This is a genomic window from Mesorhizobium sp. M1409 (genome assembly GCF_040317535.1).
Lineage (GTDB): Bacteria > Pseudomonadota > Alphaproteobacteria > Rhizobiales > Rhizobiaceae > Mesorhizobium.
The window spans coordinates 115344-172540 of the sequence record NZ_JAMYKV010000008.1 but is presented as its reverse complement, the minus strand read 5'-3'; the positions used below and the strand labels follow the sequence as shown (position 1 = coordinate 172540).

Genomic DNA, 57197 nt, shown 5'->3' with positions numbered 1-57197 from the left:
ACCAAATCTTCTCAGACAGGGGCCTCCTCAGGCCAGACCCGCGCATCAGCTACCGCGGCAGCGGTTTAGTTCAATCAAATTCCAATCGATTTGGGAATCCCTTATCGACTCACCGTAATTTCATCCCGCTCTAGGCAGTCACTTCACCTTGCCAAGGTTTGCCGACAGAACCGCAGCCGCCATGGCGATGTCCTCTTCTATGAAAATCCGCACAGTGGAACCGCTGCGCTGCTCCAGTGCGGCAACGATCTTGCGATGCGCGTCATTCGGCTGCGGGATGTAGCGATCGGCCTGCATCAGCAGCTTGAGATAAGGCCCGACCCGTCCCCAGAGATCGCGGATCATGTTCAAAAGGATCGGCGCGTCGGCGTGCTGGTAGATGGCGAAGTGGAAGGCCTCGTTCAGCGTCAGCTAGGCCCTGGCGTCGCCGGCCTCGATGGCACGCTGCATGCCGGCAAGGGTCGCCTGTATGTCAGCCAGCCCGCTTTCGCTGATCCTGGTCGCCGCCATCTCGCCCGCCAGCCCCTCGACGGCGATGCGGATGCGCGTCAATTCCTCGAAGGCGGGCGCGGACAGCAAGGGGACGATGACCGAGCGGTTGTTCTGCATCTCCAGAAGCCGCTCGGCGACAAGCCGTTGCAGCGCCTCGCGGATCGGTGTCGTCGAGATGCCGAACGTCTCGGCGAGCTTGCGGATGACCAGTGTCTGGCCCGGGCTGAAGCCACCGGAAATCAGCTCCTGCTTGAGCGCGCCATAGGCGCGGTCATTCAGGGTTTGATGTTCGAGCTTCAGCATGCGTTCGGCCCGCTCACCAGTTCGACAGGGCGCGATCGAGCGTCTCGGCCAGCTGCTCGGCATTGTCCCTGGCAAACGGCAGAGGTGGCCTGATCTTCAGCACATTGCCGCGCGGACCGCTGGACGAGATCAGAACGCCGTCCTCGCGCATGGCTTCGACAACCGCTGATGTCTTGGTGGCAGCCAGAGCCTCGCCGTCCGCTGTCAGCTCGACACCGAAATAAAGGCCGTTGTGCCTGACATCGGCGACCGCGCCATGCCGGCTTTGCAGGGTGCGCAGCAGGTCAGCCGCATAGGCGCCAACATCGCGCGCATTCGCGATCAGCCCCTCGCCTTCGATCACGTCCAGCACGGCGAGGCCGACGGCCGCCGCGACCGGATTGCCGCCGAAAGTGTTGAAGTAGCCGGTGTTCGAGCCGAAGGAGGCGACAAGCCGCGGCCGCACGAGCACGGCGCCCATCGGATGCCCGTCGCCGATCGGCTTGCCCATCGTGACGATGTCCGGCTCGATGCCATAGTTGGCAAAACCCCACATGCCCTGGCCAAGCCGGCCGAAGCCGGACTGAACTTCATCGGCGATGACGATGCCGCCGGCCTTTTTGACTATATCGGCCGCCTCCCGCATCACCGCCGCATCGGGAAAGAAGATGCCGTCGCTGGAAAAGGCCGAGTCGAGAAGCAGCGCTGCCGGCTTGATACCTTTTGCGCGCATGTCCTCGATGGCCGTGGCGACGTTCTTGGCGAAATCATGCGCGGCACGGCCATGGTCGCGGAACGTGTCCGGCGCCGACACGGTCCGATGCTGCGCGGGCACGCCCTTTGCCCCGACCGCCGCGGGTGACAGTTGCGCCGTCGCGATCGTGGCGCCGTGATAGGCGAAATCGGTGATGATCACCCCGGTGCCGCCGCTGGAATTCTGGGCGATGCGGATGGCGAGGTCGTTGGCCTCGCTGCCGGTGCAGGTGAACATGGCGTGGCCGAGATGGGCCGGAACGGTGCCGAGCAGTTTCTCCGCGTAGTCGAGGATGATTTCGCTGAGATAGCGCGTGTGGGTGTTGAGCGTCGCGGCCTGCCCCGACAGCGCCTCGACCACGCGCGGATGGCAGTGCCCGACCGAGGCGACATTGTTGTAGGCATCGAGGAACTTGCGGCCCTGGGCGTCGTAGAGCCACACGCCGCTGCCGCGCACCAGATGGATCGGGTTGCGGTAGAAGGCGCGGTAGGTCGGCCCGAGCAGCCTGGCTCGGCGTTCGAGCAGCGCGCGCTCCGATGCCGTCGCGTCGGCATTTGCAGGATATGGCGAGGACTGGGACACGAGCATCTACTCCGGATTGGAATGGTCGAGGAAATAGCGGCGGGCGTCAGTGGACGAGAGTTCGTCCAGCCGTTCGAGCGAGGCCCACACTTCGGTGGCGAGACGCAGCACATAGTCGCGCTTGGCCGGGAAGCGCTCCGCCTGCCAGCTGGCGATGTTGGCGATGAGCGCAAGACGGGCCCGGATCAGATCGAAGAGAATGCCGATCTCTTCGGCCTCGAGCGGCTGCACGGATTGATAGCCGGCGACGAAGCGCGCGGCCGGCGCCAGCGGATGACCTTCCGCCGGCCAACGGTAGACGGCGCCGATGGCGAGGTCGCAGATCAGCGGCGAATGGATCATGTCACCGAAATCGAGGATGCCGATCACGACTTCCGGCCGCGAAGCATCCATCACCACATTGTAGGAGTTCATGTCGTTGTGGACGATCTGGGCGCGCAGTTTCGGTATGACCGGCGCCGCATGCTCCTCGAAGGAGTCGATTGCGCGCTCGACCATGGCCCGCCGGCCAGCGTCAGGGATATGCGCCATCATCGGTCGCGTCTTGGCGACCTTGCGGATATCCCAAAGCAGGTCGCTGCCGGCGGCCGGATGGAAGAAACCGCGCAGCGCCCGGCCAAGGCGAGCGAGAAAAATACCGAGATTGCGGTCCTGCGCCGCTGACGGGGGTGAGCGCGACAGCAACTGGCCGGGCAGATAGGTGACCAGCCGGATGATGCGCGGCGCCGATCCACCGACGCTGACCGTGAATTGCGCCTCGCCCTCAAGGCTCTTGCGCACCGAGGGAACCGGCAAGGCCGGGTCGACCGCGAGGATGTGGTCGAGCGCCTTGTTCTGGAAGTCGGTGAAGCCGGCCTCTTCCGCCGGATGGGAGATCTTCAGGACGAACTCGCCCTCGCCGTCGGTCTGGATATGGAAGTTGTGGTCGCGTTCGCCAGGCAAAGGACGCGCGGCGCCGGTGAGCCCGTAGTGCCGGCGCAGGATGGCGAGCGCGTCGGTGGTCGAGACGTCAGGCGCGTCCTCGGCGAGTGTTTCGCCGAAAGCATCGGACATCGCGGCGCTCATGACCTGACCTCGGGATCGATGGGTTCGAGGCCGCACCAGTCGGCAATGAACAGGGCGATCGTCTGGGTGACCTTGCGCACCGAGTCGAGATCGACTGCCTCGTCATAGCCATGCGGCATGCGGCAGATCGGGCCGTAGACGATCGCCGGCGTGTCGGCGTAGAGGCCGAAGAAACGCGCATCGGTCGTCGCCGAGGTGACGTGTTCGGTCAGCGGCTCGCCCCAGACGGCGGTGTGGCTGCGGCGCAGCACAGCCTCCATCTTGTCGGCGCCCTCCAGCACATAGCCCTCGGCCATGAAGCCATTGTAGGTGAGGGTCGGCGGGCGATTGGCCGGGTCGGCGCGGGCCGCATCGGCGATGCAAGCCTCGAGCTCGGCTCTCGCATCTTCGAGCTTCTGGCCGGGATAGGTGGCGACGCGCATCTCGAAGACACAGCGCGCCGGAACGCTCGACGTCCACTCGCCGCCTTCGATCTTTCCGAGGTTGAAGCGGATCGGATGCGGGTGGCCGTGGAAATGCTTGTCATCGACCTTGCGCGCGTTCCAGACGATTTCGAGCTGCTTCAGCGCCTGGATGATGACGAAGGCCTTTTCGATGGCATTGGCGCCGGCGGAGAAAGCCCCGGATGCATGCCGCGGATCGCCGTCGACCTCGACCCGGAACCAGATCGGACCGACCTGTGCACGCATCAGTCGCGGTTCCAGCGGTTCGGGAATGAAAGCGGCGTCGGCGCGGTAGCCGCGCTGCAGACAGGCGAGCGCGCCATTGCCGGTGCACTCCTCCTCGACCACCGACTGCAGGTAAACGTTCGCGGCCGGCTGGTAGCCGAGACTGCGCAAGGCGGTCAGCGCATAGCGGCAGGCGGACAGGCCGGCCTTCATGTCGCCGGCGCCGCGGCCATGCATCCAGCCATCTTCGATCGCCGGATCGTAGGGGTCGCGCACCCAGCGGTCGAGCGGCCCCGTCGGCACGACGTCGATATGGCCGTTGAGGATCAGCGAGCGGCCCAATGCGTTTCGCGGCGTATGCGTGGCAACGACATTGAAGGCATCGTCATAGGAGACTGCCACGGGTGAAAAACCCGGCAGGTCGCGAATCGCATCGACATCGACGCGCCACATGTCGACCGCATAGCCATCCGCTTCGTACGCGGCGGCCATAAAGGATTGTGCGGCATGTTCCTCGCCACGCTGTGAGGGAAAACGCACGAGGTCTTGCAGAAACGCGACCTGTCGCGCGAAGCCGTCATCGACCGCGCTGAGAATGGCCTCGTCCGCAACCCGCTTAGGCATCATATTTCACTTTCACTTGTCGGCAAGGCGGCGGCCGACGGCATCGGCTACGAGATCGCTAGGGATTTCGGCACCATCGTACCGGTGACGCCTTACTGCAAGGTCTAGGAACTTCGGCTGCGCGGCACATCGAGCCTTGTCCATGCCACGCAGCCATCCGGCGGCCGATCTGGATAGGTCGACAATCCTGGTGGCGGCGTTGCCGCCGCCGTCAGGGCGCCTGTGTCGTCGGCAGCCGCTCGCGCAACTCGTCGACAAGCACCCTTATGTTTTCGGAATAGTCGATAGGCACGACGACGAGATGCACGCCGCCGCCGGCGAAGGCCTGTTCCAGCGCTGGCCGCAATTCGGCGATCGCGCCAACCCTGGTCCCCTTGGCGCCATAGGCCTCGGCGTATTTCACGAAGTCGGGATTGCCGAAGGTCATGCCAAAGTCCGGAAACTCGTCGACCGCCTGCTTCCAGCGGATCATGCCGTAGGCGTGATCCTCGAGCAGCAGGACGACGAGATTGAGCTCGAGCCTGACGGCGGTCTCCATTTCCTGGCTGTTCATCATGAAGCCACCGTCGCCGCAGATGGCCATGACGCGGCGCTGTGGATAGAGCAGTGCCGCCATCATCGCCGACGGCAAGCCCGCGCCCATGGTGGCCAGCGCATTGTCGAGCAGCAGCGTGTTTGCCATCCGCGTCCGGTAGTTGCGCGCGAACCAGATCTTGTACATGCCATTGTCGAGGGAGAGTATGCCGTCCGCCGGCATCACGGCGCGAACGTCATGCACGATGCGCTGCGGTGTGAAGCGATCTTCGGTAGCGCGCGCGGCGATCCGGCTCAAAATACCCTCACGCAGCGGCAGAAGGGCCTGCGCGTTGGGGATATTGCCCTCGATGCGGTCGGCCAGCAGCGCCAGCGAAGGCCCGAGGTCGCCGACGATTTCGGCCTGTGGGAAATAGACCTGCTCGACATCGGCCGTTTGATAGCCGACATGAATCACCTTCGGCCCCTTCGCCCCCATGATGAAGGGCGGCTTCTCGACCGTGTCGTGACCGATGGTGATGATCAGATCGGCCTGTTCGATGGCCTCGTGCACATAGTCGCGCTCCGAAAGGGCTGCTGTTCCCATATAGAGCTCGGTGCCGCCGGGCACGGTGCCCTTGCCCATCTGCGTGGTGAAATAGGGAATTTGCGTGCGCAACACGAACTGCGCGAGATCGGAGGTCAAGCGCGGCCGCGACGCCGCCGCGCCGAACATCAACAGCGGACGCCTGGCTTCCATGATCATACGGGCGGCGCGATCAAGCGCGCCCGGGCTGGCCAGCGGCAGTTCGACCGGGTGCGTCGGCACCAGTGCGATCGGCTCGCACTCCGCCGCTGCGATGTCTTCCGGCAGTTCCAGATGCACGGGCCCCGGTCGCTCTTCCTGGGCGACACGGAAAGCTTCGCGCACCAGCGACGGGATCATCTTCGGCGAGACGATCTGGCGCGACAGCTTGGTCAGCGGCTTCATCGCCGCGATGATGTCGACGATCTGGAAGCGCGCCTGCCGGGATGACAGGATGCCTTTCTGGCCGGTGATCATGATCATCGGCATCGCGCCGAGCAGCGCATAGGCCGAACCGGTAGAAAGATTGAGCGCACCTGGGCCAAGCGTGGTGATGCAGACTCCGGGCTTGCCGGTCAGCCTGCCATAGGTGGCGGCCATGAAGGCAGCCGCCTGCTCGTGGCGGGTCAGGATCAGCTGGATCGAGGAGCGGCGGATGGATTCGACGATATCGAGATTTTCTTCGCCCGGAATGCCGAAAATCCGTTCGACCCCTTCGTTCTCGAGGGCCGCGACGAACAAATCCGAACCTTTGGTCATAAACCGTCCCTCCCGCAATGCGCTCATTCAGTCGGCCACTTTCATATGGCACTGGAACGCGACGCCTCAAAGACCCAGAGCGTGCACTCTTTCATCGGCTTTGCAGAAGCAAGCTGAGGTGTGTCCTTGTTGTCGACGCGTGGCGGCGACGAACTGATCGTCGACCGTGCCGAGGTCAAGGAACATCGGCGCGATCTTAACCGAGAGGCGGACGCTACGGCCAGGCCATCATTTTCGGCAGGGCGGCGGCCAACGCATCGACGGCAAGCCGCACCTTCAGCGGCAGATGCGGCGTCTGCGGCCAAAGGGCGTGGCAGTCGTAGAGGTACCGCGGCTGGTCCGGCAGCAGCGCGACCAGCGCGCCGGTCTGAATGCGGTCACGCACCAGCCAGTAGGGCAGCCAGGCGACCCCCATGCCCTCGGCAGCCGCGTCGCCTATGGCATCGAGATCGTCGAGCCGCAACCGGCCGGTCGGCATGATCTCCTGCGTCGGTTGCGCCTCGCGCGCAAACAGCCAAGGCTGAACGATCTGGCTGAGCCGGCGGTAGACGATGGCATGATGGTCGGCGAGATCCTCGATCCGCAGGGGTTCGCCGTGACTTTGGAGATAGGCGGGCGCGGCGCAGACGACCATATCCTGGCGAGCGACGCGACGGGCGATCACCCCCGCCTTGTCGTCCAGGGTACCGGTACGGATGGCAAGGTCGTAGCCGTCCTCGGCGAAATCGGCGAAGCGGTCGCTGAGCGACAGGTCGAGTTCCAGCATCGGATATTGCCGCGCCAGCCGCAGCAGCACCGGCGTCACGCAGTGACGGCCGAAATGCGCCGGCATGGTGACGTGCAGCTTGCCACGCGGCTCCGAGAACTGGTCGGTGGCGAGCGTATCGGCGGCCTCGGCCTCGGCCAGCACCACCCGGCAGCGTTCATAATAGGCGCGTCCGAAGTCGGTCAGGCTCTGCCGGCGTGTGGTCCGGTTGAGCAGCCGCACACCCAGCCGCTCCTAGAGAAACCGGACATGCTTGCCGACCATCGGTCCGGACAGGTCGAGCGCGATCGCCGCGGCCGCGAACGAGCCGAGGTCGACGGCTTTGACGAACACGGCCATGCTCTCAAGCCGATCCATATTCGAAACTCCTGGTTCCTACTGCTCTCCCTTTGCAGCCATTTATCCCCGACAAGCCTAGCTGCATAGCTCATTCGGTTCAGATAACTTGGAGTCTCCCGAATGGTACATGTGGTTCGCTTTCACCAGCATGGTGGTCCCGAGGTTCTGCGCATCGAGGATGTCGAATTGCCCCGACCGGTCCGGGCGAAGTCCAAATCCGCGTCAAGGCGCTCGGCCTCAATCGCGCCGAGGCGCTGCTGCGCGCGGGCGCCTATATCGAGACGCCCACCCTGCCTTCCGAGCTTGGCCTGGAAGCGGCGGGTATTATCGAGGCCGTGGGCGAAGGCGTGAACGACTTTGCACCGGGGGACGCGGTCAGTGTCATCCCGCCGCGATCGATGGTTCGCTGGCCAGCTTATGGCGAGGTGGTCACCTATCCCGCTAGGCTCATCGTCAAGCATCCGCCGTCGCTTGACTGGCAAACGGCGGCGGCCGTCTGGATGCAGTATCTCACCGCCTATGGCGCGCTAATCGATATTGCCAGGCTTAGCGGCGGGGATGCCGTTGTCATCACCGCGGCCTCAAGCAGTGTCGGGCTTGCCGCCGTCCAGATAGCAAATAGTGTAGGCGCGACAGCGATCGCGGTGACGCGAACGTCAGCCAAGAAGCAGGCTCTGCTCGACGCCGGAGCGGCGCATGTCGTGGTCTCGGCCGAGGAGAACCTAGCGGCGCGATTGAACGAGATCGCCGGACCGCAAGGTGTGCGCGTCGTCTTCGATGCGATCGGCGGCCCGATCTTCGAGCCGTTGACAGCGGCAATGGCGCGTGGCGGCATCCTGATCGAATATGGTGGCCTCAGCCGCGAGCCGACGCCGTTCCCACTGTCCGCCGTGCTGGGCAAGACACTGACGCTGCGCGGCTACCTCGTCCACGAGATCACCGGCAACCCGGCGAAACTGGAGGCCGCCAAGGCGTTTATCCTCGAAGGACTTGGGACTGGGGCTCTAAAGCCGATCATCGACCGGACCTTTTCGTTCGACCAGATCGTCGAGGCGCACCGCTACCTGGAGTCGAACGAGCAGTTCGGCAAGATCGTGGTGACGATCTGAGATCGTGGTGACGATCTGAGATCGTGGTGACGGTTTGAGCAGAGATGGCGAACAAATCAACATTGCCGGCAACATCGCCCTTGAAGGCACGGCTCCGCACTCCTAACTGTCCCGTGCGGGCCGGGCCCCTCTGACACTCGCTTTTGGCGATTGTGATGTCGGACCGCTTTAACGGGCCCGTTTCCACCCTTTTCGGTCAAGCGGGCTCAATCGTTTTTGGTTTGGAGCCCCACATGACATCTTCCCTCCTTGGTATGGTTTGCCCCTCCTGCCGCGTCGCGCTCGTGATGAGCGAACGCCAGGGTATCGAGATCGATTACTGCCCGCAGTGCCGCGGCGTCTGGCTTGATCGAGGTGAACTCGACAAGATCATCGAGCGTTCCGGCAGGGAGGCGTCGCCAGCACCGCAGCCGGCAGCATTCTCCCAGCCGCAACAGGGCCAGGGGCGCGATGACGATTATTCCCGCTCGCAGGGCCACCGCTATCCGAAGCGGAAGAAATCATTCTTCGAAGAGTTGTTCGATTGACCGCATGACGCCCGGCACCCGGGCCGGCGTTTGCTGAAACTTCAAAACCGCATCGATAAAGGTCCATCCCGATGATTTCCCGCACAAGCCGATTTGCAGCCCTCTTTGCGGGACTGTTCCTCGCATTCTCCATGGTCGCGATGGATCATGCCGAGGCCCGTCGCGGCGGCAGTTTCGGCAGTCGTGGCATGCGTACGTTCCAATCGGCACCGCCGACCAGAACCGCGCCAGCGCCGACCGCTCCCGTCGAGCGTTCGATGACGCCCAACGCCGGTGTGAACAACGCGGCCCGGCAGCCGCAGGCCGGCTTGCAGCGGCCGGGCTTCATGAGTGGCCTCGGTGGAACGATGATGCGCGGCCTGCTGCTAGGCGGCCTGATCGGCCTGCTCGTCGGCCAAGGCTTCGGCGGCCTCGCCGGCATGTTCGGTTTCCTGCTTCAGGCCCTGCTTATCGGTGGCGCAATCATGCTGGCCATCAGGTTCTTCCGCTCGCAATCCGCGCGCGGTCCCGCCCCTGCGCTGGCCGGCGTCGGCAATGCCCAGGCGTCGCGGTTTGAGAACCGTGCGACGACACAGCAGCAGACGGACACTGCACGCCCTTTCACGATTCCCGGCTTTGGCGGCGGTTCGAGCGGAGGCTCTCCGGCCACCGGTTCCGAGGAGATCACGCTGGCTCAGACCGACCTCGACGCATTCCAGCAGTTGCTGACTGATGTCCAGGAAGCATTCGGCCGCGAAGACCATGCCGCTCTGCGCCGCGCTACGACCCCCGAGATGGTGTCCTATCTGTCGGAGGAGTTGGCCGACAATGCCCAGAAAGGTCTTAGGAACGAGGTAACGGACATCACCTTGCTGCAGGCCGACATCGCGGAAAGCTGGCGCGAGGATGACCGCGACTACGCCACGGCCGCATTGCGCTACGAGTCTCGTGACGGGACGCGCGAACGGTCCAGCGGCAGGGTCGTCGAAGGCGACGATGATCACCCGACCGAGACGACCGAGCTGTGGACATTCGTGCGTGAGAATGGCTCGAACTGGAAGCTCTCGGCAATACAACAGGCTTGAGCTGAGTGCGAGGCTCGATGCGGCTGCGTGCGGGCGCTCAGCGCACCAACGGACAGCCGCGTGCCGATCTCTCTGGCGTGCCCGGTATCGCGGTCCAGGCTGCTGACAAATACCAGACAATCTTTGCGCATGAATTCCTCCCTCCCCGCCGCCTCTTCGGGCGCGCGGGAGCGGCTGAACTTTCGCCTCTTCGTGCTTGCATCGCAATCCCATATGTGAAAAGAATATTTACAAGAGAAGATTGACGGGAGGAGACGTCGTGGATTCAGGCGCCTTGACGCGTGTTCAAATGGCTGCGCGGAACCTCCTCCCGAACTGGCAGAGCCAGCCATGAACGATTTCGCGCCCACGGTCGGCGTCGCCTCGACGCACCCCAAAAACATGCCGGCGGATCATGCCGCGCTGCCGGTGTGGAATGCCGAAAACTGGTTCTACGAGGACTGGCCGGTCGGCCAGAAGATCCGTTCGCTACGGCGCACGATGGCCGAGGGCGACAGCCATTTGTTCAACACGCTGGTGCTCGACATCCACCCTTATGTGCAGGACCAGATGTTTGCCGAGAGCGAAGGGATTTTCGGCAAGCGGCTGATCGCCGGCGCTTTCGTCTTCTCGGCCGGCCTCGGGCTGGTCGCCACCAATTGCATCAACGCCTTTTCCTATGGCTACGACAAGCTGCGTTTCATAAAGCCTGTCTTCATTGGCGATACGATCTATTCGATCCGCTCCAACCTCGACAAGAAGCCCCGCTACAAGGAGATGGGGCTGACCCGCGCCAGCTATGAGGTGTTCAAGGGCGAAGGCGAGCTCGTTCTCTACTGCGAGCACCTGCAGACGGTGAAGTACCGCAACCCCGCCGACTTTGTCGGCAAGACGGAGAAATAACGATGCCGGCTGCAGCCGAATTGCCGCTCGCCGGCCTTGTCGTCGTCGACATGAGCCAGTTCCTGTCGGGCCCGTACTGCTCGCTCAGACTGCTCGATCTCGGCGCTCGCGTGATCAAGATCGAGCGTCCGGACGGCGGCGACCTGTCGCGCCGGCTCTATCTCAGCGACACCGAGATCGGCGGCGATTCCACCATCTTCCATGCCATCAACCGGGCGAAGGAAAGTCTTGCTATCGACCTCAAGAACGACGCCGATCTCAAGGTGTTGCGCGGGCTGCTGGCCAAGGCCGATGTGCTGATCCAGAATTTCCGACCGGGCGTCATCGAGCGGCTCGGCTTCGACTACCAGGCGGTCCGCAAGATCAATCCGCGGCTGGTCTACGCCTCGATCAGCGGCTATGGCGAGGACGGCCCTTGGGTCAAGCGGCCGGGCCAGGACCTGCTGGCGCAGGCGCGTTCCGGCGTAATGTGGCTGAACGGAGACGAAGACCAGGGGCCGGTGCCGTTCGGTCTTGCCATCGGCGACATGCTGGCCGGTGCTGCCTGCGCGCAAGGCATTCTGGCGGCACTGGTGAGGCGCGGCATCACCGGCCAGGGGAGCCATATCGAGACAAGCCTGCTGGAGGCGCTGGTCGACTTCCAGTTCGAGGTGCTGACCACGCATCTCAATGATGGCCGCCGCTTGCCCAGGCGCTCCAGCTTCCGCAGCGCGCACGCCTATCTGTCGGCGCCTTACGGTGTCTACCCGGCCAAGGACGGCTATCTCGCCATCGCCATGACGCCGATACCCAAGTTGGCCGATCTGCTGTCGCTTAATGAGTTGGCACCCTATCGCGACAAGCCGGCATCCTGGTTCACCGCCCGCGACGACATCAAGGCGATCATCGCGCAGCGGATCGCCACCAAAACCATCGACGAATGGCTTGAAATTCTCGAGCCGGCCGACATCTGGTGCGCCAAGGTGCTGACTTGGCCGGAGATGCTGGCGAGCGAAGGGTTCCAATCGCTCGATATGCTGCAGACGGTGACACGCGAGGACGATGTTTCGATCCTGACCACCAGTTCGCCGCTCCGGGTCGATGGTGTCAGAGCCAAGGTCGACCGGGCGGCACCGCGCATCGGCCAGCACAGCGCTGCAATCCGCGAGGAGTTCGGCCTGTGAGCGTGCCCACACTCAAGGGCATGACCTGGAGCCATCCGCGCGGCTACGACCCGATGGTCGCTTGCTCATCCCTGTGGAAGCAAAAGACCGGCATCACCATCGAATGGGACAAGCGCTCACTGCAGGATTTCGAATCCTTCCCGGTCGAGGAATTGGCGCGTGCCTATGATCTTATCGTCATCGATCATCCGCATGTCGGCCAGATCACAGCGGAGCGCTGCCTCGAGCCGCTGGATGTCGCTGGCCGCGAGGCGGAACTTGCAGCGCTAGCCACGGGCAGCGTGGGCCAGTCCTATCGGAGCTACAACTGGCAAGGGCGGCAATGGGCCTTCCCGATCGACGCGGCCAGCCAGGTCCAGGCGTGGCGGCCGGATGCGCTCGATGCGCCGCCAGCGCGCTGGAGCGATGTGCTCGATCTCGCCCGGCAAGGCCGGGTGCTGCTGCCTTTGCGCCCGCCCCATGTGCTGATGGCGTTCTACACGCTGGCCGGCAATTTTGGCCGCCCTTGCGCAACGGACCCGTCCGGCGATCTCATCGATGCCGACGCCGGCAGCGAAGTCTTCGAGACGATGCGCGAGATAGCCGCACTGGTCGGCCCCGCCTGCTTCGAGATGGATCCGATCGCAGTTTCGGAACGCATGGCGGAGGCCGGCTCCCGCATCATCTGTGCACCGCTGATCTACGGCTATGTTTCCTATGCAATGTCTGGTTTTCGCGCGAACCGGCTGGCCTTCGCCGACATCCCGGTCATCGGCTCCAGCGGTCCGATCGGTTCGGCGCTTGGTGGCACCGGCATAGCCGTATCGGCCTTTGCCAAAGCGAAGGATGCCGCGATCGACTTCGCCTACTGGGTCGCCAGCGGCGATGTCCAGCGCGGTCCCTATGCCGCCGCCGGCGGCCAGCCCGGCCATGCCGCGGCCTGGGAGGACCAGACCGTCAACGACGCGACTGGCAATTTCTATCGGAATACGCGCGCGACGCTGGAAGGTGCGTGGGTGCGGCCGCGCCATGACGGCTATATGGCGTTCCAGCAAGCGGCGTCCGACCGCATCCTTTTCGGCATGACCTCCGGACATCAGGCACGGCAGGTCGTTGCCGATCTAAATCGCCTGTTTCGGGAAAGTTCCCCGGCGCCCGGCGCTGCCCGTAAAGCATGAACGAGCCCGCCTAGACATGCCACCACAGCTTGCGGGCATTCGCGGACAACAGCCCGTCGCGCTCATCGACGCTGCAGCCTGCAAGAAGCGCATGGGTCGCCGCCACCCAGGTCGACAAGCCGCCGCCGAGCGTGCAGACCGGCCAGTCGCTGCCCCAGACGACACGATCCCAGCCGAATGAATTGATTGTGTGCTCGACATAGGGGCGCAGCGTCTCGACCGCCCAGCTGCCGGGATCGGCATAGGCGACGACACCGGAAATCTTGGCCATGATATTCGGGCGCCGCGCGATCTCGCTGATATGCTCGCGCCACGGATGCTCGCCATTGCCCTTGATGTCGGGCACGCCGCAATGGTCGAGGACGAACGTCACATCGGGCGCCAGGTCGGCAAGCGCAATTGCCTTCGGGATCTGGTGCGGCAGCACGACGAGATCGAAGGTCAGGCCGGTGCCGCCAAGCCGCTTGATGTTGTCCCGAAACAGCGCGCCCTCCGAGAGCTCGTCGGGCACCACATGGAGAACGCGGCGGAAGCCCTTGACGAAGGGGGTTGCCTGCTGCCTTTCAAGATAGGCCGGAAAATCCGCCTCTTCGGGGCGGCACGATGCAATCGCTCCAGCCAGCATGCTGCCGCGTTGCCGTGCTAGCCCTTCGACACGAGTGGTCTCGGCCTCGATGTCGGCCGGATCGACATCGACCTCCATATGCAGCACGCGCTCGACGCCGACACGCTGCGCCTCCACGGCGTATTCCTCATAGGAGAAATCGCGGTTGAGCGCCGGCACGCCTGACAGCCAGGGATAACGCAAGACTGAGCGATCGATGAGGTGCAAATGGGTGTCGATGATCATGGCGGCCTCCTCCTCCTGGCTGTTTCAGATTATCTCACGGAGGAATTCTTCATTCAAATAAGAATTCACGCCGATGAGCCGACGGCAGAGCCGGCGAGGTGCGACAGCTTTTCACAAGTTGCCAGCAACAGCTCGATCGTCCGGGTGATGTCGGGTGCCGACGGCGCGTTGACCACGGTGATGTAGGGTATCGATAACGCGGCGATCGCCTTGCCATCGGAACTGCGCACCGGAGCGGACAGGTTGAAGACCCCGGCGGTCTGCATCGAGGCCATCATCTCGTAACCGCGGTCGCGGATCTGGTCGAGCCGGGTGAAGAACTCGGCCGACTGCGCCGTCTTGTCGGTGCTGCGGACGTGTTCCGAGATCATCATCCGACGCTCTTCCGGTGAACGAAAGGCGAGCAGCACATGTCCCGAACCGGTGTCGAACAGGCTGATGTGCGAGCCGACCCGGATCGAGATCCCCCAGTAGTTCGGTGCCTCCTGCTGGGCGATGACCACGGCGGAACCGCGATCAAAAACAACGAGTTGGTTGGCCTGCTGCGAAGTCTCGGCCAGCTCGCGCATCAGCGGCGTAGCGTAGGAAACCAGCCGCCGTACCGGAGCGTGCAATTGCGCCAGGCCGAACAGCTTCAGCGTCAGCGAATAGCGGTCGCCGTCGAGCCTGGTGACGTAGCCGCGCCTCACCAGCCGGTCGAGCATGCGGTAGAATTCGTTGGGGCTGCGGTCGAGCTTCTTGGCGATTTCAGCCTGCGTCAGGCCACCGTCGACGCCAGCCAGCAGTTCGAGGATATCGAGCCCCTTGTCGAGCGCCGGCGCGCGGTAGCGCTCGTCTTCGCCGTCGTCCATGGCTCGTCCCTCCAGTGAATTTCACCCTTCATATACGCAGGAACACGACTGGCGGAAACAAATTTCGTCTTGACGTATCCGTGAATGTTTTGTTTGTATATGAATGTAGCACTTCTTGTCATCAGACGAGTTGCGGTCGCCGCCGAGGCGGCACCAAGGGAGGATACCAATGAACAGACTGCTTTCCGGCGTGTCCGCCGGCGCATTGATGCTTGCATTAAGTGCAGGCGCTGCCCTTGCCGGCGACCTGCCCGGCAAATTCGAAGGTGTGACTGTCGACGTGAAGCTGATCGGCGGCCAGCAATATGAAAAACTCTACGAGCGCATTCCCGAATGGGAGAAGGCGACCGGCGCCAAGGTCAACATCCTGACCAAGAAGAACGGCTTCGACATCGACAAGGAGCTCAAGTCCGACATCGCTTCGGGCAGCACCAATTGGTGCGTCGGCTGGAACCATTCGTCCTTCGCGCCGCAGTATACGAGCCTCTACACCGACCTGAGCAAATTGCTGCCCAAGGAAGAGATCGACGCCTTCGTGCCTTCGACGATCACTTCGGCAACCATCGACGGCAAGCTGGAGATGCTGCCGCGCGCGCAGTTCGACGTCTCGGCGCTCTACTACCAGAAGAGCCTCTACGAGAACGCCGACAACAAGACCAAGTTCAAGGCGAAATACGGCTATGACCTGGTGCCGCCGGACACCTGGAAGGAAGTCACCGACCAGGCCGAGTTCTTCGCCAACCCGCCCAATTTCTACGGCACCCAGTTCGCGGGCAAGGAAGAGGCGATCAACGGCCGCTTCTATGAAATGGTCGTCGCCGAAGGTGGCGAATATCTCGACAAGGACGGCAAGCCGGTCTTCAATTCCGAGGCCGGCATCCGGGCGCTCGACTGGTTCGTCAACCTCTACAAGGCGAAGGCCGTGCCTGCCGGAACCACCAACTACCTGTGGGACGATCTCGGCCAGGGCTTTGCCTCGGGCACCGTCGCCATCAACCTCGACTGGCCGGGCTGGGCTGGCTTCTTCAACGATCCGAAATCGTCGAAGGTCGCCGGCAATGTCGGCGTCAAGGTCGCGCCGAAAGGTTCCTCGGGCAAGCGCACCGGCTGGTCCGGTTTCCATGGCTTCTCGGTGACCGAGAACTGCCCCAACAAGGAGGCCGCGGCTTCGCTGGTGTGGTGGCTGACCAACGAGGACAGCCAGAAGCTGGAGGCCGCCGCCGGCCCGCTGCCGACCCGCACCGCGGTCTGGGACTGGGACCTGAAGCAGGCGGAAAGCGATCCCTACAAGAAGGAGGTTCTTACCGCCTTCCAGGAAGAGGCCAAGCACGCCTTTGCCGTGCCGCAGACGCCTGAGTGGATCGAGATTTCCAACGCCGTCTATCCCGAGCTGCAGGCGGCGATCCTCGGCGACAAGACGTCCAAGCAGGCACTGGATGAAGCCGCAGCCAAGGCGACGCAAATCCTCCAGGACGCAGGCAAGCTCTAGTAACGGCTCCCAAGGCTGCCTCCCCCATCAGCATGGGGGAGGCGATCGCGCTCTTGGCTCCGTTGATACTTCAGTTCACCTCAAGGATTCCGATGAAGGGCTTCAAGCCATCCGCGCCATTCCTGCTGCTGCTTCCGGCTGGCATCGTACTGGCGGCGGTCGTCGTCGTGCCGCTGCTTCTGTCGCTCTACTCCAGCTTCACGCCTTTTCGCTTGATCAAGCCCGAAACATTCTACGTCTTCATCGGCTTCAGGAACTATCTCTCGATCCTATCCAACACCGATTTCTGGTGGGCTTTTGGCCGCACGGTGCTGCTGCTGACCATCGCGCTCAATCTCGAAATGCTGCTTGGCCTCGGCCTTGCGATGCTGGTCGAGAAAGCGACACGTGGACAACGCATTCTGCGCACGCTGATGATGTTCCCAATGATGTTCTCGCCGATCCTCGTCGGCTTCCAGTTCAAGTTCATGTTCAACGACAATATCGGCCTCGTGAACAACGCCCTGCAGTCGCTCGGCATCACGCAGGACGCCATACCGTGGCTGATCGAGGGCCATCTCGCCTTCATCGCCATTTCGATCGCCGAGATCTGGTCGTCGACCGCGATCTTCGCCATCCTGATCCTCGCCGGGCTGCTCGCCATGCCCAAGGAGCCGATCGAGGCGGCGCGGGTCGACGGCTGCACGCCGTGGCAAACTTTCCGCTATGTGACGTGGCCGTTCGTCATGCCCTTCGCCTACATCGCCATGACCATCCGTTCGCTCGACGTCGCGCGCGCCTATGACATCGTCAAGATCATGACCGATGGCGGACCGGCGGGCCGCACCGAACTGCTTTGGACGCTGGTCGCGCGCACCGCCTACAGCGACGGGCGCATGGGCATGGCCAACGCCATGGCCTATTTCTCGATCCTGCTCTCGATCGCCTTCACCGTCTATTTCTTCAACAAGCTCGCCGCGGCGCGCACGCAGATCGGTGCTGAGTGGTGAGAATGGACGAGAATTCTTCCGCCCGCCTCAAGCGCCGGCTGTTGGCTATCATCTATCGCATCGGCCTGTTCCTGGCGATGCTGACCATCTGCCTGCCTGGCATGTGGATCGTCCTCTCGTCGCTGCGGCCGGCGGTCGAGATCATGGCCAAGCCACCAGTGTGGATCCCGCGGGAGATTTCATTCGATGCCTATGTCGCGATGTTCTCGGGCATCGGCAAGGGCGGCATCCCTGTTATCGAATATTTCCGCAACTCGCTGATCATCTCGGTGACCTCGACCATCATAGCGGTCGCCATCGGCATGGCCGGCGGCTATGCCTTCGCGCGCTACCGCTTCCGCGGCAAGTCGAGCGTCTTCCTCGGCCTGATGCTGACCCGCACGGTCCCCGGCATCGCGCTGTCGCTGCCGCTGTTCTTCCTCTATGTGCGGCTTGGCATCATCGACACGCATTTCGGGCTGATCCTAGCCTATGTCGCGCTCAACGTGCCGTTCACCATCTGGCTGATCGACGGTTTCTTCCGCCAGGTGCCTAAGGACCTCGCGGAGGCGGCACAGATCGATGGCTGTACGCGCTGGCAAGCCTTCTGGCAGGTCGAATTCCCGCTCGCCGGACCGGGCATCGCGTCGGCCGCGATCTTCGCCTTCCTGACCTGCTGGAACGAGTTCGCGCTGGCCTCGCAGCTGACCCGCTCGGTAAGCGCCAAGACGCTGCCAGTCGGCCTGCTCGATTACACCGCCGAGTTCACCATCGACTGGCGCGGCATGTGCGCGCTGGCCGTGGTGATGATCATTCCGGCGCTCACCCTCACCTACATCGTCCAGAAACACCTTGTCGGCGGCCTGACCTCCGGCGCGGTGAAAGGCTGATCCAATGGCAACCGTTACCCTCACCAAGCTGACCAAGCGCTACGGCAATATCGGGATCGTGCACGGCATCGATCTCGATATCGCCGACCGCGAATTCATCGCGCTGGTCGGCCCATCCGGCTGCGGCAAATCGACGACGCTGCGCATGATCGCCGGACTGGAGGAGATCAGCGCCGGCTCGATCGAGATCGGCGGGCGCGTCGTCAACGATCTGCCGCCGCGCTCGCGCAACATCTCGATGGTGTTCCAGTCCTACGCGCTCTATCCCCACATGACGGTGCGCGAGAATCTCGGTTTCTCCCTGAAGATCGCGAATGCGGCCAAGGAAGACATGGAGCGCCGCGTCGCCGAGGCCTCTGCCATCCTCGGCCTCGACACGCTGCTCGACCGACGCCCGTCGCAACTGTCCGGTGGCCAGCGCCAGCGCGTCGCCATGGGCCGCGCCATTGTGCGCGACCCCGATGTGTTCCTGTTCGATGAGCCGCTTTCCAACCTCGACGCCAAATTGCGCACGCAGATGCGCACCGAGATCAAGAAGCTGCATGCCAAGGTGCGGTCGACGGTGATCTACGTCACCCACGACCAAGTCGAGGCAATGACGCTTGCCGACCGCATCGTCATCATGCGCGACGGCCATATCGAACAGGTCGGCACGCCCGACGAAGTGTTCCGGCGCCCGGCGACGCGCTTTGTCGCCGGCTTCATCGGCTCGCCGCCGATGAACCTGCACGAGGCGACGATCGATGACGGCCAGATGGTTTTCGCCAGCGGCGAAAAGCTCCCGCTACCCGGCCAGTTCAAGGCCAATGTCGCGGCCGGCGACAGGGTCGTGTTCGGATTGCGGCCGGACGACATCTATCCGACCGGACACGGCATCAGCTCCGGGGGTGCGGCCGACGTCCATCAGATCGAACTGCCGATCACGGTCACCGAACCGCTCGGCAACGAGACGCTGGTGTTCGTCGAATTCAACGGCACCGACTGGGTTTCGCGCATGCTGAACCCGAGGCCATTGAGGCCGGGCGAGCGGGTGGCCATGAGCCTCGACATGTCGCAGGCGCATCTGTTTGCCGCCGAGACCGGAAAGACATTGCGGAGCTGATCGGCATGGCCAAGATCGAGAGAGTCGAACTGCGAATGGTGGACCTTGTGCCCAAGGTCAAGCGCACCGACGCCATCCAGAGCTTCGTCAGCCAGGAAACGCCGATCGTCACGATCACCGATTCCGACGGCGCGGTCGGCACCGGCTACAGCTACACGATCGGCACCGGCGGCTCGTCGGTGATGCGGCTCCTCTCCGACCATCTGGTGCCACGCCTGATCGGCCGCGACCCCGACATGATCGAGGCGATCTGGCACGATCTCGAATTCGCCACCCATGCCACCACCATCGGGGCGATCACGGCCATCGCCATCGCGGCGATCGATACCGCTCTGTGGGATCTGCGGGCCAAGAAACAGAACCTGCCGCTGTGGAAGCTGGCTGGCGGCGCCAAGGACCGCTGCCCACTCTACACGACCGAAGGCGGGTGGCTGCACATCGAGACGCAGGCGCTGGTCGACGACGCGCTGGCCGCCAAGGCCAAGGGATTTCGCGGCTCGAAAGTGAAGATCGGCAGGCCGCACGGTTCGGAGGATCTTGCCCGCCTGTCGGCGGTGCGCAAGGCGGTCGGCGATGGCTACGAGATCATGACCGACGCCAATCAGGGTTTCTCGGTCGACGAGGCGATCCGGCGAGCGGCGAGGCTGCGCGAACTCGACCTCGCCTGGATCGAGGAGCCGCTGCCGGCCGACGACATTGATGGGCATGTGCGGCTGTCGAACTCGACGCCGACGCCGATCGCCATCGGAGAGTCGCTCTATTCCATCCGCCATTTCCGCGAATATATGCAGAAAGGCGCCTGTTCGATCGTGCAGGTCGATGTCGGCCGCATCGGCGGCATCACGCCCTGGCTCAAGATTGCCCATGCGGCGGAGGCCTTCGACATTCCGGTCTGTCCGCATTTCCTGATGGAACTGCATGTCAGCCTGACCTGCGCTGTTCAGAACGGCAGATATGTCGAGTACATTCCGCAGCTCGACCAATTGACCGGCAAGCACATGCGCATCGAAGATGGCCAGGCGCTGGCGCCGGACGAACCGGGCATCGGCATCGACTGGGACTGGGACGCGGTCAAGGCCATGAGCATCGCCGAATTCACCACGGCGATCACGAAATAGGAGACGGGCATGCAGCGGATGGGGATGGTTCTGGGGCTGAGGCCGGAAAAAGTCGAGGAGTATGTCCGCCTGCACGCCGCCGTCTGGCCCGAGGTGCTGACCATGATCTCGGCCTGCAACATCAAGAACTATTCGATCTACCTGAGGCGGCCGGAGAACCTGCTGTTCAGCACCTTCGAGTATCATGGCACCGACTACGCCGCCGACATGGCCAAGATGGCTGCCGACCCCAGGACACAAGAATGGTGGGCGGTCTGCATGCCTTGCCAGGAACCGCTGGCGACGCGCAAGGAAGGCGAATGGTGGGCTGAGATGGACGAGGTCTTCCATCATGACTGAAAGCGGTTTCGACCCTGCCTCGCTCGTCCAATCCTGGCCCAAGCCCTCGAAGCCCCGGCCGATCGTCACTTTCGGCGCCGGGTCGATCGTCGGTGACGCGCATTTCCCCGCCTACCGTAAAGCCGGCTTCCCGGTCGCCGGGCTTTACGATCCCGATCACGCCAAGGCGGAAAAACTTGCCAGCCAATGGGGCGTGACGGCCTTTCGCACACTTGAGGAAGCGGCCGCCGTCGAGGGTGCGATCTTCGACCTCGCGACGCCGCCCACCCGCCATGCCGATGTGCTGAAAGCATTACCTGACGGCACTGTCGCGCTGATCCAGAAACCGATGGGCGGCAACCTTGCCGAGGCAACCGCAATCCTCGAGATCTGCCGCTCCAAGAAGCTGCAGGCCGCAGTGAATTTCCAGGGGCGCTTCGCACCGATGATGCTGGCGCTGAAGGATGCCATCGCCAAGGGCTGGCTCGGCGAGATCGTCGACTTCGATGCCTGGCTGGCGCTGGCGACACCGTGGGAGCTGTGGGAGTTCCTGCTCAAGGCACCGCGCGTCGAGATCGCCATGCACTCGATCCACTATCTCGACCTGATCCGGCAACTGCTCGGCGACCCGCGCGGCGTGCACGCCAAGACGCTCGGCCACCCCAACCATGCGGTGGCGCAGACGCGCACCAGCGCCATTCTCGACTATGGCGACACCGTGCGCTGCGCGCTGTCGATCAACCACGATCACAAGTTCGGTCGCCGGCACCAAGCCTCCGAGTTCCGCATCTGCGGCACCGAGGGCGCGGCCTATCTCAAGCTTGGCCTCAACCTCGACTATCCGCGCGGCGAACCGGAAGTGCTGGAGATCTACCCGAAAGGCGGAACGGATTGGGTCGCGGTGCCATTGGCCGGAGCATGGTTCCCCGACGCCTTCGTCGGCCGCATGGCCAACGTCCAGCGCTATGCAGCGGGCGAGGACGCAACGCTGATCAGCCCGGTCGAGGATGCCTGGAGCACGATGGCGCTGGTCGAGGCCGCGTATCAGTCGAATGCGGCACCGGCGACGCCGATCGCGGAAAGGCCCTGATGGAACAGATCCAGTATTTCGAGGACTATGAGATCGGCTCGTCCCGCCTTACCAGCGGCCGCACCATCACCGAGACTGACTTTGTCGTGCATGCCGGCCACACCGGCGATTTCTTCCCGCACCACATGGACGCGGAGTTCATGAAGACGACGCCGTTCGGCCAGCGCATCGCCCACGGCACGCTCGTGTTCTCGGTCGGCATCGGGCTGACGGCAACCATCGTCAACCCTGTCGCCTTTTCATACGGCTATGACCGGCTGCGCTTCATCAAGCCGGTGTTCATCGGCGACACGATCCGCACGCGCACCACCATCGCGGCCAAGGAAGATGATCCGAAGCGGCCAGATTCAGGACGGGTGATCGAGCGCTGCGAGGTGATCAACCAGCGCGGCGAAGTGGTGCTCGCCGCCGACCACATCTACATCGTCGAACGCAGGCCCGCGCGGGACTGAGACTCTCGAATCAAGCCAGAGCACCAGATCCAGATCGCTGCATTCGTGCCAGACCTCGATCCGAGCGCGCCGGAACTCGCTGAAGCGCGCGGCACCTCGTTCCAAAGCGGCTTCGCAACGGAGCCGATAACGGCCACCGCGCGCCGCATGTCAGGCCAACAGTTTCATGAAATTGCGCTTGCGGCCGAAGCGGGCCTTCACATCAGCCAGATACGCGGCATGTTCGGACGCGCCGCGCAGACCGGCCATACGGCCGATCAGGGCTGCCGCTTCGGCATAGGCGCCGTTGCCGCCAAACTGGGCCAGTTGGTTGACGCGTTCCGCATAAGTCTTCAGTGCCTCGCGCGGATGCGTGGCTTCACTCACCTGCGCGAGCTTTTCCTTCAGCCCCTCGGAAGCACCATGCGCGCGCGTGTTCGCCCACGCTAGGTCAAACTGCTTCTCCTCAATCAGGATGGTGATGAGCAGATCGGCCGGATAGTGCCAAGCGGATGGCTTCTCGCTCGCCAGTCTGGATTGGAGGCGCTCGATTGCTCGATCGCGCGCCTCCCCGCCAGCCGAACTGCACAGCCGTTGATACAGTCCGAGGCTCGGCGCCTTCTCGAATGCGCGCCACAGATGCGCTTCAGCGTCCGCATCGCGACCGGCTGCGGTCAGCAGGTCGACTGCAAAGAAAACGAGCCGCTCGTCAGGTCGGTCATCCTCGAACATCCACAGGCCATCCTCGGCCCAGCGCAAAGCCTCTTCCGCACGACCTTGCGAGAGGCAGAATTCGGCGATCTGCAGATAACTTGGCTGTGAGGACAAATGCTTGGCGCGAAGCGCGATGCGCGCCTCGACGTCACCGTCGCGTTCAGCAAAGAAGTCGAGGATTTCCCGCAGCCTGAAATGGTCGCCGGACAGTACGTGACTTATCCGATTCTTGCCGGCGGTCGCGGGCAGTTCATTCCAGGCCTCGGTGGCAAGGCGGCGGTATTCGGCCAATCCTTCCTCGCCGAGGATATCGCCATAGCGCCCAGCCGCGCCAGCAAAGGTGTCGTAGTCACCGTTCATCTCGCGTGCGAACAGGTCACGCGCCAGGGACAAGGGTTCGCAAGTCGCCTCCAAGGCAGCGTTGCAGTGAATTTCGCATGCCCGGTCGAGAAGTGGGGCGCAACGGCCGTCGGAATCGTCCATGTCCTCAATGGCGCCCTCGATCCGATCGATGGCTCGCATTGCGAGCCGCATAACGATACCCGCATGCTTGCTCGAGACCGAGGCGATCACATCGAGCGCCTCGTCCACGCCTTGGGCCCAGTCGGGCGCCTCGCGGTAATCTATGAAACCCTTCGTGGCGGTTGCTTCGTCGATCATCTTGCCGAGGCGCGCCTCGATGGTCGCCTCGTCGCCGTCTTGTGTAGCCAGCGTGGTCATTTCCAGCCTACGCAACAGGATAGGATCGCGCTCGACGACATCCATGATCATATCGACAAGCTCCACCTTGTCCTTGCCTTCCAGATGTTCGCGTATACGCGTGAACACATCGATGCTTTGCGCTTCCGTGTCGCCGCCCATCGCATTTGCCGCCAGCGCTGTTGCCACCAAATGCTTGCAATAGCCCCAATCCCCGAAGGCGCGGCAGGAACACGTGCCGTCGACCGACTCTGCACGCCCCATCAGCTCAACGCGATAGTCCTCCGTGCCGGCAACCTGCGCCAGCACGCGCTTCGGCTCGACGGTCAGCAGTTGCACCAGCCCGTCACGCCAGTAGGCCTCGCCGCGCGAGAATACCTTGCTGCCGACAAGGTCGCGCAGGGCGTCGACATCAAAACGGGGTCGACTGTTCTTGCGGTTCATAGTGGCGGCTGGAGCCTCGAGTCAGCCGAGATGAGACGCAGGGCCTCGTCCAACGCAACGGTCGCATGCAGCCGCCAACATGCTCCGGTGTGCCTGTGCCACATGAGGTCGAACCGGGTCTCGGCGAGATGCTCCTCCACATGGTCGAGCCGGGCGAAGGGAGCGTTGAATTCTTCACCGTCATCCGAACGATAGCGCGCGGAGAAACCGTATTTGCTTCCTCGCACTTGCCGAAAATGTCTAGCGGATGGTCGAGCCGATTCGGCCGGCCGTGGATGAACCGTGGCTTCAGAACATCGGCGATGAAACGCTCGCAGTCGGCGGCGATGGCCAGCTTCTCGCCAGGTGAAAGCTCTTTGACCCACACCCGTCGTGTTTCCAGCTTCGCCATCGCAATCTTTCCGCGCCCTCTGCCGCCAAGAGCGCTGCGGAGCAGCCCTTAGCCATTTGGCTATCGCCGTTCATGATAATCGACCGATGCGGTGAGGCAATCCTTTCGAACGCAAAACGCCTCCGGATTTGCGGGAACCGCCCGATGGCAAGCGCAATATGTCTTCTGCCATTCGGCGGCCGCGGGTCTTTCAGCCGCGACCGCTCACGCCAGCCACTCTTTCACCGCCGGGCGGGCGAGAACCGCGCGCATCCGGTCCTCGGCATCGGCGACGGCCAGTGCCATCGGCGCGCGGGTCGCTCCGCAATCGACGCCAATGACGCGGAAGGCCGCTTTCATGCCCGGCAGGACGCCGGTTTCCAGCAGCACCTCGACGAAGTCCCGCGACACCATCTGCAGCACTTTCGCCCGTGCCAAATCGCCGACGCGGATCGCCTGATCTACTGCTACGTACAGCCGGCCGAGCAGATTGTAGGTGGTGCCGATGCCGCCATCGGTGCCGAGCATGCCGGCGGCGGCATAGATCTCGTCGAAGCCGTAGTAGAACAGCTTTTGCGGCTGCCGCTTGCGCAGCAGCGAATATTTGAACAGGTCGGTGGAGGTGTATTTGATGCCGATGACATTGCGCAGATCGAGCAGCCGGACCAGCAGGTTGAGCGGCAGCGGCCGGCCGGTGCGCAAAGGAATTTCGTAGACGATCAGCGGCAGGTCCGTCGCCGCCGCCAGCGCCTGGTAGTAGCCAAAGATCTCCTCGTCGGAGAATGGATAGGAATGCGGCGGCAGCGCCGACAGTGCGTGATAGCCAAACTTTTGCGCCCGCCGCGCCAGGCGGATGGAATCGCGCAGGTTCGGCATGCCGACATGGGCGATCAGCCTGGTGCCGGTGCCTGCCGCACCGGCGAAGACCACTTCTTGCTGGGCCAGCAATTCATCTACGGTCAGCAGGCCGGATTCGCCGCTGCTGCCGCCGACATAAAGCCCGGTCAGGCCTTGGCGCAGGACATAGTCGGTGATGTTGCGCTGGCGCTGCGGATCGAACTCGCCGGCATCGCTCAGTCCGGTCATCAAGGCGGCATACATGCCCGCCAATTCCTTGGTCATTTGGGGATCCTCGGTCTTTCCAGGAGAGTCATTGGGTGGCCTCGCCTGCATGATGGCAGGCGACGAGATGCTGCCCGGAGATGGGCGAGCCGAAATCGCGCACCTGCGGCTCCATCTTGGTGCAGATGTCGCTCGCCAGGGGACAGCGCGGATGGAAATGGCAGCCGGCCGGCGGCTTTGACGGATCGGGCACGCCGCCGCCCAGCACGATACGCCGGCGTGTGCCGCCGGCTTTGGGGTCCGGCACCGGGATCGCGGACAGCAGCGCTCTTGTATAGGGATGCAGCGGACTGCCGAACACCACTGCCGTGGTGCCGATCTCGACGATCCGGCCCAGATACATCACCGCGACGCGGTCGCTGAGATAGCGGATCATCGACAGGTCATGGCCGATGAACAGATAGGTCAGGCCGAGGCGCGCCTTGAGGTCATCGAGCAGATTGACGATCTGCGCCTGAATGGAGACGTCGAGGGCCGAGATCGGCTCGTCGGCGATGATGAACTTCGGATTAGCCGCCAGCGCGCGGGCAATGCCTACGCGCTGGCGCTGGCCGCCGGAGAGCTCGAACGGGTATCGGTTGCGCAGTATTTCCCGCAAGCCGACCAGCGCCAACAATTCACTGACGCGGGCGTCGCGCGTCACCCGGGTGCCGATCTTCTGCGCGCGCAACCCCTCGCCGATGATGCGCCCGACGGTCATGCGTGGATTGAGCGAGCCGAAAGGGTTCTGGAAAACCATCTGCATATCGCGGCGGCGCTGCTTGAGCTGTTCGCCTGTCGCGCCGGCATAGTCCCTGCCCTCGAAGACGATGCTGCCGACGCTCGGGCGTTCGAGACCCAGCACGGCGCGGCCGGTCGTCGACTTGCCGCAGCCGCTTTCACCGACCAGCGCCAGCGTTTCGCCGCGCAGCACCTCGAAGCTGACGCCATCGACCGCATGCACCGCGCCGACCTGCCGCCTGAGAACACCGCGCCGGATGGGGAAATGCACCTTGAGATCGGAAACGACAAGCAGCGGTTCTTGCCTGGGCGCCGCTGCCGGAGCCGCGCCTGGTGCGGCTGCCGGCGCACGCTGCAATCGCGCCACCTGCCGCCAGCGCCAGCAAGCCGTGGCATGGCCGGCGCTAACCGCTTCCAGCGGCGGCTTCTGTTCGCGGCAGCGCGCCTCGGCATGATCGCAGCGCGGCGCGAAGGCACAGAAGGTCGGCGGCAGCGTGACGTTGGGTGGCGCGCCCTTGATCGGCACCAGCCTGGTGTTTGCCGCCGTCAGCGACGGAATCGAATTCAACAGGCCGATCGTGTAGGGATGCGTCGTCGCCGAAAACAGCTGATCGACCGGCGCGCATTCGACGATCGAGCCCGCATACATCACCGCGACGCGGTCGACGAAGCCGGCGACGAGGCTGAGGTCATGGCTGATCCAGATGATCGCCATGCCGAGCTGTTTTTGCAGGCGCACGACCAGCTCGACGATCTGTGCCTGGATGGTGACATCGAGGGCCGTGGTCGGCTCGTCGGCGATCAGGATCGACGGCTTGCAGACCAGCGCCATGGCGATGCCGATGCGCTGCAATTGCCCGCCGGAGAACTGGTGCGGAAAGGCGCGCATGCGTTGCGGCCCGTTGGCGATGCCGACCAGCGCCAGCATGTCGAGCGCCTGGCGCTCCGCCTCGGCCTCACTCAACCCCTGATGTTCGCGCAACGCCTCGGTCAGTTGCAGGCCGATGGTCAGCACCGGGTTCAGAGACGACATCGGGTCCTGGAAGATCATCGCGATGTCGCGGCCGCGGATCTGGCGCAGCTCGCTGTCGGGCATGGCCAGAAGATCGCGGCCACGAAACAGCGCGCGACCTTGGGTGACGCGGCCGGGCGGCTTGCGGATCAGCCCCATCAGGGTCTGCACGGTGACCGACTTGCCGGAGCCGCTCTCGCCGACGATCGCCAGCGACTCGCCTTCGGCAAGCTCGAAGGAGACGTCGTTGACGGCATAGACGGAATTGCCTTTGGGACCGAACTCGACGCTAAGCCCTTGCACGGAAAGCACGGCTTGCTGTCCGATTCCCTTTGCGGCCCTGTCGACGGCAAGCGTCTCGGCGCCCGTCATTTGGCGCCCCCGCCCATGATGTGCTGCGGGTCGAGCGCGTCACGCAGGCCGTCGCCGACGAAGTTGATGCTGAGCACGGCCATCGCGATCATCGCGCCGGGCGGGATCCACATCCAGGGCTGGCTCTCCAGGATCGACAGTGTGCGGGCATCGCGCAGCATGTTGCCCCAGCTGGCCGCCGGCGCTTGCGCACCGAGGCCGAGGAAGGACAGCGAGGCTTCGAGCAGGATGACGGTGGCGACGTCGAGCGTGATCGCCACCAGGATGGGGCCGAGCACATTGGGCAGGATGTGTTCGAGGATGATGACCGACGGCGAGGTGCCGAGCGAGCGCGCGGCGAGGACGAATTCCTGGTTGCGCAGCGCCAGGATTTCGCCGCGCGTCAGCCGGGCGATGGACGGCCAGCTGAGCAGGCCGATCACCACCATCGTATTGAAGATACTGGGGCCGACCACTGCGACGAAGGCGATGATGATGACGAGGCGGGGGAAGGTCAGCACCATGTCGATCAGGCCCATCAGCAACAGGTCGACCTTGCCGCCGAAATAGCCGGCAACGCAGCCGATGAAGATGCCTATTGCCGCTGAGATCGCGACGGCGACGAAGCCGACCGTCAGCGAGATGCGGCCGCCATAGAGGATGCGAGCAAAGATATCGCGGCCGGTACCGTCGGTGCCCATCCAATGGATGCCGCCCGGCGGCTGGTTGCGGCCGCGCAGGTCGATGTCGTTGGGGCCGTAGTGCGCGATCAGCGGTGCCAGCACGCAGGCGAGCACGATGACGGCAAGCATAATCAGTCCGAGCGTCGCCAGACGGTGGTTGAGGAAACGGCGCGCCGCCTCGGCCCACAGCCCGCGCGAGGTGCCGGAGGCAATCGTCATGTCGGCGGCGGTGACTTCAGTCATAGCTCACCCTGGGGTCGAGCACGCTGTAGGCAAGGTCGGTCGCAAGGTTGGCGAGCATGACGATGACGGCGGTGATAAGCACATAGCCCATGATGACCGGGCTATCCCTGTTGACCACCGCATCGATAAACATCAGGCCGATGCCCGGCCATTGGAAGATGGTCTCGATCACCACCGAGCCGCCGAACAGCGTCGGCAAAGTGAGGCCGAAGACAGTGACCAGCGGGATCAACGCGTTGCGCAGACCGTGGCGCAGCGTGATCGTGCTTGGCCGCAGGCCCTTGGCCTTGGCGGTGCGCATATAGTCCCGGTTCAGCACTTCGAGCATGCCGGCGCGGGCATAGCGCATGAAGATCGCGGCGCGGAACAAGGCGAGTGCTGCCGCCGGCAGGACCAGGTGCCTGAGATTGTCGAGGAGCGAGAAGCTGTCGCCCGCCGTCGAAATGCCCGACGATGGCAGCCAGCGCAATTCAAGCGCAAAGACGTAGACGAGCAGCAGCCCCATGAAGAAATCCGGAATCGAGACGCCGACAAAGCCGCCCAGCGTCAGCGAATAGTCGGTCAGTTTGTATTGCCTGAGCGCCGAGATCACACCCAGCGTGGTGCCGATGAGGAAGGCGACGAGCAGTGCCACACCCATCAGCTCCAGCGTCATCGGCAGGCGCTCGCCGATGATCTCGCCGACGCCGCGACCGTTGACGAAGGAGCGGCCGAGATTGCCGTGCAGTATCTGGCCGATCCAGTTGAGGTATTGGATGTAGAGCGGCTGGTCGAGGCCGAGCTCGCCACGTCGCATCGCGATCAGCGCCTCGCTCGATGGCGCCTCCGCCGTGATCATCGCCAGCACGGCATCGCCCGGCATTGCGTGCGCGATAGCGAAGACGATCACGGTGACGCCGAACAGCACCGGGATGCTGAGCAGCAGTTTGCGCAGGAGATAGCTGAGCACCGGCCTCTCCTATTGCTGAAGGCGGCTGTTGAGGCGGTTGGTCATGAGGTTCCAGTGCCTCATGACCAACCGATGAGGGCGTCTACGCAGCAGCTATTTGGCCACTTCCCACTTCTCGACTTCGTTGTAGACCGGGTGGTTGAAGATCACGAGCGGCTGCTCCTTGAAGTGCCGGGCAAGGCCGACGATGCGGTTGTTGAAAGCCAGCGGCCGCACCTCGTTCCACAGCCAGGCCTTGGGCAGTTCCTTGTTGAGGATGCGTGAGGCTTCCTGGTAACTTTCGGCACGCACGGCTCGGTCGGCCGATTCCAGCCCCTTGTTGAACAGTTCGTCGACCTTGGGATTGCAGTAACCCAAGCTGAGTGGCTTGGCGCCGCAGACGACCACCGGCGAACCGAGCGAGGGGTCAAGCCCCATGCCATTGGCGAAAAAGCCCATCTGGAAGCTGCCGTCGGCATAGGTCTGGTTGATCGCCGCCGGATCGAGCAGGCGCGGCTGGATGCTGACGCCGACCGCGGCCAGATAGCTCTGGATGGCGGTGACGGTGTCGACGTTCATCTGGTCGGAATAGTAGTAGATGAAATCGACCGGCTGGCTGCCGTCCCAGCCCGCTTCGGTGAGCAATTGCTTGGCCTTGTCGGGATCGTAGTCGTAGGGCTCAAGGTCCTTGGCGCGCGCCCAGTCTTGCGGAAAGAGCGTGTTCGAAAGTTCGCCGGCGCCCTGCTTGACCGTCTCGATGATGGCCTTGCGGTCGATGGCATAAAGCATTGCCTGGCGCACCCTGACATCGGCGAGGCGCTTGTTCTCCAGGTTGAACTGCAGGTAGGTCGGCAGGCCGGCGGAGAATTTCGGCAGCACCGTCAGATAGTCGAGCTTCTGCAGCCGGGCGAGCTCGGAGATCGGCACGCCACCGCCCTCAAAGGACATGGCGTCAACCTCCTGCGTCTCGAGCGCGGCGATGATTGGCGGCACGTCCTTGTATATCTGGTAGATGATGCGCTCGAGTTTCGGCGCGCCGAGGAAATAGTCGGGATTGCGGTCGACCTCGACATACTGGTCGCTCTCGTATTTCTTCCAGACGAACGGGCCGGTGCCGACGCGGTTGACCCAGAAAGCGTTGCCCTTGATGTCGCCGGGCGCGACCTTGCCGAGGATGTGTTCGGGAAAGATGCTGATGGCGATAAGCTGCAACTCGACCCAGAGCGGCTTGGCGCTGTCGAGTTCGATCTGGACGGTCGTGTCGTCAAGCGCCTTGACCCCGGCAAGCGAGGAGGCCGAGCCATCCTGGAAAGCCTTGTACCCGGCCACCGCGCCGAGCTTCTGCGCCCAAGGCGAGCCAACCTTGGGATTGGCATAGAGGTTGAGGCTGAACACCACGTCCTTGGCGGTGAAGGGCGTTCCGTCATGCCATTTGACGCCGTGGCGCAGGCTGAGGATATAGGTCTTGCCGCCATCGGGCGTCTTCCAGCTTTCGGCCAGCATCGGCTGCACGCCATCGCCCGTCCATTTGATGTGGACCAGTCCCTGCAGCACGGTCTCGTCGAGCCGGTGGCCGCACGTGGTATGCAGCGTTCCCATCTCGATGCAGCCGGTGCGCATGGCGGAACGGAACGTGCCGCCCTCGGCCTTGGCGATCACCGCGGCAAACATCAGCGCCAGCGCCGGCACAAGGCTCATCAGCAGTCGTCTCATGGAATTCTCCTCCCGTTGTTTTTCGCCGGCCGAAATCGGGCAATGCCCTGCTCCAGGCCGATTTGCGCGCCAAGCCTCGCCTGTCGCGCCGACCGCCGCGCCATCGGCCGCGGCGGCACCCTCCAACCCTTCGGTTCCGCAAGTCCTCGCTTGCGGCGACTGGTCTAATAGCTTAAAAGGTAGACCATGCACAATATGCCGGTTCGAAAAAAATTATCCGATGAAGTCCGCTTCCGCCTGGAGGAGATGATCCGCGACGAGGTCTATCCGGTCGGCGCCTCGCTGCCGTCCGAGCGCGACCTGATGTCGATGTTCGATGTCGGCCGTCCCTCGGTGCGCGAAGCGCTGTTTGCGCTGGAGAAAATGGGGCTGGTGCGCATCAACAGCGGCGAGCGGCCAAAGGTGACGCGGCCGACGCCGAAGAACATGCTGGAGCAGTTGACCGGGACGGCGCATCTGTTGATGGACCAGCCCGACGGCATCGGCCATTTCGAGCAACTGCGACTGTTCCTCGAAGTCTCGACCGCGCGCCATGCCGCCGAGGTGGCGACGCGCGGACAGGTCGATGCGCTTGCGGCGGCACTTGCCGATAACGAGCGCGCCATCCCGCGCGCTCGCGCCTTCGCCGTCACCGATGTGGCGTTTCACCGGGTGCTGACCGCCATTCCCGGCAACCCGATCTTCCTGGCCGCGCATGAAGCGCTGGTGGAATGGCTGATCAACCAGCGCATCCACATGGCCAACACCGAGGTGGAAAACCGCCGGAGCTTTGCCGGCCACAAAAACGTGTTTGAAGCCATCGAGCGGCACGATCCGGAAGCGGCCGGCCGAGCGATGCGCGAACATCTGGAAAACGCCCGCCGCAAGTTCAACTCGGGCCAGGCGAAACTGGATTAGGCTCGGCCGCCTTCACCCTCGGCTAGCGTCCGTGCTTGACCGCTGGGCCAACGAGCCCGTTGCCCTGATCGACCAACTTCGGCCGCTGGCTCAATCCTTCCTCCCGTAACCGCGTCAGGGCTGCGTGCAAGAGACCCAGCGATTGCTCGCCGTGGGTACACGATCCGCACAGGTGTGAGCCGACCGAGCCACAAGCGCGCCGCGGATGCGGCAGTCACGAGAGATCGGCAGTCATACCTGCGCCATTCACCGTTATCGGATTGCCAAGACATGGTAGTGTGATTATACCAGTTGATAAGTTGACGACGGGCGATACCGTCGGCCGAGATCAGGAGTAGTGACCAGATGACAACGATTGCGCTGTTCGGTGCCGGCGGAAAAATGGGCTACCGCCTTTCGACCAATTTTCGCGGATCGCCCTACACGATACGCCATGTCGAGGTCAGCGATGCCGGCCGCGAACGGCTGAAAACCGGACTGGGTTTCGATACGGTCAGCACCGACGAGGCGCTCAAGGGCGCCGATGTCGTGATCCTGGCCGTTCCGGACACGCATATCGGCAAAGTGGCGGCCAGCATCGAGAGCAAGCTGGCGCCGGGCACGATGGTGGTGGTGCTCGACGCGGCGGCACCTTTCGCCGGTCACCTGCCGAACCGGCCGGACCTCACCTATTTCGTCACCCACCCCTGCCATCCGCCGATCTTCAATGACGAGACCGACATGGCGGCCAAGAAGGATTATTTCGGCGGCGTCAAGGCCAAGCAGCATATGGTCAGCGCCTTGATGCAGGGACCGGAAGAGGATTACGCCAAGGGCGAGGCGATCGCGAAAATCATCTGGGCGCCGGTCATGCGCTCGCATCGCGTCACCGTCGAACAGATGGCGCTGCTGGAGCCCGGCCTCTCGGAGACCGTGTGCGCCTCGCTGCTGGTGGTCATGAAGGAGGCCGTCGACGAGGTCGTGGCACGCGGCGTCGACAAGCAGGCGGCGCTCGACTTCCTGCTCGGCCATATGAACGTGCTCGGTGCCGTCATCTTCGGCGAGACCAAGGGCGTTTTCTCGGACGCCTGCAACAAGGCGATCGAATTCGGCAAGCCGGTGCTGATGCGTGACGACTGGAAACGCGTGTTCGAGCCGGAAGAGATCGCCGCCAGCATTCAGCGCATCACCTGAAAGAGCGTTCAGTTTTTGCCGCTCATCAGGTAACATATCACCTGAATTAGTGATTGACTCATCATACCAGTTAGCTTAGCTGTTAATGGCTTAGATCGACAAGGTTTCGCAGGGAGTACGAAGCCTGGCGAGTGGAGGATGGCTGGGGAGCAACGATCCGTGGAGGGGAAGCCGGCAAACGGCTCTTTAGCCCGAAAGCGATCCGCCGCCCGCGCTGCCTGACGAATTCGGATGCCGACAGAGGCCTTGGTTGACCAAGATAATTTTTCAAACGGGAGGACTTCATGAAACTCACACGCAGAATGACGCTTGCGGCTTTCGCCGGCATGCTGGCGCTTGGCACGGCAGTTCCCGCCTACGCGGCGGATCTCATCGCCATCATCACGCCCTCGCACGACAATCCGTTCTTCAAGGCGGAAGCCGTCGGTGCCGAAGCCAAGGCCAAGGAACTCGGCTACGAGGCGCTGGTCCTCGTCCATGACGACGACGCCAACAAGCAGTCCCAGCTGATCGACACCGCGATCGGCCGCGGCGCCAAGGCGATCATCCTCGACAATGCCGGCGCCGACGCCACGGTCGCCGCCGTGCAGAAGGCCAAGGACGCGGGCATTCCGTCCTTCCTGATCGACCGCGAGATCAACGCCACCGGCGTCGCCGTGGCGCAGATCGTCTCCAACAACTACCAGGGCGCCCAACTCGGCGCGCAGGAGTTCGTCAAGCTGATGGGCGAGAAGGGCAATTTCGTCGAACTGGTCGGCAAGGAATCCGATACCAATGCCGGCATTCGCTCCAAGGGCTATCACGACGTCATCGACGACTATCCGGACCTGAAGATGGTCGCCCAGCAGTCGGCCAACTGGAGCCAGACGGAAGCCTATTCCAAGATGGAATCGATCCTGCAGGCCAACCCCGATATCAAGGGCGTCATCTCCGGCAACGACACGATGGCGATGGGCGCCTATGCGGCACTTGCCGCGGCGAACCGCAAGGATGTCATCGTCGTCGGCTTCGACGGATCGAACGACGTGCGTGACTCCATCACCTCCGGCGGCATCAAGGCAACCGTGCTGCAGCCGGCCTTCGCGCAGGCGCAGATGGCGGTCGAGCAGGCCAACGACTTCATCAAGAACAAGAAGTCGCCGGCAAAGGAAAAGCAGCTGATGGACTGCGTTCTGGTCAATGGCGACAATGCCGCCAAACTTGAGACCTTCGCGCTGACCAACTGAGCCAGCGTGATTTGAACAGCGAGGGGCGAATTTCGGTTCGCCCCTCGCCGCCATTTACCGTGGGCCAACCATCACCATGCTGAACAACAGGCCACCATGCTGAACACCAAGCCGAACTGGCCGATCCTTGCCGTGATGGTCGGCATCAGCCTGACCGCCTGCAAGATCCTGCCGACGAAATCGGCAGACGGCGGCAATGCCCCCGGCTTCAATCCGGACAAGACGGTCGAAGAGATATGGGCGGCAAAGGTCGTGCCCTACCTCCGGCAGAAAGCCGGACCATTTCCAGAGGTTCACACCCTGGCGACTACCGATGCCGCGGCGGCCGGCGCCAAATACGGCAATCCGAACAAACAGGCGAACGCGCCGTGGACGTTCGCGGTTCGCCTGGAAGGTAAGATCGTCGCGGCGAACACGCAGTCGCGTGCGGCGACGGTCGACATCGATGTCGACGGCGACGGCAAGGCCGATGCGCGGGTGCAGATCGGACCGGCGGTGCGCGGTACCGCGCTACGCGACAGCCTGGACTTCATCCAGTTCAACGACTTCACCAACCAGATCGACTTCGCCCAGTTCGGCAAGGCGTTCAACAGCTACGCCGACAAGACGGTGCTATCCAAGCTGCCGCGCGAAGCGCTGGAGGGCCGCGGCGCCAAGGTGCTGGGCGCCTATACGCCGGGCAGTGGCCAGGACCTGCCGCTGGTGACGCCGGCGGAGGCAGAGATCGGGCCGAAGCCATGAGCGCGGCCTCGGAGCGCGACATCATCCTGAAGCTGGAGGACGTCTCCAAGGTCTATTCCGGCACCGTTGCGGTCAAGCGCGCCAATTTCGAGGTGCGCAGGGGAGCGGTCAACGTGCTGGTCGGCGAAAACGGTGCCGGCAAATCGACGTTGATGAAGATCATCGCCGGTGTCGAACGACCGACAGTCGGCCGTATTCTGCTGGAGGGCGAAGAGGTGTCCTTCTCGTCGTCCGGCGATGCGGTGAACCGCGGCATCGGCATGGTGTTCCAGGAACTCAACTTGTTCGGCAATATGAGCGTCGCCGAGAACATTTTCGCCACCCGCGAAATCACCAACCGGTTCGGCAAGATCGACCGCAAGGAACAAGAAAACCGCGCGGCGGAATTTCTAGAACGCCTGCAAGCCGGTATACGGCCCGACATGCTGGTCGAGGATCTGCGCATCGGCCAGCAGCAGCTGGTCGAGATCGCCAAGGCGGTTTCTCTCGATGCACGCATCCTGATCATGGACGAACCGACCTCGGCGCTGAGTGCTGCGGAGGTCGAGATCCTGTTCAAGGTGATCGCCGACCTCAAGGCGCGCGGTGTCGCCATCGTCTACATCTCGCACCGGCTCGAGGAGCTGATCCGCATCGGCGACTACATCACCGTGCTGCGCGACGGCCGCATCACCGGCCAGGAAGAGATGAAGAACGTCGACACACAGTGGATCGTTCGCCAGATGATCGGCTCCGACGCCAAGGACTTCGCCAAGGCCGACGGCCATCTTCCGGGCGAGGAGATCTTCCGCGCCGAGGAGATCTGCCTGCCGCGCGCGACCGGCGGGCTTGCCGTCGACCATGTCTCGCTATCATTGCGTGCCGGCGAGATCCTCGGCATCTACGGCCTGATGGGCGCCGGCCGCAGCGAACTGTTCGACTGCATCATGGGCCGCCACGGCCATTCGACGGGCGAGATCTTCATTGGCGGCAAACAGGTCAGGGAGCGCGACACGACGCGGCGCATCCGGCGCGGGCTTGCGCTGATCCCCGAGGATCGCCAGCGCGAAGGGCTGGTGTCGATCCTCTCGGTCGCAAGCAACCTGACGCTGGCCAGCCTGTCGCGATTTGCCCGCCTGTTCCATATCCGTGGCGCCGACGAAAGGCAGGCGGTGACACAGATGGTGCGGGAACTGGCGATCAAGGTCGCCGACCCGGCGCAGGAAGTTTCGTCGCTGTCTGGCGGCAACCAGCAGAAAGTGGTGATCGGCAAGGCGCTGCTCACCGGACCCAAGGTGCTGTTGATGGACGAGCCCAGCCGAGGCATCGATGTCGGCGCCAAGGCAGACGTCTTCCGCACCATGCGCAAACTGTCCCGCGACGGATTGGGGATTTTGTTCGCCACTTCGGATCTCGATGAGGTGATGGCGCTGTCCGACCGCATCGCGGTGATGAGCAACGGAAAACTGACCGGCATGTTCGATCGCGCCGAGGCGACGGAGGCGGTACTCGTCGCCGCGTCGGCGCTTGGCCATGGACCGGCCCCACACACGGAGAGCACCGCCCATGACTGACATACCAGCCAAGGTGGCCGCTCCCTCCGCTTCCAGCGGCTCCGTGCTGTTGACGCTGATGAAGCTCAGGACGTTCATCGCGCTCATCGCCGTCCTGATCTTCTTCTCGATCGCGGCGCCGAATTTCCTGTCGACCGCCAATTTGATCCTGATGTCGAAACATGTGGCGCTGAACGCGTTCCTGGCGATGGGCATGACCTTCGTCATCATCACCGGCGGCATCGACCTTTCGGTCGGCTCGATCGTCGGCCTGTGCGGTATGGTGGCCGGCTATCTCGTGCTCAACGGCATCGACTTGCAGATCGGCTACACCATCTATTTCAACGTCTTCGAGATCGCGCTGATCACGCTTGCCGTCGGCATATTGATCGGCGCCGTCAACGGATTGCTGATCACCAGGCTGAATGTCGCGCCATTCATCGCCACGCTGGGCGTTCTCTATGTCGCGCGCGGCCTGGCGCTCTTGTCGTCCGACGGCCGCACCTTCCCAAACCTCGTCGGCAAGCCGGAACTGGGCACCACCGGCTTCGGTTTCCTCGGTGCCGGCCGGTTGCTTGGCCTGCCGGTGGCGATCTGGATCCTGATCGTCGTTGCACTGGGAGCCGCTTATCTCGCCAAGTACACGCCGCTCGGCCGCCATATCTTCGCCGTCGGCGGCAACGAGCGGGCGTCGCGGATTTCGGGCGTCCGTGTCAACATGGTGAAGATGTTCGTCTACATGTTCTCGGGTTTCTGCGCGGCGATCGTCGGCCTGATCATCTCGTCCGAGCTGATGGCCTCGCATCCGGCGACAGGCGAAAGCTTCGAGCTCAACGCCATCGCGGCGGCGGTGCTCGGCGGCACCTCGATGTCGGGCGGCCGCGGCACGATCGGCGGCACCATCGTCGGCGCCTTCGTCATCGGCATTCTTTCGGACGGATTGGTGATGATGGGTGTGAGTTCGTTCTGGCAGATGGTGATCAAGGGTCTCGTCATCATCGTCGCCGTCGTCGTCGACCAGGCGCAGCGACGGCTGCAGAGCCGGGTAACGCTGATGCAGATGGCGAAGGCGGGCTGAGCATGGCGGAGTTGCGTGGAGCGCTGATCGGCTGCGGCTTCTTTGCCGTCAACCAGATGCATGCCTGGCGCGATATAGCCGGCGTCACGATCGTCGCCATCTGCGACCGTGATCCCGAACGGTTGCGGATCGTCGGCGACCAGTTCGGTATCGCCCGGCGCTATACCGACGCGGCGGAGATGTTTGCCGGCGAAAGCCTCGACTTCGTCGATATCGCCACCACCGCGCCCAGCCATCGTCCGCTTGTCGAGATGGCGGCCGCCCATCGCGTTCCGGTGATCTGCCAAAAGCCGTTCGCGCCGACGCTTGCCGACGCCAAAGCGATGGTCAGGGCCTGCGCGGAAGCCGGCGTGCCGCTGATGGTGCATGAAAATTTTCGCTGGCAGTCGCCGATCCAGGCGGTACGCTCCGTGCTCGACAGTGGCGAGATCGGCACGCCCTTTTTCGGGCGCATCTCCTTTCGCTCGGCCTATGACGTGTTTTCCGGCCAGCCTTATCTAGCGACGGGAAAGCGCTTCATCATCGAGGACCTCGGCATCCACATCCTCGATATCGCCCGCTTCCTGCTGGGCGACGTGTCTGTCATCACCACGCGAACAGTGCGCATCAACCCCGCCATATCAGGCGAGGATGTCGCGACCATGCTGATGGACCACAAGAGCGGGGCGACGTCCGTGGTCGATTGCAGTTACGCCACGAAGCTTGCCACCGAGCCGTTTCCCGAAACGCTGATCGAGATCGACGGTAGCGACGGCACGATCCGGCTGGCACAGGGATACCGGCTCACCGTCACCGGCAAGAGCGGCGCGGCCGTCACCGACGTTTCGCCGCCGCTGCTGCCGTGGGCGTCGCGGCCTTGGCACAACATCCAGGAAAGCGTCGTCGCCATCCAGCAGCATTGGGTAGACTGCCTGGCAAACGGAACCGTGCCGGCGACCTCTGGCGCCGACAATCTCAAGACGTTTGCGCTGGTCGAGGCCGCCTATGCCGGCGCCGCGAGCCGGCAACCGGTGCAGCTCGACACCTTGCTGAAATGACCGCCGACGCCTTCCTGCTTTATGGCACGCGCGAGGTCGAAGCCGAGCCGGTCAGGCTCTGCGCCGGCGCGCTCAGCGCGGACTTCGTCAACGGCAATCTGCGCACCATTCGCCACGGCGGCACCGAAGTGCTGCGCGCCATCGCTTATATCGTGAGGGATCGCGACTGGGGCACTTACGAACCAGTGCTGACGGACCTCTCAATCGACCAGAACGAAGAGGCGTTCTCCGTCAGCTACTCCGCAAGCTGCATTGGACCCGACGGAAGCCGCCTCGGCTTCCGCGCCACCATCAAAGGCTCCGCCGATGGCCGTCTGATCTTCGACGTCAGCGCCCTCCCCGAGAGCGATTTCGAGACCAATCGCTGCGGCTTCTGCATCCTGCACCCGATCGCCGACCTGGCCGGCAGCCCGGTCACGGTAGAGCATACGGACGGCCACGTGGCGGCGACAAAGCTGCCCGAACTGATCGACCCCTGGCAGCCTTTCAAGGATATCCGCGCCATCACCCATCAGGTTCGGCCTGGCGTCACCGCCGAATGCCGGATGGAAGGCGACGTGTTCGAAATGGAGGACCAGCGCAACTGGTCGGATGCGTCCTACAAGACCTATGTACGGCCGCTGGCGCTGCCATGGCCCTATGTGCTGCCTGCCAGTGAACCCAATCGCCAGACGATCAGCCTGCGCATCGCTGGTGCAGGCAAAGCGCCGTCTGCCGCCGTGGCCAGCGAACCGGTCCGCGTTGAACTCGGCGATACCGGACCAAGGCTGCCCGATGTCGGCGTGGTCATCTATCCCGAGAATGTCGAGACGGCACTGGCGAACCTCTCCACGCTGTCGACACTCGGCCCACAACAGCTGCTGTTTCATTACGATCCGACGCGCGGCCACGGGCTCGGCGCTTTGCCGGCTTTCGCCCAGCTCGCAATTGCTTACCCATCTGAAACGACCCTCGAATGCGTCATTGCCTGCGCTGGCGATCTCGACGCCGAGCTGTCGGGCGTCGCCGACCTGGTGCGCCAGGCCGGACTAAAACTCTCGGCCATTGCCGTTTCGCCTTCGGTCGACCGGCAGTCGACGCCGCCGGGCAGCGCTTGGCCGGACTGCCCGCCGCTCGAAGAGGTCTATGCCGCGGCGCGGCGCGCCTTCCCGGACATCCGCCTCGGCGGCGGCATGTTCAGCTATTTCACCGAACTCAACCGCAAGCGCGTGCCGGCGGACCGGCTCGATTTCGTCACCCATTGCACCTGCCCGATCGTGCACGCCGCCGATGATCTCAGCATCATGCAGTCGCTGGAGGCGCTGCCTTTCATGACCCAAACGGCACGGGCGATCTTCGGGGCAAAGCCCTACCGGATCGGTCCGTCGACGATTGCCATGCGCCAGAACCCCTATGGCGGAGCGACCAAGGCCAACCCGCGGGGACAGCGCATCGCCATGGCCGACAGCGATCCTCGCCATGCCGGCCTTTTCGGAGCCGCGTGGACGATGGGCTATGCCGCGCGCGTCGCACCGGCCGGACTGGAGATGCTGACGCTATCCAGCTTCACCGGGCCCTTCGGCGTGCTGGCGTCATCCGGAGAACCCGTCGCGGAAGGCTCACCCCGTCCGATCTTCACGGCTATCAAGGGGCTTTGCGAGATGGCTGGCCTTGCGCATGTGGTGGCAAGGACGAGCGATGAGACCAGGGTGCTGGCGCTGGCTGGTCGCTCCGCCTCGGGCGAGACTGTCGTGTGGCTGGCAAACCTGACGGCGGATGACGTGAGAATCGACATTTCGGCTTTTGGCCGAGGTCACCTCGTGATGACGCCTTACGCGATCACCCGGATCGGCTGAAGTTACTTTTCGGAGTTCATCACATAGAGCGCGCGCGAGCGCTCAAGGTGCTTGATCATCGCCTTCTCGGCGCCGTCGGCATCTTTCTTTTCGATGCGGCCGATGATCTCTTCGTGCTCGGTGAGCGTGAAGTTTTCCTTGCCGGTCCAGATCAGCATTTCGGTGTGGTATTCCTTCAACCAGCCGAGCATCGCCTCGCTGACGGCGACATAGATCGGGTTGCCGGAAATCGCGGCGATCTGGGTATGGAATTTCATGTCGGCGGATATGAAGGCTTCGGAATCACCGCGAAAGCCGCGCTGTTCGGCGATGGTGGCCCGCAGCCGCTGCACATCCTCGGCGGTGGCCTTTTCGGCGGCTTCCCTGACCATGCCGCGCTCGAAGAAGATGCGTGCAGTCTTCAGGTGCTCGAGCGTGTCCTTCGATGACGACAGGATGATCTTGGCGGCGCCATCGACCTGCTTGATGATCGACTTGGCGGTCAGTTGCAGCACTTTGGCGCGCTCGCCATGCGAGATCGCGACGAGCCCCATATTGCTCAGCGCCTGCATCGCCTCGCGGATCGCCGGCCTGCCGACCTCGAAGCGCTCCATCAGCTCTCGCTCCGACGGCATGTCATCGCCCGGCATCAATTCGCCGCTGGTGATCAGGCGCTTCAGCCGCAAGAAGACCTCGTCGGAAAGCTTGCGCCGGACAATCGGTTCCGAACGGTTCATCGTCGCGAATCACTCCCTTGACCCGGCCCTATCTAACACTGCCGCCACAATTCCCGGAAATTGCCGTCTGTCGATCCGCCCAAGGCTTCCAGGCGGATATGTCTTGCAATACTTATGTACTCATTATACCAGATTTCGAACACCGGTGAACCTTTTTCGAACGCTCGGCCTGAGACAGCAGACCATGATCACCCTCACCTATCGCATCGAAACGCCTGGCAGCATCGAAGCGCTGGCCGCCAAGATCGCCAGCGACCAGTCGACCGGAACCTTCGTCGCACTGCCTGGCGAGACCGAGGAGCTGAAGGCCCGGGTGGCGGCGCGCGTGCTGGCGATACGGCCTCTGCCCGATGCCGAGCGGCCGTCGCTTCCCGATGACGGCAACGGACCGTTCAAGCGTGCGGATATCGACATCGCCTTTCCGTTCGATGCCATCGGCACCGACCTTTCGGCACTGATGACAATTGCCATCGGCGGCACCTATTCGATCAAGGGCCTAACCGGAATTCGCGTCGTCGACATGAAGCTGCCGGCGGATTTTCGGGGCGCGCATCCTGGCCCACAGTTCGGTGTCGCCGGCAGCCGCCGGCTGACCGGCGTCGCAGACCGCCCGATCATCGGTACCATCGTCAAGCCGGCGCTCGGGCTGCGGCCGCACGAGACGGCTGCAATGGTGGCGGAACTGATCGCTGCAGGCGTTGATTTCATCAAGGACGATGAGAAGCTGATGAGCCCCGCCTATTCGCCGCTGTCGGAACGGGTGAAGGCGATCATGCCGCTCATCCTCGACCACGAGCAGAAGGCCGGCAAGAAGGTGATGTATGCCTTCGGCATCTCGCATGCCGACCCGGACGAGATGATGCGCAACCACGATCTGGTGGCGAAGGCCGGCGGGAATTGCGCTGTTGTCAACATCAATTCGATCGGCTTCGGTGGCATGGCCTTCCTGAGAAAACGGTCCAGCCTGGTGCTGCACGCCCATCGCAACGGCTGGGACATCCTCACCCGCCACCCCGGCCTCGGCATGGACTTCAAGGTCTGGCAGCAGTTCTGGCGGCTGCTCGGCGTCGACCAGTTCCAGATCAACGGCATCGCCTCGAAATACTGGGAGCCGGATGACTCTTTCGTCGAATCCTTCAAGGCGGTGACGACGCCGATCTTCTCGCCCGAGGATTGCGCCCTGCCGGTGGCGGGCTCCGGCCAGTGGGGCGGCCAGGCACCCGAAACGTACGAACGAACCGGCCGGACGGTCGACCTCCTCTATCTCTGCGGCGGCGGTATCGTCAGCCATCCGGACGGGCCGGGCGGCGGCGTGCGCGCCGTGCAGCAAGCCTGGCAGGCGGCGGTGGAAGGCATTCCGCTGGCGGACTTCGCCCTGAACCATCTCGAACTGGCCCGGTCGATCGAGAAATTCGGCGACGGCAAGGCGGCCTGAAGCCATGCAAGACCTGCTTCTCAGCTACTATGGCGATGACCTGACCGGCTCGACCGATGTCATGGAGGCGCTCGAGCTTGGTGGTGTGCCGACCGTGCTGTTCATGCGCCAGCCGGACGAGGCCTTGCTGTCGCGCTTCGCGCATTGCCGGGCGATCGGGCTGGCCGGCACCAGCCGCAGCGAGACGCCGCATTGGATGGACACGCATCTGCGCGAAGCCTTCGCCTGGCTGAAGACGTTGAAAGCCGAGATCTGCCATTACAAGGTATGCTCGACTTTCGATTCCAGCCCGACGATCGGCAGCATCGGCCGGGCCATCGAGATCGGCCGCTCGGTGTTCACGCAAGACAGCGTGCCGCTGCTGGTCGGCGCGCCGCAGCTCCGGCGCTATACCGCCTTCGGCCATCTGTTCGCCGCCTATCGCGACGAATATTTCCGCATCGACCGCCACCCGGTGATGAGCCGTCACCCGACGACGCCGATGGATGAGGCCGATCTGCTGATCCATCTATCGCGGCAGACGGCGCTGAGCTCCGGGCTGGTCGACCTTGCGACGCTGCAGTCCGCGTCGCGGTCGGCGGCATTCGATCGCCTGACCGGGAACGGCACCGCCATCGTGCTTGTCGATGTCGACAATCTGGAAACGCAAGCCCTGGCCGGCAACGAGCTGTGGCGCGTTCGCAAGCCCGGTGGTTCCTTTGTCGTGGGCTCGTCCGGGGTCGAGTACGCGTTGCTGGCCGAATGGGCGTCGAATGGCATCGTCAGCGCCGGACATGGCTTCACGCCGCCGGGCGCCGCCGACCGGATCGCCGTCGTGTCGGGCAGTTGCTCGCCGACCACCGAACGGCAGATCCGGCATGCCCTGACCGATGGTTTCGACGGCATCGAAGTCGATCCGGTCGAACTGGTTTCGCAGGCTTCGGAGCAGGCGATCGCGCGCGCTACGGCAAGCGGCCGTGCCAGTCTGCAAGCCGGGCGCAGCGTCATTCTCTACACCGCGCTTGGCCCCGCCGCCGACAGGGGCGCCGAAATCGACCGGCAGGCAGGCGCCCGCCACAGACTTGGCCGCGGCCTCGGAGAAATCCTTCGCAATCTGACGATCGAACAGAGCCTGCGGCGCGTGGTCATTGCGGGCGGTGACACGTCGAGCCACGCCCTCGGCGAGATGGGCATCGATGCCCTGACAATTCGCATGCCGCTGCCCGCTTCGCCGGGTTCCCCGCTTTGCGTTGCCCATTCGCGCATCAAGGCTATCGACGGGCTGGAGGTTGCGCTCAAAGGCGGCCAGGTCGGAACCGATCGCTATTTCTCAGCCATCCGCGATGGCCTCGGCGATTGAAACAGCCAATACTGCGTCAAGGTATGGCCGGCGGGAACACCTCTACGCGTGAAATACTCCTTGCCGGGTGGAAATCCCGGTAACACCCGGTATCATCTGCGAAAATACCGAAATCGGGAGGATGCCGGTGCAGACCAAGAAGATCATCAATGACGGCAACCGCGCCGTCGACGAGATGCTGGAAGGCATCCTGGCCGCGCATCCTCGCCATCTCAAAAGCGTGGACGGCAGTCCACGCTCGATCATCGCCCGCGACGGACCGCGCCAAGGCAAGGTCGGCCTCGTGATTGGCGGCGGCTCGGGCCATGAGCCGAGCTTTCTCGGCTTCGTCGGCAAGGGGCTGGCCGACGCGGCGGCCATCGGCAACGTCTTCGCCTCGCCGCCCCCCGACCCGATCCTCGAATGCGCCAAGGCAGTCAGCGGCGGCGCCGGAGTGCTCTTCATGTACGGCAACTATGCCGGCGACGTGATGAATTTCGACATGGCCGCCGAGATGGCTGCCATGGACGACATCGAGGTGCGCACGGTGCTGAGCACCGACGACGTTGCCTCCGCACCGCGCGACCAGCGGCACAAGAGGCGCGGAGTCGCCGGCAATTTCTTTATCTTCAAGGCGGCCGGCGCCGCCTGCGACCGGATGCTGTCGTTCGACGAATGCGAGCGTATCGCCGGGAAGGCCAACGACCACACTTTCACCATGGGCGTGGCGCTGTCGCCCTGCTCTCTGCCGCAAACCCGCCGGCCGAATTTCGAGATCGGTCCGGACGAGATGGAAATCGGCATGGGCATCCACGGCGAACCAGGTATCGCGCGCGGAAAGCTGAAGACAGCCGACGAGATCACCGACGAGATGCTGGACAGGATCCTCGACGAGATGGCGCCGGCGCGCGGCGACAAGGTCGCGGTACTCGTCAACTCGCTCGGTTCGACACCGCTGATGGAACTCTACATCATGAACCGGCGCGTGAAGCAGAGGCTCGATGATGTCGGTGTGTCCATCCACGCAAGCTGGGTCGGCAATTACTGCACCTCGCTTGAAATGGCGGGTGCCTCTATCACCTTGCATCGGCTGGACGGCGAGTTGCAGACGATGCTGGACCACCCATGCGACTGCGCCATGTTTCGCGCCGGCTAAACCTGCTCTGCGGCAAGGACAAAGACGTGACGACAATCGACACCGCCCGCCTTGCAGGCATGTTCGCAACGATCGCAACCGCCATGTCAGCGGACAAGGACAGGCTGTGCGCGCTTGACGGGGTTATCGGCGACGCCGACCACGGCATCGCGATGGAGCTTGGATTTTCCGCGGCACGCGATGCTGTAGCCATACTTGATATCGGGGCGACCGATCCGACCACCTTGCTCAACACGGCGGCAAAGTCGTTCCTGAACGCCGTCGGTGCCTCCTCCGGTCCACTCTATGCCACCGCGTTCATGCGCGGTGCGGCAGCCGTCAAGGGCAAGACGACGCTTGACGACGCGGACGTGATCGCCCTGTTCCAGGCCATGGCCAAGGGCATTCAGGATCGCGGCAAGGCCGTATCAGGTGAAAAGACGATGATCGATGCATGGGAGCCGGCAGCGCAAGCGGCGGGCGAAGCGCTGACTTCCGGCAAGGATCTGGCGGGCAGTCTCGAGGCCGCCGCGCAGGCGGCAAAGACAGGCGCGGAAGCGACCAAGGGGATGGTCGCCACCAAGGGCCGGGCTTCCCGCCTAGGCGAGCGCTCCATTGGCCATATGGACCCAGGCGCCGCGTCCGCCGTGACCGTGATCGAGGCGATGCGGGTCGCCTTAACCAGTTAGTTCAGCATCGGGGGGTCTCTTGCGTTTTTCAGCGCTTGGCGTCGAGTTTGTCGACGGCTTCCACGTTTGCGGCGGAGGGGCCGTTCGGATCGAACTCCGAGGCCAGCCACGCGTCGGCGATCGATTTCGCCAGTTCCGGGCCGATGACGCGGGCGCCCATGGTGATGATCTGGGCATTGTTGGACTTGGCGGCGCGCTCGGCGGAATAGGTGTCGTGGGTCAACGCGGCGCGAATGCCCGGCACTTTGTTGGCGGAGATGCTGACGCCAATGCCGGTGCCGCAAAACAGGATGGCCCGGTCGTAGTTGCCGTCCACAATTTCGTGGCCGACCGCGGCGGCGATATCGGCATAGAATCCGGTCTGGCTGAGATCAACGACCTGCAACTCTGGCTTGGTGGCGAGATGCTTGGCGATGACATCGAGCAGTGGCTTGCCGGCGCTGTCGGCTCCAAGTGCGATCTTCATGGTGATGAACTCCTTCTTGCTTCGAGGTCAGCGCGCTATTGCGGCCGACGCCTTTTTCAGAATGTCGATATAGCCTTCCGCTTGCCACGCCGAGCGGCCGATGAACAGGCCGTCGATATGCGGCTGGCCGATCAGTTCGGCCGCGTTGCCGGGATTGACGCTGCCGCCGTAAAGCACAGGCGGGGCATTCGGCAACCGGTCTGCGGCAACCTTCTTGATCAGCGCCTGCTGTTTGTCGGCATAGTCGGCGCTGGCGGGAATGCCCTTCTCACCGATCGCCCAGACCGGCTCGTAGGCAAAGAGGATTTCTGCCTTCAGCTGATCGCCGCTCAGCTCCTGCAGCGCGCCGAGAACCTGTGCCGTCAACACCGCCTCGGCGCGGCCGGATTCACGCTCGCCCAGCGTCTCGCCGACGCAAATCAGCGGCACGAAACCGTGCCTGACCGCAGCCGCCGTTTTCAATCCCACGGTCGCATCCGTTTCGCCGAAATGCTCGCGGCGTTCGCTATGGCCGAGTTCGATCAGATCCAGCCCGCAATCTTTCAACATCACCGGCGAGATCTCCCCCGTCCAGGCGCCGGCGTCGGCCCAATGCATGTTCTGGGCGCCGACCTTCACCCGGGTGTTGGCAAGCGCTGCCTTGACTTGCCGCGCGGCGGTGAACGGCGGAATGACGAAAGGCTGTATCGCCTGATCGAAACCCGGCACGAAGGCCGCCAGCGCATCGGCGAACTGCAGCGCCTCGGCAAGCGTCTTGTTCATCTTCCAGCTCGTGCCGACCCAATATGGGGTCATTCTTTTCTCCTTCAACGCGTGTTTTCCTGGCCACCAGTGCCGGCGTCGAGCCGGCATTTCACTCAAGCTTGAGGCTTGAGACTGTCGCGGCCACTATCGATGTAGGGCGCCCAGAAATCCACCGACTCGCGGATCATGTCGATAACCCGATGGTCGACTGGTTCCCTCTCCCTGAAGGAAAGTTCAAGGCAAATTTCGTTGTCGGTTCCGCCGCCCTGCCGAACCGCATCCAGCAGCTTTTGCGGAACTATGCGGCCGTCCTTGTTGTAGGCGGCAGTGAACGGCCAGTGCCCGCCCTTGTTCATGGAAGACTGCTTGATATGGATGATCGGTGACCGCAATGGAAACGCCTTCGCCCAGGCGTAGGGATCGGTGTCGGCAGGATCGGGCGAGGTCACGTCGCCATGGTCGATATCCACCATCATCTGCATCGGTATAGGCAGGTTCGCCGCGTCGATGGCGCTTTGCAGCGTGGCGCAGCTTTCGATCGTGTGGCCGAACTCGCGGCCCACCGACATCGGCTCCCAGAACAGGTATGTCAGACCCGCCGCCCTGGCGTGTTCGGCCACCTCGCGCCAGCATTCGAGCGCGATGTCGAATAGCGCCGCCCGCCGTTGCGGATCGTCAAAATCCTTATAGGTGAAGATGGCGAACTGCGTGCCCATGCCTGATGCGCCGAGTTCGGCGGAAATGTCGGCGAACGTCTTGAACCAATCGACATAGTAGCGCCGGACATCCGCGTCCGGGTGGCCGAAATGGTTGAGCCGGCCATAAGGCCCGGTCATGCCGGAGGTGATCCTGACACCGGTCCGCGCCAGGGCGCTGTTGAACAGGCGCAGGAATTTGGCAATCGTTGCCGCCGGCCAGCCCGGATTGACGAATTCATGCGTCAGCTGCACGTCGCGGATGCCGATGCCGTATGCAATCGCGTCGATCAAATCGTCTGGATCGGCGAAGCGGTTGACCAAGGGATTGGTGTTGAGGGAAAGCGTGAAGGCCATCAGTCTGCCGTTGCCATGATGTTACCAAACCAGTCTTCGAACGCCTTCCGCTCGGCTGCATTGATATGCAGGCCGTGTTTGGTGCGGCGTTCCAGTATATCGGCTGATGTGCCGGCCCATTCGGTCTCGACCAGGAATTTCGCCTCCCGTTCATAAAAATCGGGGCCGAAGCGCCGGCCGAGATCCGTCGCGCTTCGTGCGCCGGCGAGCAATTGCCTGGCACGGGTTCCATAGCTTCGAGCGTAGTGCTTCACCAGCGATGGACTGAGCCACAAAAACTCGGAATGCAAGTCGCTCAGGAACTGTTCGAAGTCCGCGTTCGGCATGTCGCCGCCCGGCAAAGGACTATTGGCCGTCCAGGCTTTCTTCATCGCCGGAAAGAACGGCTGGATCTTTTCCAGCGCATGTTCGGACAGCTTGCGGAAGGTGGTGATCTTGCCGCCGAATACCGAAAGCAGGGGCGCGTTACCATTGGAGGCGTCGAGTTCGAAAATATAGTCGCGAGTCACCGCGCTTGGGTTGTCGGCATTGTCGTCATAGAGCGGACGCACGCCGGAGAAACTGTGGACCACGTCCTGAGGTGTGAGCTGCCGCTTGAAATAGCGATTGACCACCTTGATCAGGTAATCGACTTCGCTGGCCTCGGCCGCCACTTCCTCGGGCCTGCCTTCGTAGGGAATGTCGGTCGTGCCGATCAGCGCCAGATCGTTCTCATAGGGGTTGACGAAGATCACCCGCTTGTCGCTGTTCTGGATGAGATAGGCCTGCCGTCCCTCCCAGAACTTGGGCACGACGATATGGCTGCCTTTCACCAAGCGAACATTGCGCGTGGAATTCTGGCCGGCGACGCGGCTGACAATGTCGTTGACCCATGGCCCCGCCGCGTTGATCAGTGCCCGCGCCCGGACTTTCGTGACCGCACCCATACGGCCATCCTGCATGTCGATCGACCACAATCCGTCTTCACGGCGCGCCGCGATACAGGCTGTGCGCGTGAGCACCCTTGCGCCGCGCTGCCAGGCGTCCAGGGCGTTGAGCAGCACCAGGCGCGCATCGTCGACCCAGCAGTCTGAATATTCGAAGCCGCGCTTGAATTCGTCCTTGATCGGCGCGCCTTCCGGCGACGTTCTCAGATCAAGCGTCCTGGTTCCCGGCAGCCGCTTGCGGCCGCCGAGGTGGTCGTAAAGAAAAAGCCCGAGCCGGACCAGCCAGGCCGGCCTGTCTTGCGGGCTGTGCGGAAGAACGAAGCGCATGGGCCAGATGATGTGCGGCGCCGCCTCGAGCAGCACCTCGCGTTCGATCAACGCTTCGCGAACCAGCCTGAATTCATAATACTCCAGATAGCGCAGGCCGCCATGCACCAGCTTGCCGGAGCGCGAGCTGGTGCCTTGAGCGAGATCGTCCTTTTCGCACAGGATGACGGACAGCCCGCGACCTGCCGCGTCACGCGCTATGCCGGCCCCATTGACGCCGCCGCCGATCACGAAGAGATCGACGACATCTGTTGTATTGCTCAAGATCTTGCTCCTGTGCGGTGCGCCATGCCCTTCCACACCGGCCGAAGCGCCTGACGCGCTGCAACGAAGGAAGGGAAGAGCGCATCGTAAGTTTGCGAAAGCGCCTCGTCGTAGGCATCGCAGTCGCCGAGAAGCGGCGTCACCCACTCGGCGGCGCAGTCTTCCATCGAGCCGTAGACGCCGAGGCCGACCGCGGCCATCATCGCGGCGCCCGCCGCGCCGGCTTCCTGGCGGCTGCTGGTGCGTACCTGCGCCCTTGTCGCCGCCGCGATGATGCGGCGTAGGGACGGGCTGCGCGCGGCGCCGCCCGACAGCCGTATCTCGCTCGGCACGGTGCCCATCGCCTGGTAGCAATCGCGTGCGGCGAAGGCCAACCCTTCAAGCACGGCGCGCGCCAGGTCGCCGAAGCCGTGCTTGACCGAAAGGCCGATGAAGCCGGCGCGGGCGTCGGGGTCGACGAACGGCCCTCTTTCGCCGGCCAACGAGATGTAAGGCTGGTAAATCAGCGATCCCGCCTCCGATGCTTCCACCCACACATCGAGTGCCTTCAGCAACTCGTCATGAGAAGGCTTCCCGCCAGCCGTGGCGAGCACGTCGCGCGCAAGGCCGAGCAGCCAGTCGATGTTGAGCGTCGCCGCCATGTTGGACTGCAGTTGCGCATAGCCGCCCGGGACAGGCATGGCGATCGTGTAGCCGGACCCATCGTCGTTCAGAATGACATCGTCGGGAGTGGCCGCGAAGCGCGTGTGTATGCCGGTCGAGCCGATGACCGTGCAGCCGACATTGCCTGAGGGATCATAGAGGCCGGCTCCGAGAGCCGTCATGACCATATCCACGTACCCCAGCACAACCGGCGTGCCCTCGAGCAGGCCGGTCTCAGCTGCCGCCGGCCGAGACAGCGGATGATGGTCCGTGGTGCCTTCGAGCATGGGAGGCAACAGGCGGCGATGCGTCGTCAGATCCAGTATGTCGAGGGCTTCGTCGGAATAGGTGCGCGACCGAAAATCGCCGAAGGTGAAGGTTCCTTCGGACGGGTCGGTGGCGCGTTCGCCCGTCATCTTGAAGTAGAGCCAATCCTTGCAATGCAGTGCGGTCGCCGCCCGCTCCAGCATGTCCGGACTGTTCTTTTTCATGAAGGCCAACTGGGCACCCTGCTGACAGGAATTAAGCCCCGTGCCGGTGAGCTCGAACCGTTTGCGATCCCGGGGATCGGCGCGCATCTCGTCCACCAGATGTCCGGCGCGGGCATCGAGCCACAGCCACGCGCGCGAGACAGGCAAGCCGTTGCCATCGATCAGCCAGGTTCCGTCGCCCTGCCCGGTGATGGCAACCGCCGCGGTTCGTTGCGCGAGGTCGGGGATTTTGGCCGCGAGATCGCGAACGGTCCGGGCCATGTCGCGCCAGGTCTGATCGAGGTCCTGCTCGGCGCCGCCGCCTTCCAGCGTCACGAAGCTGTTGGGCACCGACGTCATGGCGAGCTGCCGCCCGGACAGATCGAAAGCGACCGATTTGATCACCGACGTTCCCGCGTCGATGCCGATCAGCAGGTCTTTCATGACGCAAATTCCGGTTGGTGATGAAGGCAGTTCACGAGGGCAATCTCGTAGAAGAGGCAGGGAGTGTCCGCAAGGACACCCCCTGTGCAGGTTTTACTCAGACAGCACGAAGGGTGCCGTGTACTTGTCGACATTGTCCTTGGTGATGAGAAGGCAATCGAACAGCTGCTTCTCGGTCGCCGCACCGGTGGCGCCCGTCTTGATGAACGAGTCCGCCTGCTGCACGGCCTTGGCCGAGAAGATGGCGACCGGCTGAAGCACGGTGTACTGCAGTTCACCGGACTTGATCGCCGCAACCGCATCCGGGGAGCCGTCGAAGCCGCCGACCTTGATGCCAGCCAGCTTGCCGGCCTCCTTCAGCGCCGCAACCGCACCGAGCGCCATTTCGTCATTACCGCTGATCACGGCGATGATGTCGGGATTGGCCTGCAGCATGCTCTGCATCTTGTCGTGGCCTTGGGTACGGTCCCAGTTGGCAACTTGCGAAGCAACCTTTTCGAGGTCCGGATACTGGCTCAGCACAGTCGCGTAGCCATTCGAGCGCGTGGCTGCATTGTTGTCCGACGGGGCGCCGAGCAGTTCGACATATTTGCCCTTTTCACCGACCGCCTGCACCCATTGCTGGGCACCCAGAGCGGCGCCCTGCGCGTTGTTGGAAACGAGCTGCCCCTTGGCGAGGCCTTCCTGGTTGATCTCGGCATTGACGAGGAAAACCGGGATGTTGGCGGCAATCGCCTTCTTCACCGCGCCGACAGAGCCGTCGGCATTGGCCGGGTCAAGGATGATGGCCACCGACTTGTTGGTGATGGCAGTGTCGATCAGGTTGCTTTCCGTGTTGGTGTCGCCCTTGTGGGCGCCGACATTAGCCGTATAGCCGAGCTTCTCGGCTTCGGCCTTGGCGACGTTGCCCTCGGTCAGCCAGTAGGGGTTGGCCGGATCGTTGACGATGATCGAGATCAGGCCCGCGGCCGACGCGGCGGCCGTAAACCCGACGACCATCGCGGCGGCGAGCAAGCTCTTAAGCATGGTTTTCATGTACATTCCTCCAATGACTACGCGGTGTTGCTGCCAGTTCATCTGGCAGTCTTCCCTTGGGCAGGATTGGCCGCTTCGGCCTTCCCCCGTTTCTGAGAAGTCGGTTGGCCACCTGTCGAAGCCGGGAGCTTGCTACGGCGGCGATACTGAACGGCATTGAGCAGCACGGCGAGTACGATGACGGCGCCCGTGAACACTGTCTGCCAGTAGGATGAGATGCCGATGATCACCAGACCATCGGACAGGAAGCCGATGACGAAGGCCCCGAGCAGGGTTCCGCGGATATTGCCGCGCCCGCCGGTCAGTGCCGCGCCGCCGATGACGACGGCGGCGATGGCCGTCAGTTCGTAGGTGGTGCCCGCGGTCGGCCCCGCCGACGTCAGCTGCGAGGACAGGATCAGGCCGGCAATGGCGGCACAGATGCCTGACAGCACATAAACGGAAATCTGCACGGTCTTGACCGGAACGCCGGACAGTTCGGCCGCGCGCTCATTGCCGCCCGAGGCATAGAGCCAGCGCCCGAAGGCGGTGCGGTTCAGGACGATGCTGCCGATGAGCGCGATCACCACGAGAACCACCACGCCGGTCGGCACGCCGAACAGGCGGTTGAAGCCAAGCGCATCGAAGCCGGTGTTTCCCAGCTCCGGCTTGCCGCCGAGATTGTTGTAGGTCAGGCCGCTGGTCATCAGCAGCGCCAGGCCTCGCGCCATGTACATGACGCCGAGCGTCGCGACGAAGGCCGGAACCTTGAAGCGCGCGATGAGCACGCCGTTGATCAGCCCGACAACGGCGCCCAGCATGCAGGCAAGCACGGCGACCACCCAGACCGGCGGATAGAGAACGATGCCCAGCCAGGTCAGCGTCACGCCCTGCATCAGGAATCCGGCAACGACGCCGGCGAGCCCGAGCGTCGATCCCACCGACAGGTCGATGCCGCCATTGAGGATGACGAGCAGCATGCCGACGGCGAGGATTCCGAAGATGGCGACATGCGAAGCCATGGTCAGGAAATTCGCCACCGAGAGGTAGTAGGGCGACAGGAACGAGAAGACGACGATGATGACGATCAGGGCAAAGAAAGCGCGGCCTTCGAGCAGCAGCTTGGCGAGATCGAAGCCTTCGCCGCCCGCGCTCGGACTGGACTGTTTTCTGGCCTGGCTGACGTCGGTCATGGTCTGGGCTCCGAAATTCCTGGTGATCAGGCGATCACAGCTTCGCCGGAGGCGGCCATGATCTGCTCTTTGGTGGCGTTGGCGCCGAACTCGGCTGAAATCCTGCCGCGCCGCATGACGACGATCCGGTGCGCGATGCTAAGGCACTCGTTGACCTCCGAGGTCGAGAAGATCACCGCAAGGCCCTGCGCGGCGCGTTCGCTCAGCAAGCGGAAGACCTCGGCCTTGGCGCCGACATCGATGCCGCGGCTCGGCTCGTCGAGGAGGATGACCTTGGGGTTGGTCGTCAGCATCTTGCCGATGACCACCTTCTGCTGATTGCCGCCCGAAAGCGATCCGATCATGGCGTTGCCGCCCGCGGTCTTGATGGTCACCTTGCGGATCGAATCCTCGACCAGCCCGCGCTCCCTGGAGCGGGACAGAAACAGCCCCTTGGCGAACGCCTCGATGCTGGCAAGCGAAAGATTACGGCCGACGGTCATGGTCTGCACCAGCCCGTCGCGCTGGCGATCCTCGGGGACCAACACAAGACCCTTGGCGATGCGCTGGGCGATGCTCAGCCCCGAGACGTCCTCGCCCTCCAGAAGCGCGCGGCCGCCCGCCATCGGCACGCGCCCGGCGACGGCTTCCAGCAATTCCGTGCGCCCGGCGCCCATCAGCCCATAGATGCAAACGATCTCGCCCGCTTTGACGTCCAGCGACAGGTGGTCGACGACGGAATAGCCTGAGCCCGAAGTGTCGATGACGCTGACATCCTCGATCGACAGGGCGACCTCGCCGAACTCATGACCGGTCGGTGGCGAGCCGAGATCGAAATTCTCGCCGACCATGTTGCGCACGATCCACTCGAGGTCGATGTCCCTGGCTTCGGCTGTCGCCGTGATCGCGCCGTCGCGCAGGACGACGGCGTAGTCGGTGATCTGCAGCGCCTCTTCGAGATGATGCGATATGTAGACGATGGAAACGCCGCGGCTGGTCAAATCGCGGATCACCTTGAACAGCACCTCCACCTCTGTGGCGCTGAGCGCCGAGGTCGGCTCGTCCATGATCAGGATGCGGGAATCGACCGACAGCGCCCGTGCGATCTCGACGATCTGCTGCTGCCCGAGGCGCAGATCCTCGACCAAGGTCATCGGATCGATGTCCTCCTCGAGATCGGCCATCAGCGCGCGCGCCTGGCGCGACTCCTCGGCGAAGTCGAGGCCAGTCCTGGTGCGCAGTTCGCGGCCCATGAAGATGTTGTCGCGAACGCTGAGGTTCGGCGCCAGGCTGAGTTCCTGGTGGATGATCGAGATGCCGCGATCGCGCGCGTCCGAGGACGAGGAAAAACTGACGAGATTGCCGTCGAGCACGATGTCGCCGGATGTCGGCGTGACCACTCCAGACAGGATCTTCATCAACGTCGACTTGCCGGCGCCATTTTCCCCAAACAGCGTCGTGACCTTGCCGCGATGGATGTCGAAATTGACGCCCTTGAGCGCATGGACGCCGCCATACGACATGACAATGTTGCGCGCCGAAAGCACGGCGTCGCCATTCGCGGATCCGGTGCCGGCAGCCAAGTTCATTTGACCTCCAGCCTCACGGGAGTGACCAGCCAGCTCTTCGGATTGACCAGCTTGAAGGCGCCAACCACCGATATGGTCTTGCCGGTCAAGGTGCTGGTGTCGATTTTTGCCAGGACTTCCTTCTTCATCTCGTTGTTCAGCGCCGAGCCGGCGTCCTGGTATTCGATCTGGTTGGTGAATTGGCCGAATGTGATCTTGCCGGTGGCATCGCGCAGCTCGGTGCCGTTGATCGCCGGTCCCGTCTGCACGCGGACCATCAACGTGTCGGGCAAACCGTCGACTGCGACCTTGTAGATGCCCGATTTTCCTTCGCCGACGACGCCGCTGAACTTGACCGAGATGACCGGCCCGACACCTGCGGGCACGCCATATTCCTTTTCGGCCGTTGTCCTGTCCTTGGCGATCGCCGTCGCCACCGTCACCGCGTCGGCGGCACGCGCCTCGACATCGGCCTGCACCTTGGGAAATTCCGACTTGCCGTAGTCGATCGCGGAAAAGACGACGCTGCGAACGTCGCCCGCGGAACCGATCCTGACCACCTTGGTGTCGAGCGCCATGGCGCCGAGCAGGACGAGAACCGCGGCGCCGGCAAGCGCCCGACGCAGGCCGGGCGAGGTCTGCCGGGTCGATGCGGTGGCAGCCTTCGCGCTCATGACGCAACCGCCAGCAAAGCAGATCCGCGCTTGTCACGCATTTGACGATCCTCCGTTCACATGGCGCTTGGCACCATTGGATTGGTTCTGTTCGACAAGGGCACGGGCGGTGGATTCGTCGGTGATCAAGCCGCTCAGATAACGGCTTTCGAGCACCGCCTTGATCGCCCGCACCTTCACCTTGCCGCCGGCGACGGCGACGATCCTGCGGCCTTTCAACTGGTCACGCGGCAGCGCCAGGATTCTTTCCGACAGCGCCGTTTCCACCGGGCGCCCCTTCTCGTCGAAGAAATGGGCGAGCAACTCGCCGACGCCGCCATCGCGTTTGACCTCATCGATTTCGGAATGTTCGATCATGCCGGTAGCGACCAGCGAGGCTTCCCGCTCGGCGGTCCCTATTCCGACGAACATCAGGTCGGACCGGCTTGCGAGAGCGAAGACATCGCTGATGCCGCGCTGGCCAAGCAGCACCTCACGGTCCTCGGCGGTGTTGGCGACGAAAGGCACAGGCATCACATAGGCCTGCGCGCCGGTCCGCTCGGCCAGCCGATGCATGACATCGTGCGGGTTGGCGGCAAATTTGCGCGTCACGCCGCCAAGCAGCGAGACGAAGCGGATATGGGCGGCGGCGGTGCGTGTCAGATACTCGACGCTTGCGGCAAGGGTGCGGCCATGGCCGACGCCGATCAGCATGTCTTCGCCACGATCGATCTCGCGCTTGAGAAACTGGGCGCCGGCGATGCCCAGCCCCTTCAGCGGCAGGTCTTCCTGGTCGAGATCCGGAACCACCTCGCAATAGTCGAGCCCGTATGCGGCGGTCAGGCGCTGCTCCAACTCCACACACTCGGCGACGTCGCCGTCGATAAAGACCCTGACCAGGCCCTCCTGGTTGGCCTTGGTGATGAGCCGGTGCGCCTTGAGGCTGGTCAGGCCAAGCCGCTTGGCCACCTGGGCCTGCGTCAGACCCCCGGCATAGTGAAGCCAGGCCGCGCGCGTGGCGAGGCTGGATTCATGGTCGCGGTTAGCGGTCCCGCCGGATTTCAAGCCATCTCCTCCCTGAGATGAAATTATTATCTTTGTGTGCAAAAATTTTCACATCCTTGCATCGCTGTCAATCCCTCGCCAGATTTGGCGCATATCCTCGGTGGGAATTCACAGGCCTTGCCCCTCGCCGACACGCCGGC

Annotated in this window: 50 protein-coding genes and 3 pseudogenes; 27 read left to right on the top strand and 26 right to left on the bottom strand. The window is 63.5% G+C overall.

Annotation, left to right across the window (positions count from 1 at the left end; all coding sequences use genetic code 11):
• Positions 1–138: 138 nt before the first annotated feature.
• From NKG99_RS10010 to NKG99_RS09995, 4 genes and pseudogenes are all read right to left on the bottom strand, one after another.
• Positions 139–795, bottom strand: a pseudogene (locus NKG99_RS10010) (GntR family transcriptional regulator).
• Positions 796–808: 13 nt separating this feature from the next.
• Positions 809–2116, bottom strand: coding sequence for an aspartate aminotransferase family protein (locus NKG99_RS10005; RefSeq protein ID WP_352866885.1), 1308 nt, complete (start codon positions 2114–2116; stop codon positions 809–811).
• Positions 2117–3163, bottom strand: a complete 1047-nt coding sequence (locus NKG99_RS10000; protein ID WP_352866883.1) for a phosphotransferase — start codon at positions 3161–3163, stop codon at positions 2117–2119.
• 8 nt (positions 3164–3171) lie between these two features.
• Positions 3172–4467: an ArgE/DapE family deacylase gene (locus NKG99_RS09995; RefSeq protein WP_352866915.1), complete on the bottom strand. Its 1296-nt coding sequence runs from the start codon at positions 4465–4467 to the stop codon at positions 3172–3174.
• On the opposite strand from NKG99_RS09995, the gene NKG99_RS09990 reads away from it, so the two are divergent.
• Positions 4390–4575, top strand: coding sequence for a hypothetical protein (locus NKG99_RS09990; protein ID WP_352866918.1), 186 nt, complete (start codon positions 4390–4392; stop codon positions 4573–4575). The genes NKG99_RS09995 and NKG99_RS09990 overlap by 78 nt on opposite strands.
• Before the next feature lie 103 nt (positions 4576–4678).
• On the opposite strand, the gene NKG99_RS09985 is transcribed toward NKG99_RS09990, so the two are convergent.
• A complete protein-coding gene (locus NKG99_RS09985; protein WP_352866882.1) occupies positions 4679–6325 on the bottom strand; it encodes an acetolactate synthase large subunit in 1647 nt (548 codons plus the stop codon).
• A 214-nt stretch (positions 6326–6539) separates the two neighbouring features.
• A pseudogene (locus tag NKG99_RS09980) lies at positions 6540–7448 on the bottom strand (LysR family transcriptional regulator).
• Between the two features lie 102 nt (positions 7449–7550).
• Between NKG99_RS09980 and NKG99_RS09975 the strand changes: the two are divergent.
• The 6 genes and pseudogenes from NKG99_RS09975 to NKG99_RS09950 all read left to right on the top strand — a co-directional run bounded on the left by NKG99_RS09975 (position 7551) and on the right by NKG99_RS09950 (position 13332).
• Positions 7551–8539, top strand: a pseudogene (locus tag NKG99_RS09975) (zinc-dependent alcohol dehydrogenase family protein).
• 233 nt (positions 8540–8772) lie between these two features.
• Positions 8773–9066, top strand: coding sequence for a TFIIB-type zinc ribbon-containing protein (locus NKG99_RS09970; protein WP_352866913.1), 294 nt, complete (start codon positions 8773–8775; stop codon positions 9064–9066).
• A 71-nt stretch (positions 9067–9137) separates the two neighbouring features.
• Complete coding sequence (locus NKG99_RS09965) at positions 9138–10130, top strand: Tim44 domain-containing protein (RefSeq protein ID WP_352866879.1); 993 nt, start codon at positions 9138–9140, stop codon at positions 10128–10130.
• A gap of 330 nt (positions 10131–10460) precedes the next feature.
• The gene (locus tag NKG99_RS09960) at positions 10461–11012 is read left to right on the top strand and encodes a MaoC family dehydratase (RefSeq protein ID WP_352866877.1); all 552 of its coding nucleotides are present in this window, start codon (positions 10461–10463) and stop codon (positions 11010–11012) included.
• 2 nt (positions 11013–11014) lie between these two features.
• Complete coding sequence (locus NKG99_RS09955) at positions 11015–12175, top strand: CaiB/BaiF CoA transferase family protein (RefSeq protein WP_352866875.1); 1161 nt, start codon at positions 11015–11017, stop codon at positions 12173–12175.
• Complete coding sequence (locus NKG99_RS09950; protein WP_352866872.1) at positions 12172–13332, top strand: extracellular solute-binding protein; 1161 nt, start codon at positions 12172–12174, stop codon at positions 13330–13332. The genes NKG99_RS09955 and NKG99_RS09950 overlap by 4 nt, the downstream gene beginning before the upstream one ends.
• 10 nt (positions 13333–13342) lie before the next feature.
• On the opposite strand, the gene NKG99_RS09945 is transcribed toward NKG99_RS09950, so the two are convergent.
• Entirely contained in the window at positions 13343–14182 is an 840-nt protein-coding gene (locus tag NKG99_RS09945; RefSeq protein WP_352866870.1) for an amidohydrolase family protein, read from the bottom strand.
• 65 nt (positions 14183–14247) lie between these two features.
• Positions 14248–15033: an IclR family transcriptional regulator gene (locus NKG99_RS09940; RefSeq protein ID WP_352866868.1), complete on the bottom strand. Its 786-nt coding sequence runs from the start codon at positions 15031–15033 to the stop codon at positions 14248–14250.
• 169 nt (positions 15034–15202) lie between these two features.
• Here NKG99_RS09940 and NKG99_RS09935 point away from each other — a divergent pair, with 169 nt between their 5' ends.
• The 8 genes from NKG99_RS09935 (at position 15203) to NKG99_RS09900 (ending at position 22460) form a co-directional block, all read left to right on the top strand.
• Positions 15203–16522 carry an ABC transporter substrate-binding protein gene (locus NKG99_RS09935; RefSeq protein WP_352866867.1) on the top strand — a complete coding sequence of 440 codons (1320 nt, stop codon included), beginning with the start codon at positions 15203–15205 and terminating at the stop codon, positions 16520–16522.
• Positions 16523–16614: 92 nt separating this feature from the next.
• Positions 16615–17511: a carbohydrate ABC transporter permease gene (locus NKG99_RS09930; RefSeq protein ID WP_352866865.1), complete on the top strand. Its 897-nt coding sequence runs from the start codon at positions 16615–16617 to the stop codon at positions 17509–17511.
• Between the two features lie 2 nt (positions 17512–17513).
• The gene (locus tag NKG99_RS09925) at positions 17514–18380 is read left to right on the top strand and encodes a carbohydrate ABC transporter permease (RefSeq protein ID WP_352866863.1); all 867 of its coding nucleotides are present in this window, start codon (positions 17514–17516) and stop codon (positions 18378–18380) included.
• Between the two features lie 4 nt (positions 18381–18384).
• On the top strand, positions 18385–19482 hold the full coding sequence (locus NKG99_RS09920; RefSeq protein ID WP_352866861.1) for an ABC transporter ATP-binding protein: 1098 nt from the start codon (positions 18385–18387) through the stop codon (positions 19480–19482).
• A 5-nt stretch (positions 19483–19487) separates the two neighbouring features.
• On the top strand, positions 19488–20600 hold the full coding sequence (locus NKG99_RS09915; RefSeq protein WP_352866858.1) for a mandelate racemase/muconate lactonizing enzyme family protein: 1113 nt from the start codon (positions 19488–19490) through the stop codon (positions 20598–20600).
• Between the two features lie 9 nt (positions 20601–20609).
• Positions 20610–20939 (top strand): L-rhamnose mutarotase, encoded by a 330-nt coding sequence (locus NKG99_RS09910; RefSeq protein WP_352866856.1) that lies wholly within the window; start codon positions 20610–20612, stop codon positions 20937–20939.
• Positions 20932–22008, top strand: coding sequence for a Gfo/Idh/MocA family protein (locus NKG99_RS09905; RefSeq protein WP_352866855.1), 1077 nt, complete (start codon positions 20932–20934; stop codon positions 22006–22008). The genes NKG99_RS09910 and NKG99_RS09905 overlap by 8 nt, the downstream gene beginning before the upstream one ends.
• Entirely contained in the window at positions 22005–22460 is a 456-nt protein-coding gene (locus tag NKG99_RS09900) for a MaoC/PaaZ C-terminal domain-containing protein (protein WP_352866911.1), read from the top strand. The genes NKG99_RS09905 and NKG99_RS09900 overlap by 4 nt, the downstream gene beginning before the upstream one ends.
• A gap of 150 nt (positions 22461–22610) precedes the next feature.
• Here the strand turns inward: NKG99_RS09900 and NKG99_RS09895 are convergent, their stop codons facing one another.
• The 7 genes from NKG99_RS09895 to NKG99_RS09870 all read right to left on the bottom strand — a co-directional run bounded on the left by NKG99_RS09895 (position 22611) and on the right by NKG99_RS09870 (position 31438).
• Positions 22611–24296, bottom strand: coding sequence for an SWIM zinc finger family protein (locus NKG99_RS09895; RefSeq protein ID WP_352866853.1), 1686 nt, complete (start codon positions 24294–24296; stop codon positions 22611–22613).
• Complete coding sequence (locus NKG99_RS35940; RefSeq protein ID WP_502913072.1) at positions 24293–24661, bottom strand: DUF3024 domain-containing protein; 369 nt, start codon at positions 24659–24661, stop codon at positions 24293–24295. Before NKG99_RS35940 ends, NKG99_RS09895 begins: the two co-directional genes overlap by 4 nt.
• Before the next feature lie 230 nt (positions 24662–24891).
• Positions 24892–25788, bottom strand: a complete 897-nt coding sequence (locus NKG99_RS09890) for a dihydrodipicolinate synthase family protein (RefSeq protein WP_352866851.1) — start codon at positions 25786–25788, stop codon at positions 24892–24894.
• Between the two features lie 28 nt (positions 25789–25816).
• A complete protein-coding gene (locus tag NKG99_RS09885) occupies positions 25817–27892 on the bottom strand; it encodes a dipeptide ABC transporter ATP-binding protein (RefSeq protein ID WP_352866849.1) in 2076 nt (691 codons plus the stop codon).
• Positions 27889–28797, bottom strand: a complete 909-nt coding sequence (gene opp4C, locus NKG99_RS09880; protein ID WP_352866846.1) for an oligopeptide ABC transporter permease — start codon at positions 28795–28797, stop codon at positions 27889–27891. Before opp4C ends, NKG99_RS09885 begins: the two co-directional genes overlap by 4 nt.
• Complete coding sequence (locus NKG99_RS09875; protein ID WP_352866843.1) at positions 28790–29746, bottom strand: ABC transporter permease; 957 nt, start codon at positions 29744–29746, stop codon at positions 28790–28792. Before NKG99_RS09875 ends, opp4C begins: the two co-directional genes overlap by 8 nt.
• A gap of 93 nt (positions 29747–29839) precedes the next feature.
• Positions 29840–31438 (bottom strand): ABC transporter substrate-binding protein, encoded by a 1599-nt coding sequence (locus tag NKG99_RS09870; protein WP_352866841.1) that lies wholly within the window; start codon positions 31436–31438, stop codon positions 29840–29842.
• A 186-nt stretch (positions 31439–31624) separates the two neighbouring features.
• Between NKG99_RS09870 and nanR the strand changes: the two genes are divergently transcribed.
• The 8 genes from nanR to apnL all read left to right on the top strand — a co-directional run bounded on the left by nanR (position 31625) and on the right by apnL (position 40957).
• The gene (gene nanR / locus NKG99_RS09865) at positions 31625–32335 is read left to right on the top strand and encodes a transcriptional regulator NanR (RefSeq protein WP_352866839.1); all 711 of its coding nucleotides are present in this window, start codon (positions 31625–31627) and stop codon (positions 32333–32335) included.
• Positions 32336–32680: 345 nt separating this feature from the next.
• Positions 32681–33508: a phosphogluconate dehydrogenase C-terminal domain-containing protein gene (locus NKG99_RS09860; protein ID WP_352866836.1), complete on the top strand. Its 828-nt coding sequence runs from the start codon at positions 32681–32683 to the stop codon at positions 33506–33508.
• A gap of 284 nt (positions 33509–33792) precedes the next feature.
• Complete coding sequence (locus NKG99_RS09855) at positions 33793–34734, top strand: D-ribose ABC transporter substrate-binding protein (RefSeq protein ID WP_352866833.1); 942 nt, start codon at positions 33793–33795, stop codon at positions 34732–34734.
• Positions 34735–34830: 96 nt separating this feature from the next.
• Complete coding sequence (locus NKG99_RS09850) at positions 34831–35475, top strand: DUF2291 family protein (protein ID WP_352866831.1); 645 nt, start codon at positions 34831–34833, stop codon at positions 35473–35475.
• Complete coding sequence (locus tag NKG99_RS09845; protein ID WP_352866829.1) at positions 35472–37028, top strand: sugar ABC transporter ATP-binding protein; 1557 nt, start codon at positions 35472–35474, stop codon at positions 37026–37028. The genes NKG99_RS09850 and NKG99_RS09845 overlap by 4 nt, the downstream gene beginning before the upstream one ends.
• Entirely contained in the window at positions 37021–38085 is a 1065-nt protein-coding gene (locus NKG99_RS09840; RefSeq protein ID WP_352866826.1) for an ABC transporter permease, read from the top strand. Before NKG99_RS09845 ends, NKG99_RS09840 begins: the two co-directional genes overlap by 8 nt.
• Before the next feature lie 2 nt (positions 38086–38087).
• Positions 38088–39122: a Gfo/Idh/MocA family protein gene (locus NKG99_RS09835; RefSeq protein WP_352866824.1), complete on the top strand. Its 1035-nt coding sequence runs from the start codon at positions 38088–38090 to the stop codon at positions 39120–39122.
• The gene (gene apnL / locus NKG99_RS09830; RefSeq protein ID WP_352866822.1) at positions 39119–40957 is read left to right on the top strand and encodes a D-apionate lactonase; all 1839 of its coding nucleotides are present in this window, start codon (positions 39119–39121) and stop codon (positions 40955–40957) included. Before NKG99_RS09835 ends, apnL begins: the two co-directional genes overlap by 4 nt.
• Before the next feature lie 2 nt (positions 40958–40959).
• Here apnL and NKG99_RS09825 read toward each other — a convergent pair whose 3' ends face one another.
• Entirely contained in the window at positions 40960–41673 is a 714-nt protein-coding gene (locus NKG99_RS09825; protein ID WP_352866819.1) for a transcriptional regulator NanR, read from the bottom strand.
• A 184-nt stretch (positions 41674–41857) separates the two neighbouring features.
• Here NKG99_RS09825 and oiaX point away from each other — a divergent pair, with 184 nt between their 5' ends.
• The 4 genes from oiaX to dhaL all read left to right on the top strand — a co-directional run bounded on the left by oiaX (position 41858) and on the right by dhaL (position 46250).
• Positions 41858–43108 carry a 3-oxo-isoapionate-4-phosphate decarboxylase OiaX gene (gene oiaX, locus NKG99_RS09820; RefSeq protein WP_352866908.1) on the top strand — a complete coding sequence of 417 codons (1251 nt, stop codon included), beginning with the start codon at positions 41858–41860 and terminating at the stop codon, positions 43106–43108.
• Between the two features lie 4 nt (positions 43109–43112).
• Positions 43113–44447: a four-carbon acid sugar kinase family protein gene (locus NKG99_RS09815; RefSeq protein WP_352866816.1), complete on the top strand. Its 1335-nt coding sequence runs from the start codon at positions 43113–43115 to the stop codon at positions 44445–44447.
• A 127-nt stretch (positions 44448–44574) separates the two neighbouring features.
• Positions 44575–45582 (top strand): dihydroxyacetone kinase subunit DhaK, encoded by a 1008-nt coding sequence (locus tag NKG99_RS09810; protein WP_352866814.1) that lies wholly within the window; start codon positions 44575–44577, stop codon positions 45580–45582.
• A 26-nt stretch (positions 45583–45608) separates the two neighbouring features.
• Positions 45609–46250 (top strand): dihydroxyacetone kinase subunit DhaL, encoded by a 642-nt coding sequence (gene dhaL / locus NKG99_RS09805; RefSeq protein WP_352866811.1) that lies wholly within the window; start codon positions 45609–45611, stop codon positions 46248–46250.
• Positions 46251–46278: 28 nt separating this feature from the next.
• Here the strand turns inward: dhaL and derI are convergent, their stop codons facing one another.
• From derI to NKG99_RS09755, 10 genes are all read right to left on the bottom strand, one after another.
• A complete protein-coding gene (gene derI / locus NKG99_RS09800; RefSeq protein WP_352866808.1) occupies positions 46279–46716 on the bottom strand; it encodes a D-erythrulose-4-phosphate isomerase in 438 nt (145 codons plus the stop codon).
• A gap of 27 nt (positions 46717–46743) precedes the next feature.
• The gene (locus tag NKG99_RS09795; protein WP_352866806.1) at positions 46744–47511 is read right to left on the bottom strand and encodes a triose-phosphate isomerase; all 768 of its coding nucleotides are present in this window, start codon (positions 47509–47511) and stop codon (positions 46744–46746) included.
• Between the two features lie 62 nt (positions 47512–47573).
• Positions 47574–48512: a sugar phosphate isomerase/epimerase family protein gene (locus NKG99_RS09790; RefSeq protein ID WP_352866803.1), complete on the bottom strand. Its 939-nt coding sequence runs from the start codon at positions 48510–48512 to the stop codon at positions 47574–47576.
• Positions 48512–50029, bottom strand: a complete 1518-nt coding sequence (locus tag NKG99_RS09785) for a glycerol-3-phosphate dehydrogenase (protein WP_352866800.1) — start codon at positions 50027–50029, stop codon at positions 48512–48514. Before NKG99_RS09785 ends, NKG99_RS09790 begins: the two co-directional genes overlap by 1 nt.
• Complete coding sequence (locus NKG99_RS09780; protein ID WP_352866798.1) at positions 50026–51585, bottom strand: FGGY-family carbohydrate kinase; 1560 nt, start codon at positions 51583–51585, stop codon at positions 50026–50028. Before NKG99_RS09780 ends, NKG99_RS09785 begins: the two co-directional genes overlap by 4 nt.
• Positions 51586–51678: 93 nt before the next feature.
• Positions 51679–52620, bottom strand: coding sequence for a D-ribose ABC transporter substrate-binding protein (locus tag NKG99_RS09775; RefSeq protein ID WP_502913071.1), 942 nt, complete (start codon positions 52618–52620; stop codon positions 51679–51681).
• A gap of 38 nt (positions 52621–52658) precedes the next feature.
• Positions 52659–53792, bottom strand: a complete 1134-nt coding sequence (locus tag NKG99_RS09770; RefSeq protein ID WP_352866796.1) for an ABC transporter permease — start codon at positions 53790–53792, stop codon at positions 52659–52661.
• A gap of 26 nt (positions 53793–53818) precedes the next feature.
• Positions 53819–55360 carry a sugar ABC transporter ATP-binding protein gene (locus NKG99_RS09765; protein ID WP_352866793.1) on the bottom strand — a complete coding sequence of 514 codons (1542 nt, stop codon included), beginning with the start codon at positions 55358–55360 and terminating at the stop codon, positions 53819–53821.
• Positions 55357–56013 (bottom strand): DUF2291 family protein, encoded by a 657-nt coding sequence (locus NKG99_RS09760; RefSeq protein WP_352866790.1) that lies wholly within the window; start codon positions 56011–56013, stop codon positions 55357–55359. The genes NKG99_RS09765 and NKG99_RS09760 overlap by 4 nt, the downstream gene beginning before the upstream one ends.
• Positions 56014–56046: 33 nt before the next feature.
• The gene (locus NKG99_RS09755) at positions 56047–57057 is read right to left on the bottom strand and encodes a sugar-binding transcriptional regulator (protein ID WP_352866788.1); all 1011 of its coding nucleotides are present in this window, start codon (positions 57055–57057) and stop codon (positions 56047–56049) included.
• Between the last annotated feature and the right edge of the window lie 140 nt (positions 57058–57197).

What these genes read in the sequence shown, in the direction of transcription:
- NKG99_RS10005 (WP_352866885.1), bottom strand. Translation starts at nt 2,116, where the DNA reads ATGCTCGTGTCCCAGTCCTCGCCATATCCTGCAAATGCCGACGCGACG.
- NKG99_RS10000 (WP_352866883.1), bottom strand. Translation starts at nt 3,163, where the DNA reads ATGTCCGATGCTTTCGGCGAAACACTCGCCGAGGACGCGCCTGACGTC.
- NKG99_RS09995 (WP_352866915.1), bottom strand. Translation starts at nt 4,467, where the DNA reads ATGCCTAAGCGGGTTGCGGACGAGGCCATTCTCAGCGCGGTCGATGAC.
- NKG99_RS09985 (WP_352866882.1), bottom strand. Translation starts at nt 6,325, where the DNA reads ATGACCAAAGGTTCGGATTTGTTCGTCGCGGCCCTCGAGAACGAAGGG.
- NKG99_RS09970 (WP_352866913.1), top strand. Translation starts at nt 8,773, where the DNA reads ATGACATCTTCCCTCCTTGGTATGGTTTGCCCCTCCTGCCGCGTCGCG.
- NKG99_RS09965 (WP_352866879.1), top strand. Translation starts at nt 9,138, where the DNA reads ATGATTTCCCGCACAAGCCGATTTGCAGCCCTCTTTGCGGGACTGTTC.
- NKG99_RS09960 (WP_352866877.1), top strand. Translation starts at nt 10,461, where the DNA reads ATGAACGATTTCGCGCCCACGGTCGGCGTCGCCTCGACGCACCCCAAA.
- NKG99_RS09955 (WP_352866875.1), top strand. Translation starts at nt 11,015, where the DNA reads ATGCCGGCTGCAGCCGAATTGCCGCTCGCCGGCCTTGTCGTCGTCGAC.
- NKG99_RS09945 (WP_352866870.1), bottom strand. Translation starts at nt 14,182, where the DNA reads ATGATCATCGACACCCATTTGCACCTCATCGATCGCTCAGTCTTGCGT.
- NKG99_RS09940 (WP_352866868.1), bottom strand. Translation starts at nt 15,033, where the DNA reads ATGGACGACGGCGAAGACGAGCGCTACCGCGCGCCGGCGCTCGACAAG.
- NKG99_RS09935 (WP_352866867.1), top strand. Translation starts at nt 15,203, where the DNA reads ATGAACAGACTGCTTTCCGGCGTGTCCGCCGGCGCATTGATGCTTGCA.
- NKG99_RS09930 (WP_352866865.1), top strand. Translation starts at nt 16,615, where the DNA reads ATGAAGGGCTTCAAGCCATCCGCGCCATTCCTGCTGCTGCTTCCGGCT.
- NKG99_RS09925 (WP_352866863.1), top strand. Translation starts at nt 17,514, where the DNA reads ATGGACGAGAATTCTTCCGCCCGCCTCAAGCGCCGGCTGTTGGCTATC.
- NKG99_RS09920 (WP_352866861.1), top strand. Translation starts at nt 18,385, where the DNA reads ATGGCAACCGTTACCCTCACCAAGCTGACCAAGCGCTACGGCAATATC.
- NKG99_RS09915 (WP_352866858.1), top strand. Translation starts at nt 19,488, where the DNA reads ATGGCCAAGATCGAGAGAGTCGAACTGCGAATGGTGGACCTTGTGCCC.
- NKG99_RS09910 (WP_352866856.1), top strand. Translation starts at nt 20,610, where the DNA reads ATGCAGCGGATGGGGATGGTTCTGGGGCTGAGGCCGGAAAAAGTCGAG.
- NKG99_RS09905 (WP_352866855.1), top strand. Translation starts at nt 20,932, where the DNA reads ATGACTGAAAGCGGTTTCGACCCTGCCTCGCTCGTCCAATCCTGGCCC.
- NKG99_RS09895 (WP_352866853.1), bottom strand. Translation starts at nt 24,296, where the DNA reads ATGAACCGCAAGAACAGTCGACCCCGTTTTGATGTCGACGCCCTGCGC.
- NKG99_RS09890 (WP_352866851.1), bottom strand. Translation starts at nt 25,788, where the DNA reads ATGACCAAGGAATTGGCGGGCATGTATGCCGCCTTGATGACCGGACTG.
- NKG99_RS09885 (WP_352866849.1), bottom strand. Translation starts at nt 27,892, where the DNA reads ATGACGGGCGCCGAGACGCTTGCCGTCGACAGGGCCGCAAAGGGAATC.
- opp4C (WP_352866846.1), bottom strand. Translation starts at nt 28,797, where the DNA reads ATGACTGAAGTCACCGCCGCCGACATGACGATTGCCTCCGGCACCTCG.
- NKG99_RS09870 (WP_352866841.1), bottom strand. Translation starts at nt 31,438, where the DNA reads ATGAGACGACTGCTGATGAGCCTTGTGCCGGCGCTGGCGCTGATGTTT.
- nanR (WP_352866839.1), top strand. Translation starts at nt 31,625, where the DNA reads ATGCACAATATGCCGGTTCGAAAAAAATTATCCGATGAAGTCCGCTTC.
- NKG99_RS09860 (WP_352866836.1), top strand. Translation starts at nt 32,681, where the DNA reads ATGACAACGATTGCGCTGTTCGGTGCCGGCGGAAAAATGGGCTACCGC.
- NKG99_RS09855 (WP_352866833.1), top strand. Translation starts at nt 33,793, where the DNA reads ATGAAACTCACACGCAGAATGACGCTTGCGGCTTTCGCCGGCATGCTG.
- NKG99_RS09850 (WP_352866831.1), top strand. Translation starts at nt 34,831, where the DNA reads ATGCTGAACACCAAGCCGAACTGGCCGATCCTTGCCGTGATGGTCGGC.
- NKG99_RS09845 (WP_352866829.1), top strand. Translation starts at nt 35,472, where the DNA reads ATGAGCGCGGCCTCGGAGCGCGACATCATCCTGAAGCTGGAGGACGTC.
- NKG99_RS09840 (WP_352866826.1), top strand. Translation starts at nt 37,021, where the DNA reads ATGACTGACATACCAGCCAAGGTGGCCGCTCCCTCCGCTTCCAGCGGC.
- NKG99_RS09835 (WP_352866824.1), top strand. Translation starts at nt 38,088, where the DNA reads ATGGCGGAGTTGCGTGGAGCGCTGATCGGCTGCGGCTTCTTTGCCGTC.
- apnL (WP_352866822.1), top strand. Translation starts at nt 39,119, where the DNA reads ATGACCGCCGACGCCTTCCTGCTTTATGGCACGCGCGAGGTCGAAGCC.
- NKG99_RS09825 (WP_352866819.1), bottom strand. Translation starts at nt 41,673, where the DNA reads ATGAACCGTTCGGAACCGATTGTCCGGCGCAAGCTTTCCGACGAGGTC.
- oiaX (WP_352866908.1), top strand. Translation starts at nt 41,858, where the DNA reads ATGATCACCCTCACCTATCGCATCGAAACGCCTGGCAGCATCGAAGCG.
- NKG99_RS09815 (WP_352866816.1), top strand. Translation starts at nt 43,113, where the DNA reads ATGCAAGACCTGCTTCTCAGCTACTATGGCGATGACCTGACCGGCTCG.
- derI (WP_352866808.1), bottom strand. Translation starts at nt 46,716, where the DNA reads ATGAAGATCGCACTTGGAGCCGACAGCGCCGGCAAGCCACTGCTCGAT.
- NKG99_RS09795 (WP_352866806.1), bottom strand. Translation starts at nt 47,511, where the DNA reads ATGACCCCATATTGGGTCGGCACGAGCTGGAAGATGAACAAGACGCTT.
- NKG99_RS09790 (WP_352866803.1), bottom strand. Translation starts at nt 48,512, where the DNA reads ATGGCCTTCACGCTTTCCCTCAACACCAATCCCTTGGTCAACCGCTTC.
- NKG99_RS09780 (WP_352866798.1), bottom strand. Translation starts at nt 51,585, where the DNA reads ATGAAAGACCTGCTGATCGGCATCGACGCGGGAACGTCGGTGATCAAA.
- NKG99_RS09775 (WP_502913071.1), bottom strand. Translation starts at nt 52,620, where the DNA reads ATGAAAACCATGCTTAAGAGCTTGCTCGCCGCCGCGATGGTCGTCGGG.
- NKG99_RS09770 (WP_352866796.1), bottom strand. Translation starts at nt 53,792, where the DNA reads ATGACCGACGTCAGCCAGGCCAGAAAACAGTCCAGTCCGAGCGCGGGC.
- NKG99_RS09765 (WP_352866793.1), bottom strand. Translation starts at nt 55,360, where the DNA reads ATGAACTTGGCTGCCGGCACCGGATCCGCGAATGGCGACGCCGTGCTT.
- NKG99_RS09760 (WP_352866790.1), bottom strand. Translation starts at nt 56,013, where the DNA reads ATGAGCGCGAAGGCTGCCACCGCATCGACCCGGCAGACCTCGCCCGGC.